Origin of the sequence: Sanguibacter sp. 25GB23B1 (assembly GCF_040012415.1) — a bacterium.
Lineage (GTDB): Bacteria > Actinomycetota > Actinomycetes > Actinomycetales > Cellulomonadaceae > Sanguibacter.
Window position 1 is genome coordinate 1 of sequence record NZ_JBDYKL010000014.1, and the last position, 57,067, is coordinate 57,067.

Genomic DNA, 57,067 nt, shown 5'->3' on the forward strand with positions numbered 1-57,067 from the left:
CCCCCCCCCCCCCCCCCCCCCAGGCCCGTGAGGCACTCCTCGTGGACGAGAGCCGGGATGCCGAGGCGCGTCTCGCGCTTGAGGCGACGCTGCTCGGCCCACAGCCACCCAGCACGCTCGACCGGGTCGACCGGACGGGTCCCGTAGACGCGCGTGTAGTGACCGATGCCGTGCTTCGTCACGGAACCGAGCGTGCCGGCGTCCTTCTGGCCGGCAGCCATCTCGGACTGCATCGGCGCGACGGTGCCGTTCTGGTCGAGCCAGTAGCCCACCACCTGGGCGAGCTTCTCCTCGAGCGTCATCTGCGCGTGGAGCGCACGCACACGCTCGGACACCTCTGGCATGGCGGGGGCGAGGTCGGACACGGGGCACTTCTCCTTGGACGTGGGACGAGAGGACCGGTGGCGGGCTGCGCTCGCGCGCCCGGGACCGGGGCGGCACGCGCACGGCGCGCCTGAGGGGTGGTGCCCGGTGGCAGGAAGCCACCGGGCACCCGGGCTCAGCCCTTGACGGCGCCGGTGAGACCGCCGACGATCCGTCGCTCGAAGAGCGAGAAGAAGACCAGCGCGGGGATCATCGACAGCGAGGTGAAGGCAAGGACCGCCGCGGTGTCGACCGAGTACTGCGAGGCGAACGACTGGACCCCGAGCGGCACGGTGTACATGTCCGCGTCGTTGAGGATGAACAGGGGCAGCATGTAGCTGTTCCAGCTCGCGACGAACGCCAGGATGCCGACGGTGACGACGCCGGGCAGGGACAGCGGGACGACCATGCGGAAGAAGAACCCGAGCCTGCTCGCCCCGTCGATCGACGCGGCCTCCTCGAGCTCCTTCGGGATGGCCCGGAGGAACGGCACGAGGATGATGACCGTCGTCGGCAGCGAGAACGCGATCTGCGGCAGGATGATGCCCCAGTGGGTGTTCATCAGGCCAAGCTCACGGATGAGGATGTACAGCGGCGTGATCGCCACGGTCATGGGGAACATCAGCCCGGCGGCGAACAGCGAGTACATCGCTCCGCTGGCGCTGAAGTTGTACCGTGCCACGACATAGCTCGCCATGACGCCCAGGGTGACGACGCCGATGGTCGTGATGATCCCGACGAAGGCCGAGTTGCCCATCTGCTGCCAGAAGGTCGAGTTCGCCAGCACGTCCGCGTAGTTACCCAGCTCCCACGGGTTCGGCAACCCTGACGGGTCGACGATGATCTGGGAGTTCGAGCGGAACCCGCCCAGGACGATGAAGAGCACGGGCGCGATGCAGATGCCGACGAACACGTAGGCCACGAGGTAGGTGTACCAGCGGGCGTTGCTCAGCCCCGAGTTCTTCTTCGTGAGCTTGACGGGCGCCTTGGTGGGCGGAGGAGAGACCGCGATCGCTGCCATCACTTCTTCCCTTCAGTGAGTGCGCCGGCCATGTCACGACGGAGGACGAAGCGCTGGTAGACGAGCGCGATGACGAGCGAGATGAGGAACAGCACGACCGCGACGGCGTTGCCGAAGCCGTAGTTCCCCGACATGCGACCTTCCGCCACCATGTAGATGGCCATCGTCGACGTCCCGGCGGTGGCCGAGACGTACTGGCCCCAGATGATGAAGACGAGGTCGAACAGCTGGAGCGAGCCGATGATGGACAGGAACGCCCAGATCCGGATCGTCGGGCCGAGCAGCGGGAGCGTGATGCTCTTCTGCATCTCCCAGTAGGACGCGCCGTCGATGGCCGCGGCCTCGAACAGCTCCTCGGGGATGCTCTGCAGTCCGGCGAGGAAGAGGATCACGGCGAAGCCGATGTACTTCCACGAGATGATGAGCATGAGCGACCAGATGGCCACGTCAGGGTTGGACAGCCACTCGACCGTGCTGTCCGCCAGGCCCATCTTGATGAGCAGGTCGTTGACCGCGCCGGTCGTCTGGAGCATGAGCCCCCAGCCGGTCCCGACGATCACCTCGGAGATGACGTACGGGACGAAGATGAGGACGCGGATGAGCGAGCGTCCACGCATCTTCTGGTTGATGAGCAGGGCCAGCGCGATGGCCGCCGGTCCCTGGATCACCAGCGACGCGACGATGATGAAGCCGTTGTTGAGGACCGCCTCCTGGAAGGCCGAGTCCTGGAAGATGATGAGGTAGTTGTCGAAGCCGACGAAGTCGGTGGGTGGGCCGTAGCCCTTCCACTTGAAGAAGCCGTAGTAGGCCGCCATCACCACGGGGAAGATGACGAACGCGAGGAACACGATGATGGCGGGCCCCGAGAGCAGTGCGATCTCGAAGTGCTTGCGCCAGTCGATCCTCCTGCGCCGCCGCGGCGCGGTGGCGGGGTCCGGTGCCGTGCCGGCACCGTCCCCCACCACCGGACGACCCCCAGGCGGGATGGTCAGTGATGCTGATGAGTTCTCGCCCGAGGAGTCGCTCATGATTCTCGACTATCCCTTGGCGGCGGCGTCGTTGAGCGCCGTGACGATGTCAGCGGCCTCACCGTCACCGGCGAGCATCTCGACGATCGCTGCGTTGAGCGCGTTGCCGACGTTCTGGCCGAGCGCCGAGTCGAGCCACAGGGACACGTAGGGCGCCTCGTTGTAGGCCTCGAGGACCGACATGAGCGCCGGGTCCTCGACGACCCCCTGTGCCGCGGTGTTGGCGGGGACGGTGTGGTAGGCGGTGGCGTAGCCTTCCTGGTTCTCCTGCGTCATCGCGAAGTTGAGGAAGTCGGCGCACTCCGCCGGCGCGTCCACGAAGCAGGAGAAGCCGTCGACCCCACCCATGAGGGCTGCGGGATCACCCTTGCCGCCCTCGACCTCGGGGAACGGGAACCACTTGAGGTCGGGGACCGGCTGCTTGTCCGGTGTCAGGTCCGCAGCCACACCGATGTTCCAGGCACCCATGAGCTCCATGGCGGCCTGGTAGTTGGCGAGCATGCCCGCCGACGACCCGGCACTGCCCTGGGCGGACGTCGTGAGGAACCCGTCGTTGAAGGGCTCGGTCTCGGCGAAGGCCTGGAGGTCCTCGCCGGCCTTGGTCCAGCACTCGTCCGAGAAGTCGAGGTCGTCAGCAGCCTCGAAGGTCTCCTGCGAGCACTCCCGCAGCGCGAAGAAGTAGTACCAGTGCGCGGCGGGCCACGCGTCCTTGCCGCCGAGCGCGATGGGCTGGATCCCCGCCGCGTCGAGGGAGTCGGTGACCGCGACGAGATCGTCGATCGTGGTCGGTGTCTCGGTGACACCCGCCTGGTCGAACAGGGACTGGGTGTAGTACATGCCACCGGGCAGGATCGCCATCGGCATGCCGTAGACCTTGTCGTCGATCGTGAAGGCGGAGAACGCCGTCTCGGGGACCTCGGCGCTCACCTCGTCCTCGATGAGGTCCGTGAGGTCCATGACCTGTCCGGCCTCGACGACGTCCTTGAGCTTGCCACCGCCGCGCGCCATGAAGATGTCGGGCGCGTCACCCGAGTTGAGCGCGGTCTGGAGCTTTCCGTCCATCTCCTCGTTCTGGATCGACTGGATCTCGATCGTGACACCGGGGTTGGCGGTCTCGAAGGCCGCTGCCGTGTCTTCCCAGTACGCCTTGCCCGGGCCGGTCGTCGAGTTGTGCCAGAAGGTCAGCGTGACGTCGCCGTCGGAGGACCCGCTGTCGTCGCCGCCGCACGCGGTGAGACCCACCGCGCTCAACACCACGGCGGTCGTGACCGCCAAGAGCTTCCTTGTCTTCATGATCTCTGTCCTCATCGTTGAGTTGCCCAGCATGGAGAGGTTCTCCCCCGCGGCACCGAGGAGGAGGCGTCGACGACCCGGCGCGACAGGGGGCTGTCGGGCCGCTCACGCACGCAGCAACGCGGGCGCAGTACTCGTCATCGATGCACTTCTCGTCGTCACCAGGGGGACGCACGGGCAACTCTTGCATTAGTTCAACGGGTTCGTCAATCGTTATCGATAACGTTTTACTATCGAGTGGGACCCTGGCGTAGCAGGGCACTGCGAGCCTCGCACCGGACGCCCGCGGCCGGATGCCGAGACGCTCGACGCACGCGACACTGGAGCGGTGACCGCACCGAGCACGCTCCGCCGACGCCTCAGCGACGGCCTCTTCACGATGGTCGCCGGGCCCGACGGCCCGGCCGCCCGCGAGCGCATCCACACCACCCCGGGCGAGCGCTGGTTCCCCGAAGGCAGCCCCGTCCAGCGCGTCCACGGCGACGCGTCGATGTACGTGGGCGGCATCCGCGCGCTCCTCCTGCAGTCCCTGCACCCGCTCGCGATGGCCGGGGTGGACGACTTCTCCGACTTCCGCACCGACGTGTGGGGGCGCCTCGCACGGACGAGCACCTTCCTCGCCGACACGACCTTCGGGACGGCCGAGCACGCCGAGCGCGCGGTCCGGATCGTCCGCGCCGTCCACAAGCGCATCGTGGGCACCGCACCCGACGGACGCCCGTACGCGGCGAGCGACCCGCACCTGCTCACATGGGTGCACGTCGCCGAGGTCGACAGCTTCCTCACCGCCCACCAGGCCTTCGGCGCCCACCCGCTCACAGACGCCGAGTGCGACACCTACGTCGAGCAGGCGTCGCTCGTCGCGACGAAGCTCGGGGCGCAGGACGTGCCCACGTCGCGCGCCGGGCTGACCGCCACCCTCGAGGCGTTCCGCCCCGAGCTCGAGTCGACGCCCGCCGCGCTCGACGTCGCCCGCTTCCTCCTCCGCGACGCACCCCTGCCGTGGGTGGCGAAGCCGCCCTACGCGGTCCTGTGCCGCGGAGCTGTCTCGACGCTGCCGCGCTGGGCTCGCGAGCCCCTGCACCTCAAGGACTCGCCGCGCCTCGACCGGACGCTCGGGCGGGCCGCCGGGCAGGTGAGCACCCGCGCGCTGCGGTGGCTGAGCTCTGCGCAGCCTGCGCCGACGGTCGCACCGCACCTCTGAACCGCGCGCCCGCACGCTGCGCGAGCGCGCGGCTCTGGTGACACGTCAGAAGCTGCGTGCCGCGTCGAACCACGACTGAGCCGTCTCGTCGTCGACCGGGACCGGGCTCGTCGAGACGAGGAGGCGCACCGCCTCCGCGGCGTCCTCACGCTCGGACGTCTCCATGCCCGGGAGCTCCCCGACACCGAAGACGAAGGTCTCGACGGCCGTCCGCACGGTCTCCTCGCTCGTCGCCTTCGCGATCCACGCCGCGGCGCCCTTGAAGAGCCGGGTCGCGTCCTTGGCGGTGGCCTTCGGCCACGCCGCGAAGGGCAGGCCGTACTCCTCGACGAACCAGCGCCGCGCCCGCAGCTGGCTCACGCCCACGTAGTCGGAGAAGTGGTCGTCGCCGAGCCTCTTGATCTCCTTGCGCAGGCGCTTGCCCGCCTGGTCGTCGATGTTCCACGCGATGAAGCTCGTCAGGTCCGGCCAGGTCGTCAGCGGCGGGAGGCCCGTGAGGTCGGGGCAGAACCGGAGGGCGAGGCTCGTCAGCGGGAGGTCCGCGAGCGCGTCGAGGTGCACGAGCGCGCCCTGCAGGGAGAGGCTGCGCAGTCCCGAGAGCTGGAGGAGCGTTCGGCAGTCGAAGGGCGCGCCGAGAGGGTCCACGCGGAGCTCGAGCGTGGTCGCGCTCGCGAGCGCGGGGAGAGGCGGAAGACCACGCGGTTCTTCGCCGGCCACGGCCGGGAGGACGATCCCGACGCCGGGCACGGTGCCGTCGGGGTGGCCGTGGAGCTCGACGCGCGTGAGGTCACCGCTGATGACGAGGTCGCGGCAGGTCGTCGCGGAGGCCATGCGGAGGATGACGTGGTGTCCCTCGGTGCGCACGTGGAGCTGCTGGACCTGCGCGCCGTCGGCGTCGAGGACCGTGTCACGGACGGCGGTGAAGGTGATCCCCTCGACCGGGCGCGACCGCGACCAGTCGAGGACGCTCGTGTCGGCGCCCTCGTAGCGGACGTACCGCGGCCACGGGCTGCCGTCGGCCAGGGTCTGGTCGTCGAGGACGGCCCAGTCGACAGGATCGTCCGGACCGACGACGAGGTCCGGCTTCTCGCGGCCACCGGCGGGGCCTACCGTGAGGCTGCCGACCCCCGGGCGTCGCTGGAGCACGTGGCTGTCGGGGCCGGTGAAGGACAGGCGGACGCTCGTGTCGGTGGTCACGCGCCCACCCTGCCGCACGGAGCACCCGGTGACCAGGCTGGGCGCGCGAAGCCCTCCGGGCACGGCGGTGCGCGTCTTCACCCTGGGGCCGTCTCACCGGGCCGATCTCCCCATGGGCCGTTCGCCGTCGGCGGGGCACACTGGTGCGCGTGACCCAGCCCCCCGCCGCACCGGCCTCGACGCCGACGAGCCCCCTCCCTCCGGACAACCGGCCCAAGAGCGCCCTGCGTCAGGCCGCGCTGCGCCTGGCGACGTCGGTGGTGACGACGATCTTCCGCCTCTACCGGATCCACCCGGCGCTGTGGCGGTTCACCGCGCGCAACTACCACCCGGCGATGGAGCGCTTCGCGCGCCTCAACGCGTGGATGATCTGCCAGCACGCGTACCTCGACGTCCCGGCGTACAAGCACTACATCGAGGAGCCCGGCTTCCGGTTCCGGTGGTGGGACCTCACGAACTACCGGCCGACGTCGAAGTCGGAGTACGTCGACCGCTACCCGGAGGCGGAGAAGTGCTGGCACGGCGTCATCGAGACGGTCGGGACGGTCGTCGACGAGTCGAGCGGGTCGTCGGGCACGCCGTACAACTGGATGCGCTCGAAGCGTGAGCTCAACACGGTGCACAAGAACGTCGCGGGGTACATCACGCTGCTGTTCGGCACGCGCAAGCTCTTCGCGATCAACGCGTTCTCCATGGGCGCATGGGCGACGGGGACGAACACGGGCATCGCGATGTCGAAGATCGCCATGGTGAAGAACACGGGCCCGGACATCGACAAGATCGTCGACACCCTGCGGCACTTCGGCCCCGGCTACACGTACCTCATCAGCGCCTACCCGCCCTTCCTCAAGCACCTGCGCGACCGCCTCGACGCCGAGGGCTTCGACTGGGAGCGCTACGACCTCAACGGGTTCGTCGGCGGCGAGGCCCTCACGGAGGGCCTGCGCGACTACCTCGAGGACCGCTTCGGCCGCATCTACTCCGGCTACGGTGCGTCCGACCTCACCATCGGGATGGCCGGCGAGAGCGACCTGTCGGTGTGGCTGCGCCGTGCCCTCGTGTCCAACGAGCGGCTACGCCGCGACGTGCTCGGGGACGACGAGCCGCGCACGCCGATGATCTTCCAGTACAACCCGCTCGAGACCTACCTCGAGACCACTCCGGACGGTGAGCTGCTCGTCACGCTCAACTCCTCCGACATCATGAGCCCCAAGCTCCGGTACAACATCGGCGACGAGGCGACGATCATCACGTTCCCCGAGATGCGCGCGGCCGTCCTGCGGGAGGCGGGCGGCGAGGGGTCCCGGCTGGCCTTCGCGTTCGAGCGCGTCTTCGCCGCCCAGCGGATGAAGCTCCCCTTCGTGCTGCTCTTCGGCCGCAAGGACTCGACGATCTCCTACATGGGCGCGAACATCTACCCGCTCGACGTGGAGAACGGCCTCTACCTCGACAACCCGCACGCCGCCGCGATCGAGTCGTTCAAGCTCTCGCTCGTCGAGGTCGGCGAGCACGAGCAGCGCCCGGTCATCCACCTCCAGCTCCGCGACGGTGTGGCGCTCGACGGCGACGCCCGCGCCGAGCTTGCCCGCTGCTCCGCGGCCGGCGTGCTCACGCACCTGGCGACGGTGTCGCGGGACATCGCGCAGTCGCTCGACGAGGACGAGACGGCCTCCGACGTGCGTATCGAGATCCACGACCACGGCACCGGTCCCTTCGCGGGCGGGTCGAGCAAGATCAAGAACGTCTACCTCGTCGACGAGTCGGACCGCGGCGGCGAACCCGCCGCGGACGGTGACGCGAGCAGCACGACGCCTGCCGTCGCCGGTCGCTGATGCGGACGACCGACTTCTCGCGGGCGCCCGTGCAGGCGCGCGCCGAGGCGATGCTCGTCGTCGAGCGCACCGGTGCCACAGGCGGCTGGGCACGGAGCACCCGGGCCCTCGCCGCACGCGCGGACGGTTTCGTCTGGGCGACCGGGTATCGCCTCCGGCGCCCCGAGCGAGCCCGTGGGGTCATCGTCTACGTCGCTGACGAGCGGGCGGCGCAGCAGCTCGCCGACGCGCTGCGCTCCGCGACCCCGACCCCGCACGTCCGGGTCCTCACGGCCGAGACGGCCGGCTACTCGAACGGCGTGTGGCGGGCCGAGGGACCGCAGATGGCGCACATCGAGCGCTTCACCCCCGTGGAGCGCGAGGTCGAGCGCGGGATCGAGCCTCCGCTCGTCGCGGGCGGTCGGGCCGCCCAGGACCGTCCTGCAGGCCGGACCGGGAGCGGGCCGACCAGGCGCTCGCTCCGCTCCGTCGCGGCCTCGACAACCGGAGCCCTCCGCCGCGCGCGCCGGCGCGCGCCTCGCGCGCCGGCCTCCCCCGTCGAGGGCCGTGCGATGTTCATCGGCGCGACCCGGTACCGCGGTCTGCACTCGTGGATCGTCCTGTCCCGGGAGTGGTACCCGATGGTGGCGAAGATGCGACGACTGCCCGGCTACGTGTGGCACACCGTCTACTGGGAGGCACCCTTCACGCTCGGGACCCTCGCGTTCTTCGCGACGCGCGACGACCTCCTCGTCTTCGCCCGTCTGCCCGAGCACCGCCGGCTCATGCAGTGGATCACGCGCGGCACCACCCACGGCACCGGCGGCTACATCCGCCTGCACGTCTCTGCCGCCGGGGCAGACGGGGCCGACGGGGCCAGCACGGCGGCCGACAAGGCCGTCGAGGACGTCGAGGACGAGGGATGAGGGTCGAGCGCGTGACGACGCGCGCCGCCCTGCGCGAGTTCGTCGGCCTGCCGGCCCGTCTCCACCCCGCCGACCTCGCGGTGCCGCTGCTCGCGTCGACGATCGAGTCGTGGTGGCGCGGCACGAGCCCCCATCCCGAGCCGATCGAGCTCCTGCTCGTCCGTGACGACGCGGGCACGGTCGTCGGTCGCTCGACGGTCCACACCGACGCCCGGCTCGACGAGAGGCTCGGCACGCGGTCGCTGCTCTTCGGCGCGACCGAGCTCGCCGACGAGGCCGCTGCGCTCGCGCTCGTCGCCGAGCTCGACGTGCGCGCGCGGGCGCACGGCGCGCGGCAGCTCTTCGGTCCTGTCTCGCTCCTGCCGAACCAGGCCGGCGGAGTCATCACGTCGGGTTTCGACGAGCGCGGCTTCGTCGACTCGGCGTGGAACCCGCCGCGCTACCCGTCCATGTACGAGGCCCTCGGCTTCGAGCGCTGGGGAGAGTCCGACACGTGGGTGGTGGACGTGCCCGCGGGCGCGGACGAGAGCGCCCGGCCGACAACCGAGGAGTGGGCGGCCGCCGGCCTGACGCTCGAGCACGGCCGCCGACGTGACGTGGGCCGTCTCGTGCCCGAGCTGCTCGGGCTCCTCAACGCGTCGTTCGAGCAGCTGCCGTACTACACGCAGATCACCCCGGCGGAGATGGCAGCGGCGACGGACGGTCTGTCCTTCCTGCTCGACGAGAAGCTCCTCCTCCTCGCACGCGATGCGACGAGCGGCGAGGCGGTCGCGTTCGTCCTCGTCGTCCCCGACATCACGACGTTCCTCCAGAGCTGTGGCGGCCGGCTCGGCCCTCTGCGCCAGCTCCAGCTGCTCGCGACGCGAGGGCGCTACCGCGAGGATGCCGTCCTCATCATCCAGGGCACCGCGCCGGACCGGCAGGGTCGCGGCATCCTCACGCTGCTGAGCCGCGAGCTGCACGCGAACCTCGCCGCGGGCGGCTACCGTCGGCTCCGCAGCACGTACGTCGGCCGCGAGAACCTGGGCTCCGCCCGGCAGTTCGCGCGCGTCGGCGGCCGTCCCCTCCACGGGTACACGTTCTACCGACGAGACGTCCCGACCGCCGCCCACCCGCCAGCTCCCCCGATGCGAGGAACACCGTGACCGACCCGACCGCACCGCTCGACGACCGTCTCGCCGCCTACGTCCGCGCTGCCGGCCGCTCGCCGTCGGCGCACAACACGCAGCCGTGGTCCCCGCGCGTGGTCGACGGGACCGTCGAGGTCGCGGTGGTGCCGGGCCGCACCCTCCCGGCCGGCGACCCGACCTTCCGCGACCTGCTGCTCGGCCTCGGCGCCTGGGTCGAGAGCGTCGCGGTCTCGGTAGCGCAGGACGGCGGCAGCATCCGCGTCGAGCCGCTGCCCGCGCTCTCCCGGCTCGAGGCGATGCCGGTGAGCGGTCCGGCCGACCCGGAGCAGCCCGTGGTGCGGCTGCACCTCGTGGAGGAACCGGCCTCGACCCTGTTCACCCCGGCCGACGTCCGTGACCGCCGCGTCTTCCGCGGACCGCTGCTGCCGGCCGCCGACATCTGGTCGACCGCGCCACCGCTGCCTGCCTCGCTCCGGCTCCTCGAGCTCGACGCTCCCGCGATGCGGCACCTCACCCGCCTCGGCCTCGCCTTCACGGCGTCACGCCCGGCGGTCGCGGCCGAGCTCGTGCAGTGGGTGCGGCTGAGCCCGGAGCACCCGCGCTACCGGCTCGACGGGATGACCGACGCGATGCTCGCGCTTCCCGCCCCGCTCGCGCGGCTCGCGGCACCGTTCACCCGGCGCCCGCGCCTGCACGACGCCGCCCTGGCCGTCGGTGGCATCCTCGGTCGGACGATGGAAGGCCTCGGCCGGGACCGTCCGCTGCCGCGCCGCGAGGACCCGCCTGTGGGCGACCGCGTCCGCCACCTCGTCCTCGTCGCCAGCCCCCGCGCGGGCACAGGTCACGACCCTCAGGGGACCGGAGCCCGGACGAGCGCCACGGAGGCGGCCGACAGCCGGATCGGTGTGAGCGAGCTCGCGGCGCTCGAGGCGGGCCGCAGCCTCCAGCGCCTGTGGCTGCACGCGCACACGCGGGGCATCGTGGTGTCCCCGCACTCGGAGATCATCGACTCGCCGCTGGCGCACGGCGCGCTGCGCCGACGCCTCGGCCTGCGCCGCTCGGAGGTGGCGCTGGCCGTCTTCAGCGCTGGTCGAGCGAGCGCCACCGTCCCGCGCTCGCCGCGGCTCACCGACGGCGGCTGAGCCGGTCAGCAACCGCAGCCGGCAGACAGCACGGCGCGGAGGGACCGGGCGCGACTATCCGTGCTCGATCATCCCGCGCACGAACGCGGCCTGGCCGACGTGCTCGAGGTCGTCCGCGAGGATGCTCAGCACGCGCACGCCGACGGTCACGGGCGGGTCGTAGGACACGTCGATGACGCGTACGAGGTCGGGCTCGTCGAGACCGGCGAGGATCTCCTTGGTGCGCGCGGCGGTCGCCTCCTGGTAGCCGACGAGCTGCTCGGCGGTCAGTCCGCGCACGGACGCCACCTGCTCCGGGGTGTGCCCGTAGCCCGTGTCCGACGGGTCGAGGGAGAGACCGAAGCGCTCGGCCCACCCGCCGGTGATCCACACCTCGGGTGTGCCGGCGAGGTCGGCCATCTGGGCGTCCTGGACGCGGGACGCGTGCCACAGGAGCCAGGCGATCGAGTTCGCGTCCTCGGCCGGGCGGGTCTCGAGCTGCTCGACGCTGAGCGACCCGGCGACCTCGCGGACTCCCTCGCGGACGCGGTCGAAACCGTCGGACAGGATGTCGAGAGCAGGCACAGGTCTTCCTCCAGGAGGGTGGTCTCAGTTCCGGTCGCGGTCGTCGCGCACCGACTCCAGGCTCGCACAGCAGGCCCGTGGTGCAAACCGGTGCACCGCTGACCGTCAGCGCAGGCGGAGCCCCAGCCCCGCGACGGTCTCGGCCGCCCCCGTCTCCAGCGACAGGTTCGCGGCGATGCCGACCGCGAGCGAGCGGAAGCCGTCGACATACCCGGCGCGCAGACCGAGCGGGTCGTCGTCGGCCCCGCGGAACACGTGGCCGAGGAGCTTCGCGTCCCCGCCGCCGTGTCCGCCCGCTCCCTCGACGATGGGCACCTCGCGGGCCTCCTCCCAGTGCTTCTGCACGACGAGCCGGTTCCCCCGGGTGCGGACCGCACCGGGCGCGTCGGTGGCCGGACCGCGGGACACGGAGCCCTTGTCGACGACCGCGCTCGCGTCGAGCACGTCGTCCTGGCCCGGGAACGGCGGCACGCAGGTGCGCTCGACGACCGTGAGCTCCGCCCGCCCGGCCGTACCGTTGACGGCGACCGTGTAGCCCTCCCACGGGCTGTGCGCGTTGAGCGAGTACGTCATCGTCGCGCCGCGCTCGTAGTCGACGAGCACCGCGAGATTGTCCTCGATCGTGATGGGGCCGGTGAAGACGTCGAGGTCGCGCAGGTAGCCGTCGTGGTCCTCCGCGAGCAGGTAGAGGTCGCGCAGGCGGGCGTCGTCGCGCAGGTCGAGCGCGAACGGGTCCGTCGCGGAGTGGGCACCGGTCCCCCGCCCCTGGCGTGCGCCGAGACCACGCGCACCGGCGTTGGCCGGCCCGTAGAAGCGCAGTCCGCCGCTCGCGAAGACGCGCTCGGGGACGTCGTCGAGCCACCAGCTCACGAGGTCGAAGTGGTGCGACGACTTGTGGACCAGGAGCCCGCCCGACTGCTCCTTGAGGCGGTGCCACCGCCGGAAGTAGTCCGCGCCGTGCCGGGTGTCGAGCACCCACTCGAAGTGCACGGACGTCACCTCGCCGATCTCGCCGCTGCGCACCACCTCCTTGAGGGCGGTGTTGCGCGGCGAGTACCGGTAGTTGAACGTCACCGTCACGTCGCGGCCGGTCTCGACGCGGGCCTCGTCGATCGCCAGCGCCCCGGCGAGGTCGATCGTCAGCGGCTTCTCGACGACCACGTCGGCACCCGCGCGCATCGCCCGCGTCACGACGTCCGCGTGCGTGAAGTCCGGCGTCGTGACGATGACGACGTCCACGCGCTCGCTGTCGATCATGCGCTCGAGCGCGTCCGGCTCGTACCGGGGCAGAGGCGTCCCCCCGATGTCGAGCTCGGCGCACCGTGCGTCGTAGTACGCCGCACGCACCGGGTTCGGCTCGCACCAGGCCACGAGCTCGGCCACGTCCGCGTGGTCGCCCGCGATGGCCTCCACGTACATCTCGGCGCGGTTGCCGAGCCCTGCGATCGCATACCTGCGGCGGTGCGTCATGTCCTGGTCCCTGGAGGTCGGAGAGAGTTCTCGATGGTCTGGTGCAGCGGCTCAGAGCAGGTCGAGCCCGAGGTCGTCGATGCGCACGGGCAGGCCGATCCGCAGCGACGACGTCGCAGCGATCCCGACGACGACCGAGCGCAGCCCGTCCTTGTAGTTCGCCGGGCGCCCGAGCGGGTCGTCGGAGTTGCCACGGAAGACGTCGGCGAGCATCTGACGGTCTCCACCGCCGTGCGCGCCCTCGCCACCGACGATGGGGATCTCGCGGGAGGACTCCCAGTGCCGCTGGACGAGGATCCTCTGGGTGCGCGGACGCAGCTCGCCCGGGAGGTCGACGTGCCCGGTCTTCGACGCGTCGAGGTCGCGGCGCCCGTCGGGCCGCGGGAGGAGCGACCCGCGCTCGACGACCTCGAGCTCGACCCGCCCTTCCGTCCCGTTGATCCCGACGCGGTAGCCCTCCCACGGGCTGTGCGTGTTGAGCGAGTACGTGAGCGACGCCCCGCGCGTGTAGTCGACGAGGACGGACATGTTGTCCTCGATGGTGATGCCGGGCGCGAACACGTCCTTGTCCCGCAGGTAGCCGTCGTGCTTCTCGGCATCGAGGTACAGAGCCGTGAGGCGGGGGTCGTCCCGGAGGTCGAGGGCGAAGGGGTCGTGGCTCGGCGGCGTCGTCGTCCCACGCTCGGGGCGCTTGCCCAGGCCGCGGGCGCGCGCGTTCTTGTCCCCGTAGAAGCGCAGGCCGCCGCTCGCGAAGACGCGGGACGGGTAGTCGTCGAGCCACCAGTTGACGAGGTCGAAGTGGTGGGAGGAGTTGTGCACGAGGAGCCCGCCGGAGTTCTCGCGGTCGCGGTGCCAGCGCCTGTAGTAGTCGGCACCGTGCATCGTGTCGAGCAACCACTCGAAGTGCACGGACGTCACCTCGCCGATCTCACCCGAGGAGATGACCTCCTTGAGGGCGGAGTTCCGCGCGGCATAGCGGTAGTTGAAGGTGAGGACGAGCGACCGCCCGGTGTCCTCGAGCGCCTCGATGAACCGGCGGCTCCCCGCGAGGTCGGTGGTGAGCGGCTTCTCGATGACGACGTCCGCACCCGCGCGCATCGCGCGGGTGGCGAGCTCCGCATGCGTGTGGTCGGGGCTCGTGACGATGACCGTGTCGACGCTCTGCTCGAGGATCATCCGCTCGATGTCCTCCGGTGCGTACCGCGCGGGCACCTCGGTGTGCCCGGCGCCTCGCACGAGGGCGTCGTAGTAGTCCATCCGGACGGGGTTGGGCTCGCACCAGGCGACGATCCGCCCGACGTCCGCGTGCTCGCCGAGGAGCGCCTCGACGTACATCTGGGCACGGTGCCCTGTTCCGACGACGGCGTACCGCCGCACCGTGACTGCTGAGCCGACTGCTGTCGCAGGAGCCAACGCACTCTTCCTTCTCGTGGGCACTCGGCAGAGTGCGGGTTGCTGCCCGGCTGTGGGGCCCCGGCCGGCGCTGTCGTTCGTCCCTGCAGGGACGGTCCTAGCCGATGGCCGACTCGACCTCCGACATGAACTGCGCGGCGGCCTCGTCCGGCGTGATCTGCTCGAAGAGGACCTGCTCGTTGATGCGCTTGATGATGTTGACGACCTCGCCGGAGCCGACGGGCGGCGTGGCGAGGGAGTCGACGATCACGGGGCCGAGGTCCTCGAGGAACTGCGACGCCTGCTGGTCGACCGGGGTGAAGCTGTCCTGGACGGCCTCCCGGACCTCCGTGTTCGCGGGGAGCCCACGGTCGGAGAGGATGAGCTCGCCCGCCTCGGTGCTGTTGAGGAGGAAGTCGACGAACATCGCGGCCTCGACCGGGTACTCCGTGTCGGCCGAGATCGAGTAGTACATCGACGGCTTGAAGTACATGCCCGTCCGCTCGCCGTCGGCCTCACCCGGGTGACGCAGGAGCTCGAGGTCGTGGCCCGCCGCCGAGGTGAGCGCGCCGAGCTGGTTCGTCCAGAAGAACGAGTGCGCGCCCTGGCCGGTGCCGACGAGGGACATCTCCGGTCCGCCGTTCTCGACCTCGACGCTCTTCGTCGCCGGCGGGGTCGCCCCCGCGGTCTGCAGCTCGAGGGACATCTCCCACCACTCGGCCAGCGTCTCCTCGGAGAAGCCCAGGCTGCCGTCGGCGGTGTAGAGCTCTTCGCCCTTCTGACGGGCGAAGATCGCGAAGCCCGGCTCGTTGAAACCGTAGTCCTGGGCGCCGTAGACCCCGTCGGGCGTGTTCGCCGAGATCGCCGTGGTGACCTCGATGTAGTCGTCCCACGTCCATGTCTCGTCGTCCGGCATCTCGACGCCGGCGGCCTCGTAGATCGCCGGGTCAGCGATGACCGCGTACGCGTTGATGCCGGTCGGCACGCCGTACTGGCCGCCGTCGAAGTTGCCCGCGGCGAGGATCTCCTCGTCGATGGTCGACAGGTCGAGCGCGTCGAGCGCGCTCATGTCCTGCAGGACGCCCTTGCTCGAGTACTCGCGCAGGTACCGCTCCTCCTGCGTGATGACGTCCGGTGCGTCACCGGCGGCGACCGACGTCGAGAGCTTGTCCCAGTAGTCCCCCCAGCTCGTGTAGTCCGCGACGATCGTGATGTTCGGGTTCTCGGCCTCGAAGAGGTCGATGACCTCCTGCGTCAGGGCGTGGCGGGAGTCGGAGCCCCACCAGGAGAAGCGGAGCTCGACGGGGCCCTCGGCCGCGGTGGCCTCGCTCGTCTCCCTGTCGGCGGGCGCGAGACCGCTGTCGCCGCCACCGCACGCGGTGAGGAGGAGGCCGGCTGCGGCCGCCGCGGCGGTCGCCGCGAGCGCCCGTCGGCGCGACGTGCGCGGCGCGCGGCCGGTCCGGGTGGCCGACGCGCTGGGGGTGAGGTGCTGAGACATCATGCTCCTTTGCTTGTGTCTGGGCAGTGCTGGGCGTGCTGGGCGTGTGCTGGTCGAGCTATTTGATCCCTGTGGTCGCGATCCCCTTGACGAGGTACTTCTGACCGAAGAGGAAGACGATGAAGATCGGGATGAGCGAGAGGATCGACATCGCGAACAGGGGTCCCCAGCTCGTCTCTCCGGTCGCGTCGACGAAGGTGCGCAGCGCGACGGGCACGGTGTGCATGTCGGGGCGCGTGAGGAAGATCAGCTGGCTGAAGAAGTCGTTCCACGTCCAGATGAACGTGAAGATCGCCGTGGTTGCGAGGGCCGGGACAGCGAGCGGGAGCATGATCTGGAAGTACGTCCGGATGTGGCCGCAGCCGTCGAGGCGCGCAGCCTCGTCGAGCTCCTTGGGGATGCCGCGGAAGAACTGGACCATGAGGAACACGAAGAACGCGTCGGTCGCGAGGAGCTTGGGCACGATGAGCGGCAGGAACGTGTTGATCCACTGCAGCTCGGAGAAGAGGATGTACTGCGGCACGATGACGACGTGGATCGGCAGCATGATCGTCATGAGCATGATCGCGAAGAGCATCGACCGGCCGCGGAACTTCAGCCGTGCGAACGCGTAGGCGGCCATCGAGCACGAGAGCAGGTTCCCCACGAGGGACCCTGCGACGACGATCGCCGAGTTGAGCATGTAGCGCCCGAACGGGTGGGACAGCGCCGTCCACCCGCCCGTGTAGTTGCTCATGTCGATCGTCTCGGGCAGCAAGGACGGGTCGCGGAAGATGAGCGAGGTCGGCTTGAAGGAGCTCGCGAGCAGCCACAGCAGCGGGTAGAGCATGAGCAGCCCGAAGGTGATGAGCAGGGCGTGCTTGACGAGGCTCTTGACCCGGCGCCGAGCGGGCGACGCCTTGCGGTGGATGCGCCGAGGCGGCGCGGAGTCGTGGGGTCCCGGTGCGGTCACGGGCTTCTCTGTCACTGTCAGCGAGTCAGTCATTGTAGAAAACCCAATACTTCGAGGCGAAGAAGTTCACGGCCGTGAGCCCGGCGATGATGGCGAGGAGGAGCCACGCCATGGCTGACGCGTAGCCCATGTCGAGGTTCGCGAAGCCCTTCTGGTAGAGGTACAGCGTGTAGAAGAGGGTCGAGTCGGCCGGGCCGCCCGTCCCTCCGGACACGATGAAGGCCTGCGTGAAGGACTGGAACGCGTGGATGAACTGCAGGACGAGGTTGAAGAAGATGATGGGCGTGAGCAACGGGATCGTGATGGAGAAGAACCGTCGCACCGTCCCTGCCCCGTCGATCGCTGCGGCCTCGTGGTACATCTCGGGGATCTGGCGCAGGCCGGCGAGGAAGATGACCATCGGCGCGCCGAACGTCCAGACGTTGAGGATGATGAGGGTGCCGAGCGCCGTGTCCGGGTGGGACACCCAGCCCATGCCCTCGATGCCGAAGCGCGCGAGGACCTGGTTGACGAGCCCGTCCGTCCCGAAAACCTGACGCCAGAGGATGGCGACGGCGACCGAGCCGCCGAGGAGCGACGGCAGGTAGTACATGGAGCGGTAGACGGCGAGCCCGCGGACTCCACGATCGAGCACGAGCGCCAGCGCGAGGGCTGCGACCAGCTGCAGCGGGACGGAGACGAACACGTAGCGGAACGTCACGCCGAGAGCGGTGTGGAGCCGCGCGTCGTCGATCATCCGCTCGTAGTTCTCGAGCCCGATCCAGCTGGGAGCCTCGAGGAGGCTGTAGTCCGTGAAGGACAGGTAGAGCGAGGCGAGGATGGGGCCCACCGTGATGAGGAGGAGGCCGACGACCCATGGGCCGAGGAAGAAGATCGCCGCCTTCGCGTCCCTCTTCTCCGACGCGGAGACGGGCCCCCACCGCTTCGGTCGACGGCGCACACCCGGGTCCTTCTGGGGTGGGCGCAGCTCTGCTACTGCGGACATCTGCAATGCCTCGGCAATCTTCGTTGACAGACCGGGGTGCTGGAGAAGCTCTTGGAGAGCGCTCTCCAACTCGTGTAGTAGTTTTGTAACAGTGTTCGCCGACCGGTGTCAATCACTCAGATCGGACAGCACGCGTCAGAGACGACGACTCACGATCGATCCACTCAGCGAGGAGCGGGCCACGTGCACATCCCCACCACCGACGAGACGAGCCCACGCACGGCTCACGCACCCCTGACGATCGCCCTCCTCGGGGCGGGCGGCCACGGCCGGTCGCACCTGCGCGCGATCCAAGAGCTGGCGGCCGGACCCGACGGCGAGCCCGGCCGGGTCGAGCTCGCCGCGATCGCCGACCCGAGCCCGCCGGCCGGTCTCGAGGACCTCCTCCCCGCGGGCAGGGTGTTCCGCCGTGCCGCCGACCTCTTCGCGGAGCTCTCCCCCGACATCACGATCATCTGCACCCCCATCAACACCCACGGCGACCTCGCCGAGATGGCGTTCGACGCCGGCAGCCACGTCCTCCTCGAGAAGCCGCCCACACCCTCGCTCGACGACTTCGAGCGCCTCCTCAAGGCCGCGGCCCGGTCCGGTCTCGCGTGCCAGGTCGGCTTCCAGTCGATCGGCTCGCACGCGCTGCACCGGCTCCGGGAGCTCGTCACGAGCGGTGAGCTCGGCACCGTCCGGGGCATCGGCGGCGTCGGGACGTGGCTGCGCCACGAGAGCTACTGGCAGCGGGCGCGCTGGGCCGGCCGCCGGAGCCTCGACGGGATCCCGGTCGTCGACGGGGTGGTGACGAACCCTCTCGCGCACGCGGTCGCGACGGCTCTCGCCGTCGACGGGTCCACGCGTGCCGGAGACGTGGAGAGCGTCGAGGTCGACCTCTTCCACGCCAACCGCATCGAGGCCGACGACACGTCGAGCGTCCGTATCCGCACGCGGTCCGGCACGACGATCGCCCTCGGCCTCACGCTGTGCGCATCGGCCCAGACGCCGCCCCGCATCGTCGTCCACGGGTCGCGGACGACCGCGACGCTCTACTACACGACCGACGTCCTCGAGCTGAGCGCCACGGAGGGCTCGGGGGTGCCCAGCATCACGCAGCACGGCCGGACCCCGCTGCTCGCGAACCTCGTCGACCACATCGCCGCCGGCGTGCCGCTCGTGTGCCCGATCGACGAGACCGGTGCGTTCATGCGCGTGCTCGACGAGGTCCGGGCCGCCCCCGCGCCCCGGGAGATCGACCCTGTGCACCTGCGGACCGAGATCCCGGCCGAGCCGCCGCACAGCCCGCACATCGTGGTGGAGGACGTCGAGACCTGGTGCGAGCGGGTGGCCGCCGAGCTCGAGACCTTCACGACCCTCGGCGCCCCCTGGACCGTGCCGGACGAGCCGCGCGAGCACCGTACCCTCGCCGCCCTGCACGTCGGGGACGTCGAGGTCGCCACCTACGTGGACGGGTCCGGTGCGCGTGCCACCGACGCGCCCCGCCCGCACCTCCACCCCGTCCGCACGCTCAGCGGCGTCCTCGTGAGCGACTCGGCGCCGGCCGACCACACGTGGCACGCCGGGGTGGGCATGGGTGTCCAGGACGTCGACGGCCACAACCTCTGGGGCGGGCGCACCTACGTGCGCGACCAGGGGTACACGTGGCGCCAGGACCACGGGACCATCGAGCACGACGGCTGGGCGGTCCAGGCCGACCGGTCGTGGACGGAGAACCTCACCTGGCGCGGGCACGACGAGCGTCCGCTGCTGCGCGAGCGGCGCACCGTGCGGTGGTGGGGCGTGCGCGCGGGCGCGTGGGCGCTCGAGCTCCGCACGATCCTCAGCGTGGACCCCGAGGCGGGCGACGAGCCGTCCGGCGCGGCCCCTCCTGCCCGGCCGCGGGAGGTGCGGCTCGGCAGCCCGGGGTCGCACGGGCGTGCGGGCGGCGGCTACGGGGGGTTCTTCTGGCGCGTCGCCCCGTGCACGGACGTCCGGGTCTGGTCGGCCGAGGCCGAGGGCGAGGACGCCGTCCACGGGCACCACGCGCCGTGGGTCGCGTTCGGGGCGCGGTCCCCCGAGGGCGCTCCCTTCACGCTCGTGCTGGTCGCCGCCGACGACGGCGCGGCAGCAGACCCGTGGGTGGTGCGCGCCGCGTCGTACCCGGGAGTGGGGTCCGCGATCGCCTGGGACGCCCCGACCGTCGTCGTCGCGGGTGCCCCGCTCGTGCGGGCCTTCCGCGTGGGTGTCGTCGACGGCGGGCTCTCGCCGGAGGGCGTCGAGTCGCTCGTGCGGGCGATGGAACGGACGCGCCGGGCGCTCTGAGGAACGTCGCCTTGTCCGCCGTGAGGTGTGCTGTGCCAGGGGCGGTGTCGTGGTCGGGGCGGACCTGGTGCGTGAGCACCCCGTTCGCCAGCCGGACACGGTGGACCACGCCCTCCACCTCCCAGTCGAGCACGAACGCGGCGCGGAGCGCCAGGACACGCCCTGCCCCCGATCGTCCTGCGTCCCGTCGGCGCACCACGTCATCCGTCCCGGACGATCTCGCTCCGCCCGACGTCCGTCGTGCGTGAGTGGTCCTGTGGTGCCTTGGCGCCTGTCGTCCAGCCTGTTCTACCTGGCGGGAGGGTCCGAGGGGACCGGGTCAGCGAGACTCTCGGCTGAGCACGCCCGAGACGAGCAGCTGCACGAGGACGCTGGCCTCGTAGCGGGGGTCGCTCGCGGCACCGATGCAGAGGTTGCCGATGCCTTTCAGCACGGTGTATGCGTCAACCGACGGAGCTGCGTCCACCGGCTCGAGCGCCGCGTCGAGGAGGTCACCGCACACCGGTACGAGACGGTTGACGAAGTAGGTGTGCAAAGCGTCGGACCCGGCACTGTCTCCGTGGAGTGCGCCGGCGAGGCCGTGCTTGGTGACGAGGAACTCGACGAACAGGTCCACCCATGCCCGGAGGGCCGCCTCGGGCGTCGCGCTCTCCTCGAGCAGCCGTGGGCCTGCGTCTGCACACGCCTCGACCTGGTGCCGGTACACCGCCACCACGAGCTCCGGACGGGTCGGGAAGTGACGATAGATCGTCCCCACACCGACGCCGGCCCGCGCTGCGATCTCCCGCACCGGGGCGTCGACCCCGGACGTCACGAACACCGCTGCCGCTGCGTCGAGAAGACTCTGCTGGCTTCGACGTGGACGGCCCAGCGGCTGGGGTCGCGCGGCGTGCGGCTGATCGGTCTCGGTGTCCGCCATGTGCCCGTCCTCATCCGTCCGATCGAGCGTGCTTGTATTTCGGAGCGCCGTTCCGTAACCTTGCGGAACAACGCTCCGATAATCAGTATCGCAGGGCGTGCCCCTGAGAGGAACTGCCATGACCTCGCTTCTCGTCGACTCCCTGGACCGCATCGTCGGGCCTGGCGCCCCGGTCGTCTCCGTCGCTCCCGTCACGTTGTCCGCCCCCGACCGACCGGTCCCGCTGGAGGTCCGCGTGTCCGCGCCCGCGGCCGGCACGAACCTCCCCGTGGTGGTGTTCTCCCACGGCAACGGGTGGAACCTCGACGGCTACGCCCCGCTCACCGCGTTCTGGGCTTCCCGAGGGTTCGTCGTGATCCAGCCGACCCACCTCGACTCGCGCCGGAACGGGTTCGGGTTCGACCACCCGGTGTTCCCGACCATCTGGACCGAGCGGATCGTGGATCTCACGCGCATCCTCGACCAGCTCGATGCCATCGAGGCCGCCGTCCCCGGGCTCGCCGGCCGGATCGACCGCCACCGCGTGGCTGCCACCGGGCATTCCTGGGGCGGCCAGACGGCGCAGACGCTCCTCGGCGCGCGGATCTTCGACGAGCGCGGCCAGGTCGGCGAGGACATGTCCGACAGCCGCGTCACCGCAGGCATCCTGTTCGCTGCAACCGGTGTCGGCGGCGACGACCTCCACCCGTTCGCGCAGGCGAGCTTCCCGTTCATGCGCCCCTCGTTCCAGGAGCTCACGACACCGACGCTCGTCGTGGCAGGCGATCAGGACCGGTCCGCCATGTCCAGCCGCGGACCCGACTGGTTCACCGACGCCTACACTCACAGCCCCGGCGCCACCGACCTCCTCACCTTCTACGGCGCCGAGCATGCGCTCGGCGGGATCGTCGGCTACGAGGTGGCCGAGACCACGGACGAGAACCCTGAGCGGGTCGCCGTCATCCAGCGGATGAGCACCGCGTACCTGCGGACCGCTCTGCACGTCGATGAGGACAGCTGGCTCGCCGCACGCACCGCTTTCACCGGCAGTACCGATGCGATCGGCCGCGCCGACAACAAGTAGCGCACGCCATGCCGCCGGCGGCGCCCGGACCGCGTACGGCACGATAGGTCCCGTGCCTGCCTCCGGACGCCGACCCACGCTCGTCACCGTCGCCCACGCAGCCGGCGTCTCGCGTGCGACGGCCTCGCGCGTCCTGGCCGGCTCCACGTCGGTCGACCCCACGATGACCGCCGCCGTGTGGCGGGCGGCGCGCGAGCTGCGCTACGAGACCAACCGGGCAGCCCAGTCGCTGCGCAGCGGCAGGACGGGGTCGATCGCGCTCGTCGCGGCGGCGAGCGAGCTCGACCAGGGCATCGCCGGCGCGTTCACGGCGGCACCGATCCGGGGAGCCACCCAGGTCCTCATCGAGGCGCAGGTCCAGCCCGTGCTCCTCCTCGCGGACGCCGTCGACCCCGGACGTGTCCCGGAGTACCTGCGCCGGGGGCACGTCGACGGCGCGATCGTCCTGCTGCAGCACGAGATCACGTTCCTGCACGACGAGCTGGCGGACCTCGACCTGCCTCTCGTCTACGTCGGGCGCCCTGCGGGCCCTCGGCCGCAGCACCCCGTGGTGGACTGCGACAACGCCGAGGGGGCACGACTGGCCACCCGGGCGCTGCTCGAGGCCGGCCGGCGCCGGCTCGTCATGATCGCCGGGCCGACCGACCTCGGGTCGGGCGAGGACCGCGTCACCGGCTTCCGTGACGAGCTCGAGTCGTGGGGGATGCCTCACGGGCGGATCGCCCGAGGGGAGTTCACGCTCGCGACCGGGGCGGCGGCCATGGCCCGGCTGCTCGCCCAGGATCCGACGATCGACGGCGTCTTCGCGTCGTCGGACCTCATGGCCGTCGGCGCGGTCCGGGTCCTCACGAGCGCCGGTCGCACGGTCCCCGACGACGTCTCGGTCGTCGGCTTCGACGACACGGTGGTGGCCGCGACGTGCGACCCGCCGCTCACGTCCGTGCGGCAACCGCTGGAGGAGATGGGGCGCACGGCGGCGCGGCTCCTGCTCGACGCGCCGCCGACGGGCTGGACGGACGTCCCCGTCCTGCCGACGTCCCTGACGACCCGCGAGTCCGTCTAGCGGGTGAGATCGATCTCTCCTCGCCGTCCGGGTGCAGGTCTCGTGCACCATCGGCCCTCGACAGGTGACACGATGCACGCGTGCCACCAGCCACGAGCCGTCCCACCCTCCTCGACGTCGCACACGCCGCAGGGGTGTCGCGCGCGACGGCGTCCCGCGTCCTCGCCGGTCAGACGACCGTCGACCCCGAGCTCGCCCGCCGAGTCCTGTCGGCCGCCGGCCGGCTGGACTACCGCACGAACACCGCCGCACGAGCGCTGCGCAGCGGCGCCTCGGGGTCCGTCGCCGTCGTCATCCCCACCAGCGAGCTGGACGGGCTGTCCGGCCCGTTCGTCGGCGCCCCCCTCCGTGGTGCGACGACCACGCTGGTCGCGCACTCGCTCCAGCCGGTGCTGCTGCTCGACGACGGGCGCGACCCGAGCCCGCTCCTGCGGTACCTGACGTCCGGGCACGTCGAAGGAGCCGTCGTCATCCTCCAGCGCGAGTCCGAGGAGCTCTTCCGCCGGCTGCGGTCCTTGCCCGTCCCGGTCGTCTACGTCGGGCGACCGAGCGCCGATCTCGCGGACGGTGACATGTTCGTCGACTCCGACAACTACGGCGGAGCCCGCCTGGCCACCCGCGCCCTGCTCGAGGGCGGCCGCCGCCGCATCGCGACCGTCGCCGGCCCGCTCCCCTACTTCCCGGCGGCCGAACGTCTGCGCGGCTTCACCGACGAGCTCGAGGCATGGGACGTGGCGCCAGGACCGGTCGCGCGGGGCGACTTCACCATGGCGTCGGGCACCGCGGCGACGGCGCAGCTGCTCCGCCGGTCACCGGGCGTCGACGGCATCTTCTCGCAGTCCGACCTCATGGCCGTCGGCGCACTGCGCGTGCTTGCCGCCAGCGGCCGGCACGTGCCCGAGGACGTCTCGATCGTCGGTTTCGACGACACCGTCGTCGCCGCCACCTCCGACCCGCCGCTCACCTCCGTGCGCCAGCCCCTCCAGGAGATGGGGTCGATCGCCGCAGGTCTCGTCGTGGGCTCGCTCGGCGGTGCCGCCGTCGAGCAGCCGCACGTGGTGGTGGAGACGACGCTGACGGTCCGCGAGTCCGTCTAGCCCCGCCCACGGTGGTCAGTGGGCAGTGGCCACTGGTCGGCGTGGCGCGTGAACCTCTCCATGACGTCGAGGACGACCGGACGGGACACGGCCTCGAGCATCGACACGAGCGCCCACGCCGACAGGGCGAGGAGGACGTCCGAGCCATAGGTCGTGATGCCGACGGCGACGACGAGCAGGGAGACGTGCACGAGCGTCACCCGCCACTGCGACACGAGCATCACGGCCGCGACCCGTGCGGCGTCCCGCGTCCGGAACGAGAAGACGGTCGTGACGAGGAGCATCTGCCCCGACCACAGCACGAGCACCACGCCCAGCACGGCTGCGGCCGGGCGCAGCACCTGCGCCGCGGGGACGGCGTCGCTCGCCCAGAGGTCGACGGCGAGCACCGTGGCGACGAGCAGCGCCGGCACCCACCACCGCAGCACGTCCCGAGTGCTCGACCGGCAGCCTCGCCAGAACAGCACGAAGGGGTCCTCGTCGGGCTCGGCACGCCACCCGCGGACGGCGAAGAGACCGGCCGCGAGCACCGGCGCCACGGGGAGCTGAGCGAGCACGACGAACGGCACGTTCGCCGGGGTGGCCGCCAGCAGGGTGAGCACGACGAGAGTCGGTGCGCACCCGACGGCCAGGCACACGCCGAGCGCCGCGTGCTGATACACGGCCTGAGCGAGCTGGGACAGCGGGCCGGTCCCGGCGGTCGCCTGTGCGGTGCTCATCCCTTGACCGACCCGAGCATGACTCCCGAGACGAAGTACCGCTGCACGAACGGGTACACGCAGAGGATTGGGATGATCGTGAGAATCATCGTCACCGACTGGATGTTCGCGTTGATCGCGGCCGTCGTGCTCCCGGAGAGGGCGGCCCCCTCGGAAGTCGAGGTCGAGGCGCCCGCGACGAGGTTGCGCAGGAACAGCGTCACGGGGAAGAGGTCCTGGTCGTCGAGGTAGAGGAAGGCCGCGAACCAGTCGTTCCAGATCGCGACCGAGTAGAAGAGGATCATCGTCGCGATGACCGCCTTGGAGAGCGGGAGGACGATCCGTCCGAAGATCCCGAACCAGCCGAGCCCGTCGATCTGTGCCGCCTCCTCGAGCTCGGAGGGCAGGTTCTCGAAGAAGGACTTCATGACGAGGAGGTTGAACACCGAGATCGCCCCGGGCAGGACGAGCGCCCACATGGTGTTCTTCATCCCGAGCGTCGAGATGAGCACGTAGTTGGGGATGATGCCGCCGTTGAAGAACATCGTGAAGACCGCGATCCAGATGAGGAACGTGCGGCCCCGCAGGTGCTTCTTCGACAGGACGAACGCGAAGAGGGTCGTGAGGACCATCGCGATCGTCGTGCCGACGAGCGTGTAGACGACGGTGTTGCGGTAGTTGCGCCAGAAGACGTCGTTCTGCGCCACGGCCTTGTAGGTGTCGATGTTCACGTCGACGGGCCACACGTTGACCATGCCCGCCTTGATCGCCCCCGCGCCGCTGAAGGACTGCGCGACCACCGTGACGAACGGGTAGAGCATGGCGGCGCAGAGGAGCACGAGCAGGGTCCCGTTGACCCACGTGAACACCCGGTAGCCGCGGCTGTCACGCAACCCGACCGGCTTCCCGCCTCTCGCAGATGCCGTCGGCACCGTCATCGCACTCTGGGTCACCACAGGCTCGCTCCTACCACTCGGCGCGAGATGAGATTCGCGCTCAGGACCATCACGAGGCCGATGATCGCCTGGAACAGGCCGATCGCTGCCGCGTAGCTGAAGTTGTTCGCGACGAGACCGACGCGGTACAGGTACGTCGAGATGACGTCCGCGGTCTCGTAGGTCAACGGGTTGTACAGCAGCAGCACCTTCTCGAACCCGACGTTGAGGAAGGAGCCGATGTTGAGGATGAGGAGCGTGACCATGGTGGGGCGGATGCCCGGCAGCGTCACGTGCCACGTCTGGCGCCAGCGGTTGGCGCCGTCGATCCGCGCAGCCTCGTAGAGGCTCGAGTCGACCGTGGTGAGAGCCGCGAGATAGAGGATCGTGCCCCAGCCCACGGTCTGCCAGATCTCCGTCCCGACGTAGATCGTCCGGAACCACTCGGGGCGCTGGAGGAACGGGATCGCGTCCCCGCCGAACGCCGTGACGATCTGGTTCGCGGTGCCCTGGACGGAGAGGATCTGCATCGTCATGCCGACGATGATGACGACGGACAGGAAGTGCGGAAGGTAGGAGATCGACTGGACGGTGCGCTTGAAGGCCCGCTTGCGGACCTCGTTGAGCATGAGCGCCAGGATGATCGGCAACGGGAAGCAGAACAGCAGGGTGAGCCCGCCGAGCACGACGGTGTTGGTGAAGACCTTCCAGAACGTCGGGTCGTTGATGAACAGCTCGACGTAGCGCAGGCCGACCCACTCGTCGCCGAAGATGCTCCCGCCGGGGCGGAACCGTCGGAAGGCGATGACGTTGCCGAGCATCGGCACATACCGGAAGAGGAGCAGGAACAGGACGGGGCCGAGCGCCATCGCGTAGAGCGGCCAGTCCCGCCGGAGCGCGAGGCGCCACGGGACCCGGAGCGCTCGGCGCGAGGATGTGGTGCCCTGACCGGACGGAGGGCCGGCCGGCCCTCGTGCCCCGTCAGTGCCTGGTGGGGCGGTGGTGACCTCAGCGGTGGCGGGCTCCGGCACGACCGGTGCCCGTTCACGGATGACTCTCATGACTCGCTCCTTCGTCAGGGGCCCGTCGGGACGTCTGCCCTCCGTCAGGCGACGAGGTGGACGTCCCGACGGGCCTGGTCGACACTGGCCAGGGACTGGTCAGCCGTTGTCGCCGGCGCTGTCCTTGGCCTCGTTGATGAGGTCGACGTAGCCGGCCAGGCCCTGGCCTTCGAGCTGCGTGACGAAGTCGTCCCACTCGGCGAGGTCCCGGTCACCGAGGATGAACTGCAGGGTCGCCGTGTCGACCGAGTCCTTGATCGGGGTCCCGAGGAGCGACGCCTGCTCGAGGTCGGCCTCGCTCAGGGGCGCCCGCGGGAAGGGATCGCGCGGTGTCCTGCTCTCGAGCACCGTGTCGACGTAGCTGACGAACTCGGGCTGGTTGTACGACTCCTTGAGGTCTCGCGACTCGGTCGCGCCGGCGAGGACGTCGTTGCCCCAGCCGAGGTCCTTCTTGATGTCTGTGGTCCCCGTCTCCGTGTTGATGTTGTACGCGTCGTAGGAGTACTCCGGGTCGAGGGTGATCGTGCCGTCCTCCGCCTTGGTGTACGTCTCGCCCTCGACGCCCCACTGGACGAGCTCGCGCGCCTCGGGGTTGTAGTAGAGCCAGTCGAGGAACTGGATCGTGCTGCAGAGGTTCGGGTCGTCCGCCGCCTGCGCGGTGATCATGAAGCCGTTCCAGAAGTTGCGCGGCTCGACGACCTGCCCGGCGTCACCACCCGGAGGGGCGATCTGCACGAGCTCGTAGTCCGTCACGCCTGCGGCGTCGAGCGCGGCAGCGAACTCCTGGACCGTCCCGGACGCTCCCGAGGCGGCGAAGACGTCCTCCGCAGCGACCTTCTCGATGACGGTGCCGGTGCCGTCGTTCGGCGCGGTGAACGACTCGGTGTCGAGCAGGCCGTCCGCGGCGAGCCCGTGGAAGTACTCGAGCATGTCCTTGTAGCCGTCGGTCGTCGCCGCGTAGACGAACTCCCCCGCCGCCTCGTCGTAGAACATGCCGTTCCCGAAGCCCCAGCCGCCGACCGTGCCGAAGGCGTGAGACGCATAGTTGAGCATCGACTGCCCCTCGAAACCGTCCGCGAGCGGCAGGCTGTCCGGGTACTTCTCCTTGATGAGCTCGAGCCCCGTGCGCAGCTCGTCCCACGTCTCGGGGACGGGGGCACCGACCTCGTCGAAGATGTCCTTGCGGATGATGAGCGAGAACGCCGGCACCGAGACCTCCTGGAGGCCCGGCGTCATGTAGTAGCTGCCGTCGGACTGCCGGAGGTTGTCGATCATCTCCGTGAGGTCCCACTCCTCGACGTACTTCTGGAAGTTCGGCATGTACTCCACGTAGTCGCTCAGCGGGAGCACGGCCCCCGACGCGGCGTACTGGCGCTCGTCCCCCGTGTACACGAGCGGGATCACCGTGGGGGCGTCCCCGGCACTGATGAGCAGGCCGCGCTTCTCGAGCGCGTCGCTGAACGGGATGTGGGTCGTGGTGATGCGGACGTTCGTGCGCTCCTCGATCTCGTCGAAGATCTCCCAGGAGTCCGCGACGGGCGTCTCCGGCCAGTCGGTCCAGAGCATGCTCACCTCGATGGGCTCGGGAGAGGTGAACTGCTCGTCCGCGGCGTAGTCCTCCACGGCGCAGGTGAGGTCGACGGGCTCGCCAGCGGCGGAGCTCTCCCCTCCGTCGCTGTCGGAGCAGGCGGCCAGGGCGAGTGCCGAGACGGCGGCGACCGCGGCGCTCCTGCGCAGCAGCGTCGGTCGCGGGGGTCGGGCGGGCGTGACGGGAACCATGATTCTCCTCATTGAGATCGGGTTGCGGTGCCGTGCTGGGATGCGGTCGTGCCGGGTCCTGCTCGGGGTGGTGCCGGTTGCGGCGCGCGGTGGTGCCGGTGCGGGTCAGGGTCGTCGCGGGCGCCTCACGGCGGCCGCAGGCCGGAGGCGTCGCTCACAGCGCCACCTCGAGGACGCGCTCCTGCTGACCGGCGACGAGGTCGACGGTGGCGCTCGTGCCGTCGACGTCCACGGCGTACGACCCGGCGAAGCCGGCGAGGGCGAACCGGCCGTCGCCGTCGGTCCGGACGGTGGTCGGCTCGAGCCACCACGCGCCGCGGACGAGGTCGCGCAGCGCGTGGTACGCGGGCTTCGGGGTGCCGTCCACCCGGACGAGCCCGGCGGGTGCGCCGAGCCAGGCCCCGGCGTCCCCGATCCCCCAGTACGTCACCGACGCGACGGCCGGGTGCTCGACGAGCGTCGTGTACTGCCGGACGATCTCCTCGGCCTGCCGCGCCTCGCCCTCCGGGGTGCTGGGCCAGTCGTCGACGACGTGGTCGTTGAGGTCGTCGATCTCCGCGGGCATGAGGTCGCCGGAGACGAGGGTCGTCTCGGTCCAGTGCAGCGGCAGACCGAAGCGGGCGAACCTGTCGGAGATCTCGCTCAGCTCGTCCTCGCCGCGGAAGCCCTGGTGCATGTGGGACTGCAGGCCGATCGCGTCGATCCGGACACCGGCGGCGAGCACGTCCTCGACGAGCTGCTCGTACTCCGGCCCGAGGTCGAAGTCGTTGAGCACGAGCGTCGGGGTGGCACCGGTGGCCAGGGCCTCGTCGACGGCGAGGCGGACCATCTCGACGCGGCCCTTTGCAGCGCACATCCGCGTGATGGCGTTCGGCACGCCGTCCGGCTCGTTGGTGAACCGCGGCATGATGACGACCTCGTTGATCGCGTCCCACGTGTCGATGAGCCCGGCGAAGTCGGCGACCTCGCGGCGGACCCTCCCGCGCAGCAGCTCCTCGGCCTCGGCGAGCGGCAGCTGGTCGACCCACGGCGCCTTGACCGTGTGCCAGACGAGCGGGTGCCCCTTGAGCCGCACGCCCCGGTCGGCGAACCAGCACGCCGAGGCCATGAGGGTGTCGTGCCTCGTCGTGCCGCGCTCGGGCTCGTAGCGCCCCCAGTAGACGGGGAGCGTCGCCGTGTCGAAGAGGTCGAGCCAGAGCCGTTGGTGCTCCGGCGACGCGTCGGCGACCTCGAAACCGGCGCAGCCGAACTCGAACGCGTGCCGGACCTGGCGGACGGTGACGTCTCGGTGGGCGAGCGGCTCCCCGGTGGTGTCGGTGAGGTGGACCGTCGCCGTCCCTCGCCGGTGGTCGGTCGTCATGCGTGCACCTTCCACGTCTCGACGCCGGTCAGGGGGACGAGGTCGGGACGGGCCGGCACGCTCGTGATCGCCGTCCGGCGGCCCGTGCTCGCGGACTCGAGCAGCCCCGACATGATCTCCATGACGTGCAGACCGACCGCCCCGCTCGCCCGGGCCTCCGCGGGTGGACCGCCGAGGCCGGCGGCCCCGACCATCTCGAGCAGGCCGACCCCGCGGGACGACTCGACGAAGCCGGCCCGCGGCGCGACGAGCTCCCAGGACGTCCCGCCGCGGGTGAGGAGCTCGACGTCGCCGGCGAACGTGTTGGGGTCGGGCACCGCGAGAGCGCCTTCCTCGCCGTAGACCTCGATGGGGCGCGCTCGGGTGCCCGGTGCGTCGAAGCTCACCGTCACGGTGGAGATCGCACCGCCCGCGTGCTCGAGTGTCCCGGCGACGTGCGTCGCGACCTCGACCGGGATGACCTCGCCCGCGCGCGGGCCCGAGCCGATGGTCCGGGAGTCGCGCAGCCGGCCCGCGGCACCGTTCACGGCGACGACGGGACCGAGCAGGTGGACGAGGCTCGTGAGGTAGTACGGACCCATGTCGAGCAGCGGCCCGCCACCGGCGCGGTAGTAGAAGTCCGGGTTCGGGTGCCACGCCTCGTGCCCGGGCGAGACCCAGGTCGCGACCGCGGCCGTGGGCCGACCGATGTCCCCGGCATCGACGACAGCTCGAGCGGTCTGAACGCCGGTCCCCAGGACGGTGTCGGGGGCGCAGCCGAGCCCCACGCCTGCCGCCCCGGCGGCCTGCACGACCGCGCGAGCGTCCGCGAGCGTCGCAGCCAGCGGCTTCTCGCCGTAGTGGTTCTTGGCGCTGCGCGCGCACGCGAGCGCGATCTGGGCGTGCGCGCCGGGCGTCGTGAGGTCGAGGACGGTCTCGACGTCGTCCGCGGCCAGCAGCTCGTCGACCGAGCTCGCGCGCGTGCCGGGCAGCCGGGCGGCGACCTCGGCGGCGCGCGACGCGTCGAGGTCGGCGACCGCGGCGATGCGAACACCGGGGTGCTCCGCCAGCGTGGTGAGGTAGGCGTCGAGGATGACACCGAGACCGACTACTCCGATTCCGTGCGGCTCGCCCACAGGAGCCCCCTCTCCACGATGGTGCGGACGTTCGGGTCGACCAAGACCTCGGGAGAGTGCCCGGGGGTGGCCACGAAGATGCGTCCCGCGCCCCAGAGCCGGGTCCAGACGGCGGGCGACGTGAGGGGACGGTGCCACGGGTGCCACGGCTGGACGGGGTGCGTCGTCGTCGCGAGGACGTCGACGAGGTCGTCGTGCAGCACCCAGTACTGCTCTGTCTCGAGCTCGAAGTCGTTGATCCCCGCCATGATCGGGTGCGCTCGACCCTCGTCCGTGACGGACACGGTGTACGTGAGGAAGTTGTCGGTCTCGTCCCCGCTCCGCTCCTCGGGGTGCTTGCCCGGGTGCGTGGCGAACTGGCCCCCGACGAGCTGGAGGTAGTCCGAGCTGTTGCGATACGAGTCGGCGATCCCTCCGTGCCAGCCGGCGAGCCCCGTCCCAGCAGCGACGGCGGCGCGCAGGCCCGCGACAGCCGGTCCGCTGATCTCCGACATCGTCACGCACTGCAGGACCAGGTCCACCTCCGCCATCCGTGCGGCGTCGGCGTAGACCTCGTTGTCCTTCTCGATGTCGACCTCGAAACCCTGCTCACACAGGAAGGGCACGAACAGGTCGGTCGCGGCCTCAGGCTGATGGCCGTCCCACCCGCCTCGCACCACGAGTGCTCGTCTTCTCATTCCGGTGATGTCCTCTCTCATGCACGGTCGGTGCGACCGCGGCGGTGTGGGCCCTCGTCGGGGCGGGCGGCTGAACGGGGTCTCCCGTCCGGTGCGCGTCAGGGCGGGCGCTGGCCGATCTTGGTGTGCGCTCGCGGGTCGGTGCGCTCGCCGGTGTGGACGCGCAGGTGGCCGAGCACGTAGCCGAAGGCGTCATCGCCCATGCATCTCATCCCCCCGGACTTGGCAGCGGCGGTGCTGCCAGAGATCGATCTCTGGGGAGATCCTGCCTCAGGAACGTTGCCTTGTCTAGAGTCGCCGAACCGCGGATGTGGGAGCGCCTGAGCTGAGAGATCGCGATCTCAGGTGTGTCTCAGCGCGCTCGAGAAGATGGCCGGGACTCCACGAAGACGACGAGGGCATCGGTTGCGGAGGCGCACCTGGCGGATCCGATCACTCTGCAGCCGTTGCTCTCCCGTCCTCACACGGGTTCGAGCAGCGGGACGACGCCCGCCGGATACTGTCGCACGCCGTCGACGGAGGACACGTCCTTCGAGGTCCCCGGAATGGCCGGCGTCTGATCGGCGAACTGCGTTCGCGGGTCGAGACGCGTGCGAGTCCGATCAAGGTCTGTCGCGGTTGTGCAGTCACCGTGCCTAGCGGTACGTAGGTGTCGGACTCGAGCCGCGAGACACGACACGCCGATCCACAGTGCGAGCACAGCGACTCTCTCATGGGTGGTCGTTGACGGACGCCAGCCGCACCCACTGCGCGATGTCGGGCACCGCCGAGGAGATCGGCCGCCGCCGCTCGCGGGCCGTGCCGCCCGCGGGGGCAGCACGCGAGGCAGCTGTCAGTTGCTGATCCGCAGCTCTTGCTGGGCGTATCGCGGATCAGTGGCCTGAGCGAGCATGAACCCCGCGAGGTCGGCGCGAGAGATACGCCACCGGACCCGGTCTCCTGCGCCGGTCGACGTGCGCACTCTGACGCTTCCCGATCCCGGCTTGTCGTGGGGCATCGTGACGACCACGGTCGTCCAGTCGAGATCCGAGCCGCGAATGGCCTCGCCCACCTCTGTGGACTCGGGCCCCAACCTGAGCAGGGCGTAGCTCGCCCTGCTCAACGCGCGCATCAGCGGATTGCGGGGAACCAGAATGCTCGGCCCCCAGCTGAAGACGAGCCTGCGGACCCCATGTCTGCGCATCGCGGCCACGATGTTGCGCGTTCCCGCCGCGACGGGCATGTCCTTGGATCCGCCGACGAGGTTGGGGGTCAGGGTGGCGAGCACGGCGTCGGCACCGCGAACGACGTCCTCAACGGCGACCGCGTCGGTCAGCTCGCCTCGCACGACCCGCAGCCGTTCGTGGCGCAGGTCGAGCTTCGCCGGATTGCGGATGAACGCCACCACATCGTGCCCTGCGGCGAGTGCCTGTTCGACGAGGTGCATGCCCGTGCGACCGGTGGCGCCGAAGATGATCAGTTTCATCGTGTCTCCCTAGCGTGGTCTGCGTCAGCCGCTGTAGGCGACGTAGTGCAGCTCGGGCTGCCGACGCTCGTCGTGCAGCCGTCCCAGCGCCTCGGCGATGACATCGGGCTCGGCGTCGGGGTGGCCGCCTCCGATGAGCGCGGTGATTCCCATGTGCGCGACGTAGACGCCCTTCGACTGGAGCGCGGTGTGCAGATTGAGGGTCCAGTTGCGGAGTCCCGCTGCGGCGATGTTCACGTTGCCGAGGAAGGGCATCGGGTTGATGGAGCCGCCACCGGTAGTGACGAGGACGGTGCCTTCGCCGGCCGCGATCATGTCCGGCAGCACGGCCCCGACAGCGCTGAGGGCGCCTCCGAGATAGAAGTCGATCTGCGGTTGCAGGTTCTCCATCGTCACATCGAGGACGTCCACGTGCCCGAGGGACGGGTCTGCCGGCGAAAACTCGAGCACGTCGATCGGGCCGAGCGTGTCCCTGATCGTTCGAATGGCGGTCGTGACGGTGTCCGGTCGGCTGATGTCGGCAGCAAACCCGTGGGCTGTGATTCCTTCGCCCACGAGGGTCTGGACGAGGGAGTCGAGCCTGGTCTGGGTGCGCGCCACGAGAGCAATGTGAAACCCCCTGCGTCCGAAGGCGCGGGCGATCTCGAGCCCCAGCCCGGGGCCGGCTCCGATGATGGTGATGCGAGGCATGATGCGTCCTTTCGTGTCCCGGCGGCGCGCAGGCGTCGCAGGGGTGGGTTAGATTGAGGTCGTCCTCAAGTTGCTCAACATCACATGTTGAGGTCGCCCTCAATATCCAACGGAGTCGTCATGACACGTACCAACGGCCTCCGCCGAGACGCCCAAGCCAACGTCGAGAGGCTGCGCGCCGCCGCACTGACGGTCTTCGCGCGCCGTGGGCTCTCCGCCCCGCTGGAAGAGATTGCTCGCGAGGCAGGCGTGAGCATCGGGACGCTCTACAACCGGGTCGGGTCCCGGGAGGCCCTCATCGACGCCGTGGTCCCCGCAGTCGCCGGTGAGAAGCTCTTGGCACTCAAGGAGCAGTCGCTGAGCCAGCCATCGCCTCGCGGACGGTTGGAGGCGTTCATCGCGGGGATGATCGACCTGCAGCTCAGCGATCCGGCGTTGAGCGATGCCATGCTCCGTCGCTTCCCGAACGCAACCTCGCTCATCGAAACATGCGATCGGTCGACCGCGCTCGGTCAGGATCTGATCGACGACGCCCACGCGTCTGGCGCCCTCTCCCGAGACTTCACCGCCGACGACCTCATGACGGTGCTGTGGATGGCAGGAACCGCAGGCCACGACCCGTCAGCCCCCGCAGGGTGGCGACGCGTCGTCGACCGCAGTATCGCCGCAGCCTGGACAACCTGACGACAGCGGCGCCTCACGCACCAGTTCGGCGACGTCCGCCACATGACCGACGACGATGGGCTTGAGCCCCGACCGGAGACTTGCGGCTCGCCCTCACCCTCCGGCCGAGACATGCGACATCGAACGGCGCGGGAACCACGACATATCGATGCGAGTCACACGGCCAGGGACCGAACTGCACACACGAGACGTGTTCCAACCCATGGGTTTGAGGGGGTGTGGATCTCTTCGGCTGACGTCACCGTTCAGGGCTGAGCAGGGTCAGCTCGAGCAGGATCGTGCTGGACCAGTCCGGTTCGGTGTCGACAGGCACGCTCAAGCGGCGGAGGTAGTCGTAGAGCATCTCGCTCGTGAAGCGGCGCTTCTTCAGCCGGTGCCGGTATGCAGTCAGGTCTTCGAAGTCGTACGGTGTGCCGCTGGTCTCGAAGACCCATCTGCCTCCGTCGTGAGCGGCGGCGATCGAGCGCTCGACGTTGAGCGGGGTTTCTCCGTCCGGGCCGTGAACGACGAGGATGCGTGCGGGGTACCCGGGCCCGTCGTCGTCGACACACACTGCGCGAATCGCGCGGCGCGAGAACACCTCGGGGACGTGAATCGGCAAGCCGCCTACATCTGTTCCCCGGGGGCCGTCCGTCAGGATGAGGGACCAGGCGCCGACCTTGATGCACGCGCGGCGGGTGACGGGTCCAGGTCCACCCAGCGCGGCACCTGCCTCCACGACGGAGGCCCACCCCGGCGAGCTCGCCGTGCAGCCCTCGCCGAGCTCGGCCTGGAGCCACGTGGCCAGTCGCTCATGGTCGACGTCGAAGAACCCGACCTCTTGCGTGGTGAGTCCGGCGACCTGGGACGGGAGCTTCATGGGACCGAGTCTGCCCTCTCGATGAGCTCGAACCGGCTCTGATGGCGGATGATCTGCGACGGAAACGACCGCCGACCATCGGCAGCGTCGAGGCCGGCGTGTACCGACGAGACGCCTCGCAACCCATGCGTTGCGAGGCAATCATCGGACCGCTTCTCAGGAGCCGGGGCATGCCTCACAGATTCCTATCCCGCGCCGCCAGCTGTGGCCAAGCCGTCGGAGCAGGCACGGCATGATCGCAGTCACTCGGTGTCAGCGAAGTGGACCGATGACGCTCCCGCCGCGCGCAGCAACCACTGCAGAGCACCCGTGGGGGAAGGCCACCCCAGAACCTCCACGAGGACTGTGCCCCCGCCGTCTTCGTCGATGCGGGCGTCCCACCAAAACCACTGACGCTCGTCCGGCTCCATCCAGTACAGCCAGTCAGCAAGAGTCCAAGATCTCTCGTCCTCAGCCCGGGCCCGCGCTTCCAGGTCGAGGCCGCGCCACCACACGTTCCACTGTTCGACCGCCTCCGGGGGGCGCTCGGGTGAGCATGCAGCCACGAACCATTCCGGCAGGCGAGCCGTTCCGGTACTCGGTGAGCGCAGCTCGTCCAAGGTCATGGACAAGACTGCTCGGAGGACGTCCTTCGTCTTCTCGATCACATCGACCACAGCGCCCTCAGATATGACTTTCGCCTCGATGAGGCCGAGCCTCCCGGGACTCTCGTCCGGACGGGGACCGAAGCTGACGCGCCGGGACTCTTCGCTCGTTTCGCTCACGCGGTCACTGTAGCGAGCGTGTTCGCGACCCTGACTGACGGGCGGCGGAGTAAGCACCGGCTCGGCCGACGAGGGACAGCAGCGTCTCTCGCGCTAGCAAAGGATGGGAGGGCTCGTGGACGTTTGGCTACCTCCCGGACATGTACTAGGTATGAGCAACCTCGAGCAGAGCGCGCCTCGCGCGGATGAGCCGGATTCCTTCGACGACCGCCTTGCCCTGTCCGTGCCGCCGACGGTGGTGCCCGATGATTTCGACACGTTCTTAGTGCCGATGGTCGCCGAGGCGCGTCTGGATGCCCGCAGAACTACTCCGCCACGGGCCCTCCGCCGCGTTGCCGGTGTCGGTGCAGTCGTCCTGCTCGGGCTAGGTGGCGTCGGCGCGGCGGCGGCGTCCACCTGGGGCGGTTGGGAGCCTTGGTGGACTGACGACGCGAACGGCGCCTTCACGTACACCCTGCCCAGCGGCGCAGTGTGTGAGGAGCAGCTGGGTAATATCCAGGGCATCGACCCTGCCGCCGACGAGGCGATTCGCAGCTGGTTCGATGAGACGGACGTCGTCGCGCAGGCCGAGGTCGAAGCGGAGATTCAGCGAATGCGTGCGGACACCACCGTTGCGGTGCTGGAGGACGGCACCGAGGTGGACGCCAGCTACGGCACCGACTACTACTTCCCCGCCGACGAGGAGTATCGGATGGCGATGAACGTCGCCGTCGCCGACCTGATGACTGCCGAGCTGGCGCGCCTCGGGTTTGAGGCAGAGAGCTACGATGGCGCGGCTTCCTGCCCTGGGGCACAGTGGTGAACCGCGCCCACGAAGCCCACGTCACCGCAATCCTCACGTCCAACGGGGCGGACCTCCTGCGCCACTTCCAACGACGCGCACCGCAGGAAGCGGCGGACCTGCTCGGCGAGGTCATGACGACGACCTGGCGCCGCGTGGCAGACGTCCCCGCGAACGAGCTCGAGGCGCGCTTGTGGCTGTTCGGGGTCGCACGGCGCGTCATGGCCAACCACGAGCGCGGCCAGGTGCGCCGCCTGCGCCTCGCTGAGCAGCTGCGGGCGCGGCTAGCGGTGCAGACGCCGGCCACCCACGAATCCTCAGCAGTCGTAGGCTCGGAGGTCCGAGACGCCGTCGACCGGTTGCCGGTCGATCTGGCCGAGCTGGTTCGACTCGTGCACTGGGACGGCTTCACCCTCACCGAAGCCGCACGCATCGTCGGGCTCAATCCCTCGACTGCCCGCAGCAGGTACGCCCGAGCCCGAGCCGAGCTGCGCACAGCGCTCACCTTGAGCGTCGACTGATAGACACCCAGCTCGGCATCCGTTCGCCATCGAACGGGACCGCTGCACGAAGAGGTGACAACTGGTCTCAGGCGACGTGAGCTATCAGTCGTTGAGGATCATGTCCACGACTTCTTGAGCACTGTCGGCGGACGACAGTGGAATCGTCACGGCATCACCCATGACGGGTTCTGGAACCGCCACAGCCGACCGAATCTCATCACCGATCCTCAGGACGAGGCGCGCATCGCCTCCGTCCTGGACGGCCTCCTCCGTGAGCGACTTCAGAACCGCCGCCCCATCATCAGTGAACGTCAGATCGACTGCATTCTGCCCCTCATTCTTGGCAACAGCAGCCTCGTCGACGGTCGCCGACTCGAAAGCCGCCGGACTCATCACGTACTGACCGTCGATCGGAACGCACTGCGGATCCGAACCCTCAGCGCACGTCTCCGACACCGCTAGCTCGATCGTTCCCCCAGAGGCCTCTGACGTCTGGCCTGACTCCACCCCAGCGGAACACCCGCCTACCGCCAGTGCGACGAGGGCAAGCAGGGAAAGGCCGCGCGTTCGAGGATCCACTGATTCGCTCCCTTGGGACTCCGAGCTGCCCGCTGGCACGACCCGTGCTCATGAGGCTAGGGGAACCGATCAGGATTCTCTATGCACGCGACCCGACTGCGCCGCACCGCGTGTCTCGCAAGCGGCGGCCCTGTCAGGTGTCGATCCCCGCGCCCGCCGCCCAGAGTTCGAAGGCCCTCGACGCGCTGCATGCCGCCGATACCCTGGCCCCATGACGATCACCGACACCGACCTGAGCCGGGCCGTCTCGCACGCGCTGCGCCACGAGCCGTGGGTGTACGAGATCGAGCTGGACGAGGAGGGTTGGACGTCTGTCGACCAGCTCCTGCACTCTCTCCGCGAGAAGGGTGGCGGGTGGGAGTCGGTCGACCGCTCCTCGCTGGAGCAGATGCTCACGGCAGCGGCCAAGCGTCGTCACGAGCTCGACGGTGATCGGATCCGGGCGCTCTACGGCCACTCCCTGACCGGCGGAGTCCTGAAACACCCCGCCGTCCCACCGGCCCGGTTGTTCCACGGCACCGCGCCGCGCACCTGGTCAACGATCGAGGCGGACGGGCTGCTGCCGATGAGCCGACAGTTCGTGCACCTCTCCGTCGACCGCGACACCGCGTCGTCGGTCGGCCACCGCAAGAGCGCGAGCCCGGTCATGCTCGTGGTCGACGCGGCCGCCGCCGCGCGGGACGGCGTGGCCTTCTATGCGGGCAACGAGCTCGTCTGGCTCGCCGACCACGTCCCGGCGCGCTACATCACGGAAGATCGTGGAGCTGGGCTCGACGACTCCTAGAGACATGCGACGACGAGATGTCGCCACACGTCGCGTCACGAAGCATGCGGCTACGAGACGGGAACGAACCGGAAGCCTTTCGATGTGACCGACCGAGGGCGTGACGAATGGCGTTCATGGGATGCCGGATCCCGCGGTGGTCGTCCGCACGACGCTGGACGCCGTCGAGGCCGGCGACCTCGAGGTGGTCGTCGACGAGTGGAGCGCGATGGTCAAGACCTCGTTGGCCCAGGACCCCCCGCGCGTTCTACGACCGCTTCCACACAGCCTGACCTGTCCGCTGACGTCGGCGGACTGCGCAGTCACCGTCGGCCGGGTCAGGCGAGCGGCTGCGCGCCGACGACGGCGAGCAGCTGGAGCTTCTCGTGGCTCTCCGTGCCGGGGACCGCGGTGTAGACGAGCAGGGAGTGGGACTGGGCGGGGTCGATCAGCGTCTGGCAGGTGAGATGCAGGGTGCCGAGCTCCCGGTGGACGAAGTGCTTGCCCTCGGGAGGCCGTAGGCCGACCTCTTGCAGCTCCCAGACGGCTCGGAACTCCTCGCTCCGTCCACGAAGGTCGTCGACGAGCTGGCCGGCGCGCGACAGCCGGCCGCGCCTGCTCATGACCTCGCGCAGCCCGGAGACCCAGAGCCGGGACAGGAAGGCGTGGTCCTGCGGTGCGTACAGCTGCCGGCTGGACGGGTCGGTGAACCAGCGGTACCCGATGCTGCGGGCCGGCCCGGTCAGGTTCGCGGTGTCCCCGGTGAGCGCGACGCCCAGCGGCGTCTGGCGCAGAGTCTCGCCGAGCTCGGTGACGATCTCGGCGGGCGTGTCCTCCAACCGGTCGAGGATGCGGAGCAAGCCGGGGCTGACGTGCTCGCTCGGTGCGCCCTGGGCGGGAGGATGGTGTCCGGCGAGCCGGAACAGATGGTCGCGCTCGGCGATGGACAGGTGCAGCCCCTGCGCGATCGAGGCGATCATCTGCTCCGATGGTTGCGGCCCGGTGCCGCGCTCCAGACGGGCGTAGTAGTCGGTCGACATGTGGCACAGCACCGCGACCTCCTCGCGGCGCAGGCCCTGGGTCCGCCGGCGTCGGCCGCGCGGCATCCCGACGTCCTCGGGCTGCAGGGCCGCACGGCGGTTGCGCAGGAACTCCGCCAGCCCGGGTCGGTCGATCGTCATGCACCCTCCTCGGGTCGTCCCCACAGTTCTACAGGGCGGCCGGTCCGGCAACCACTGACTGACGAGCCCTGGCTAAGGATCCCCGTCCACGCGACCGTTGGGGCACCACCACGACCTGGAGCAGACCGATGACACGCAGACCTCTCGACATCACCGTCCCCGACCTGACCGGCAAGCGGGCGGTCCTGACCGGCGGCAGCGACGGGATCGGGCTCCGCATCGCGACCCGGCTGGCCACCGCTGGCGCCGACGTCGTGCTGCCCGTCCGCAACCTGCGCAAGGGCGAGGCCGCCATCGCGACCATCCGCCAGACCGTTCCGGCCGCGTCCGTGTCGCTGCACGAGATGGACCTCGCGTCCCTGGAGTCTGTCGCGACCTTCGGGGAGATCCTGCGCAGCGAGGGCAACCCTGTCCACCTGCTCATCAACAACGCCGGCGTCATGACCCCACCCGACCGGCAGAGCACCGTCGACGGGTTCGAGCTCCAGCTCGGCACCAACCACCTCGGCCACGTCGCCCTGGTCTCGCACCTTCTCCCCGTGCTCCGCGCCGGTCGCGCGCGCGTCACGTCGCAGATCAGCGTCGCGGCGAACCAGGGTGCGGTCAACTGGGACGACCTGGGCTGGGAGCGTTCGTACGACGGCATGCGCGCCTACAGCCAGTCGAAGATCGCTCTCGGCCTCTTCGGTCTCGAGCTCGCTCGACGCAGCGACGCCCACGGGTGGGGCATCACCAGCAACCTGTCCCACCCCGGCGTCGCTCCCACGAGCCTCCTGGCCGCCCGCACCGAGCTCGGGCGCGCCGGCGACACCCGGAGCGTGCGTGTGATCCGCTGGCTGTCTTCCCGCGGCATCCTCGTCGGCACCCCGGAGACCGCCGCGCTCACCGCCCTCTACGCAGCGACCTCGCCCGAAGCCCGAGCGGGACGGCTCTACGGCCCCAAGGGCCCCGGTCACCTGGGCGGTGCACCCGCCGAGCAGACGCTCTACTCCCGCCTCCGCAGCGAGGACGAGGCCCGCCGCATCTGGGACGTGTCCGAGGAGCTCACGACGGCCCCCTTCCCCGTCACCTGACGGCCGCGCGCGCCCCGGCGGCTCGTCGCCGGCGGGCTGATCCGTCAGGCGCGTTCGACAGGGAGCCAGAGCTCGCAGGTGGCAGTGCTGAAGTCGTCGGCGCGGTCGAGAACTGCGACGATCGACGGCCCTGGGCGCAGTCGCCAGGGGTTGGACGGAAACCAGTCCGTCGCCGTGGCCGCCCATGCCGACTGCAGAGCAGCCGGATAGTCGCCCTCGGTGCGGAACACCGCCCACGTGCCGGCAGGAACGTCGATCTCGTCGAGATCGACGGGTGTCTGGGTGCTCTCGGTGACGGCAGCTCCGTGAAGGTAGGTGAGCTCGCTGCCCTCGGAATAGTCCGGGTCGACGTCAGCGCTCACCTGGAGCAGGCCGACCGGTTCGGTGTCGCTCAGCACCTTGAGCCGAGCGTGCTCGGTCGCGGGCAGCGAAGCGATGTGTGCCTGGATGTGCGGGTTGACGCCCTCGTGGACGAGAGGCACGCGGGCGGCGTGGCCGACGAGCCGGAACGCCGGTCGCTCTGCGATGCGGGTGTGCATGGTGATGTTCCCTTCTACGGTCAGGCGGAACCTGAGCTGCGGTTGTGTGCGAAGGGGACCACCGTCTCGTCGGACGTCGCCAGGGCTGACGCCGTGCACGGACCGGAACGCTCGACCGAAGGCCTCAGCCGACCCGTACCCGTACCGCACCGCGATGCTCAGCAGGTCCCCGTCTCCGAGGACGTCTGCAGCCGCGACAGCCATGCGGCGACGTCGGACGTACTCCGACAGCGGCATGCCAGCCAGCGACGAGAACATCCGCCGGAGGTGGTACTCCGTGGTGCCGAGCTCGGCAGCCACCCCAGCCACGTCGAGGTCGAGGGTCAGACGGTCCTCGACCAGCTCGACCAGTCTGTTCAGCTCGGCGATCACGGCTACCCCCTTCGACATCCACTCTCCCGGGTCGTCTCGAGCGGCACCCGACTATCGCGGTCCGATCCGATCGCTTCTGCCGTCACAGACCGCCGGTCCGACGGTGGGCGGCCGGTGACGCCAGGCTAGATGGCGGCGTGGGCGTGCGCGAGGAGCTCGACGGACCTGAGGCGCGCGGACGTCGACAGCGAGGAGTGCGCCACGATGACCTCGTCGGCGTCGGCCGCGCACGCGAAGTCGTTGACGTACTCGGCGACCTCGGTGCCGGTGCCGACACCGGTGTAGGTCGCCATGCTCGCGACCTGCGCTCCTGCCGGAGAGTCGAGCAGGAGGTCGAGCTCGTCGTCGGTGAAGGTGCGGTCGATCGGGATCTGCCTGCTCTGGCGCAGCATCATCAGGAGGCGGGCGCGCTTGGCTTGCGTGTGCTGCTCGTGGGCGTCGTCGCGGTCGTCGGACGCGATGGCGTTGACCCCGGCGATGACGTAGGGCTGCTCGAGCTGTGGCGACGGCTGGAACTCGCGCCGGTAGGCGGCGACCGCGTCGTGCAGTGCAGCAGGCGCGAAGTGGGAGGCGAAGGCGTACGGCAGGCCGAGGGCGGCTGCGAGGTGCGCCCCGAACGTGGACGATCCGAGGATGTAGAGAGGCACGTGGGAGCCGGCGCCTGGGGTGGCGGTGACGCCGGGCACGCGCGACTGGCCGGCGAGGAAGGCCTGGAGCTCGACGACGTCCTGGGGGAACTGGTCCGATGCAGCAGGGTCGCGGCGCAGCGCCCGGAAGGTGGCCTGGTCCCCGCCAGGTGCACGTCCGAGCCCGAGGTCGATCCGTCCGGGGTGCAGGGCCTCGAGCGTGCCGAACTGCTCTGCGATCGTCAGGGGCGAGTGGTTGGGCAGCATGACGCCGCCTGCGCCGAGACGGATCGTCGACGTCTGGCTCGCGACGTGAGCGATGAGCACGGAGGTCGCGCTCGACGCGATGGAGCTCATGTTGTGGTGCTCGGCGTACCAGACGCGCTCGTAGCCGCTCTTCTCGGCCTGCTGCGCCAGTGCGACGGACGCCGCGAAGCTCTGTGCCGCAGTCTCGCCAGGGGCGATGGGGGCAAGGTCGAGGATCGAGAGGGGGAGGGTCATGGTTGAGACAACCGCCGGCTCGTAGGTCGTGTTCCTGGGCGCGGCGAGACGGAGGTCACTCGACGGTCGCCGGCGGTGGCTCGTCATGTCGTGATCCGAGCAGGCTCCGAGGTGCGCAGAATCTGCGCCATCGCACAGGCGTGGCAGCTCTCCCCGACTGGTATGACCGCTCACGGTGCCCGCGAGACAGCCGACTGTCCAGCCAGTCAGTCCGCCGCCTCCTCAGCGCAGCGCTGCCACCAGCGGTGCGAGCACCTGCGCCTCCTCGGCCGTGAAGGCCTTGCCGACCTGCTGTGCGATCTACCTCTCGACGATGGTCAGGAGTGACCGACACCTCGGTGGCACCCTCGCCACCGTTCCCGGCGACGTCAGTCGCCGAGGCGGTGAGCGCGTGGGTGCCGAGGCCGTACGTCCAGACCGAAACCGCGACGTCCGCACGGGTGGTGGTGGCGACCCCCGACCCAGGCTCCGGATCGCTCACCGCGCAGCCGATGAACCCCTTGTCCGCGCGCTCCGCATGGGGGTCGTCGACGACGTAGTCACGCCCTAAGTCGTCGAGTCCCTCCTGCGGACGATCGACCGGACACCTCGGGCGCTCCGACTGCCGCACGAGAGATCGCGCGCACGCCAGAGTTAGCAAGCGCGTTCACTGCTAGACAGTCCGCGGGCGGTGCCTACACAGGCTCCGCGTCCGGTGTGTCTCCACACGCGATACGGGAGCCGGGCTATGCTCACACAGAAGCTGTTCATCGCCATGGAAGGGCCCATGATCCTCGCGTTCAGCAGTGCTCATCTCCGCGACATATGTGAAGACCCAAGCGCTGCGGACGCCCAAATGGGCAAGGACCGCGCTGGGCTCCTCCGTGACCGACTTGCGGATTTAAGTGCGGCCGACACGTACGATGACCTTCTCGCCGGCAGTCCTAGAATTGAAGGAAGCTTCCACGAAGAGTTGCGAATCAACATCGGCACCCGTGGGGTGATTGTCTTGCACGCAAATCACCTTCGAACACCGCTCGATGAGCACGAGCGTATCGATTGGAGTAAGGTGTCGTATGTCAAGGTTGTAAAGGTGGAACTCCAATGACAAATGGACTCGCACCCAGGTGGGCATCGGCCCCTGGGTCGACAATAAAAACTATCATGGCGGAGCGAGATTTCAGCGTCGAGCATCTCGCCTCCGCCCTACAGACTCCCGTTGCCGAGGCGGAAGCCCTTCTCATTGGCGACGCCAGGATCAATGCCGATCGAGCTGCAAGGCTTAGTGCCGCGCTAGGTGCATCCACCCGCTTCTGGCTCACCAGGGAAGCTGAGTATGTCGAAGACCAGATTCGTGTCATGGCAGCCGAGTGGTCAAGCAGCCTGCCGCTCCGGCAAATGCGCAACTTCGGTTGGATAGATCGCACTTCAGGATGGCGCGAAGAGATTGACGAGTGTCTTCAATTCTTCGGCGTCGAGGACTTCGAAGAGTGGCAAAATCGGTATTGCTCACAATTCGCTGGTGCACACTTCAGGAAATCACCAACATACGCAAATGAAGAAAACGCTACACTGGTCTGGTTCCGTGCAGGCGAACGAGCAGCTGCGTCACTCGCCACAACCTCTGACTTCTCCCCCTCGGGGCTCCGTGCAAGATTAGGCGAACTCCGAAATCTGACACGTTTGGCTGACCCTGCCAAGTTCATCCCCGCGCTACAGAGCGTCTGCAGCCAAGCAGGACTTGCGGTAGTCGTCGTTCCCGCTCCCGACGGATGCCGCGCAAGCGGCGCGACTCGGTGGATCCACGGCAGACCCTTGGTGCAACTGAGCGCCCGTCACCTCAGCGATGATCACCTTTGGTACACGTTTTTCCATGAGCTAGGACACGTCTTATGCCACGCAGACTTGGATGAGACGTTCATCGACGGCGATGCCGATGAGAGCGGCGATGCGGTCGAGGCTGAGGCCGACGAATTCGCAACCCTGGCATTATTTGGCGAGTTCCCGCAACTCGAAAACGAGCAGCCCATCCAGTACCGAGACGTGATTCGAGCAGCGAAACGTCTAGGCGTAAGCGCCGGAATACTCATCGGTCAACTACAGCACCGTAACGTTATTCCGCACGAACGCTTCAATCGGCTCAAACGTCGATACCAATGGAACGGGACGTCTCTCGTCGAGAAGTAGATCCAGCGAGCACCTAGCCAGCAAAGAAGACGTACCTGGAGGGGCTCTTCTGCCAGTTACACAGTGCGTCCTCTAGGACGTCCGGGGTCGTGCTAAGTGTTGTGCTCAAAGCAGTGAGGTCGGCCTCAAGTTCGCGGACAGACACTGTCGCTTCCAGCGTGCTGTACAAAAGTAGCTTTGCACCCGCCTTGGGACCCGTCGCACCGCTATCTAAGTGGCACGTGTCAGGAACGATGTCAGCCAGGTCGAGCTTGTATAACATCGTCAGATAGTCAAATCGACCTATGCGTCCAAACCGAGATACCTGCGCCATAGAACGGTACAAGGAACCAAACCGTTCCTGCGGCGTTGCAGTCCTAATAGCCGCACTTTGATAAAGCGATCGGTGGCTCCGACCAACCCAGTCGACATAGGTCTCAATGGCGTACCCTGTGGCCTCACCGGAAAGACTCTCGTACTTCCGGTGATTTCCGAATCGCCCCCCTTCAGCACGTAGTGCGTCGCGGTATGCATCGAGCCAACTACTCACAGCAGTAGGGTTACGCGACACAGTTTCCCAGGTCCACTGCTCACCGGCACCCAACTTGTTGTAGAAGTCGCCACAGAGCTGCCATTGTGTTCGCCGGTTGCGGGCGAAGTGGGCCGAGAGAAACACAAGCCAGCAAGCTTCGTCGTGTTCCCCTTGCCGCGCCTTTAGGATCGCACCCCGTAGGGGATCGAATGACAATCCGCGGGCAGTGAGCGCCGTTTCCGACACTGGCCGTGATTTCAGGAGTGAAATGAAACCGACGCGCCTCTCCGAGTCGATTATTTGCGCGATGAATGTCGTCCTGACCTGTTCGCTTCGCAAAGCCCGCAGTTCCCGATGGTCGCCCTCAAATCGGAGCAACTGTTCTCGGATTTTTTCAGCGCGGGGCTGATCCTTCTCGCGAATCGCTGGTCGGCTAGACAATCGCCCTACCTACTTCCTCACCAATGCCTCGCATCACCGCGGTGGTGACGCCAAAACTACTTTGCAGATTATGGTTGAATCCTACTACTCTGATCTCTCGACCTAAGTCTCGACCTGCGATGTGTGTGATGATTCCATCCCATCGGAGGCCGACGACCGGCTTACCATCCTTCCGGGGGAGGTTCAGGGAAGGGACATTTACAGGCTCGAGCGCGGACCCCGTTGACGTAGTGAATGCGTCTACCACGGACCGCCCGTTAAGCACCAAGAGCTCAAGCCGTGACGTCGCGATCATTTCTATAAGTGTCGCGCGACCGCGAGCAATAAGAACTTTCCTGGCCAGAGGAGGAAGGAGCCCCCACTTGGTCCCTGTAGCGTACGGGACAAGGTCTAGGTGTGCCGCCAGGTTGCCTCGATAGTATGAGTGACTGCTGACCGAGAGAACTTTCTCGAGCACGTCGAACCAACGGCGATATGGATTGGCCTGGAAGTACCTGCTGCACGATTTGGCGAGGACCCGGACGGTGTGTCCGTCAGCTTCACCCCATGTGCTGAGGTCTAGTGATTCTAGGGTCTCGAGTCGCCTCTGGTGACCTCGGAGAGCCTTGCCCGATGCATCGACGAACTCAAGATTGCTCGGATTAATTCCAATGGTGGCAATTCTCGCGTGCGAAATATCGCCGAAAAATGGAACGGGAGAGGCCCAGGAAACTACGTCACTTGCAATTGGCTCGTGTGCAAGTTGCCCAGTCAGTGCTGCGAACGTTCCTAACACTAGTGACGCCCTCTCGTGTACTTTCGGTTAAGTAATTCCGCCATAGGCTGAAGCGTAACCTCGCTGTAGAGGCGGTCCGCTTCGTCTTCACTGCCCGCCTGCTTGCGATTGTACGCGGACAGAATGCGAGCGAGATCTGCCCAGTATTGGTGTGCCGGCAGATCGATCTGGTCGGCGAGTCGCCCGTTGCGGGCCTGCTCTTCCGCCCGAAGCAGTTCTGCGATGCCTTGCCACGGGCTTCCATCAGGCATCGGATCCATTGGGTTCATGGTCGACTGGAGCCCCTCGCTAATGAACTGGCGAGCAGGCTCCAGAGCACTAGCGTAGAGATGCAAGCTTGCGGCAAAATGGGTGTAACTCCCGACGGCTTTTCCTAGGTCGCGGGCGACAATCTCCTGGAGCATCGTGAAGGCAAAAATATCGTGCACTAGCCCGAGCCAAGCGTCATTCGATCGCATGGAGACTACAGCGTGAACGGCCTCGTCTCGAATGAGGAACTGCACGGTGCTGGTGCACGGTATATCGTGGTATCGGGTCTGGAGCATGTCGGTCTTATCGAGAATTTGTATCACGACTCGGCGCGAGGAGGACTCTTTTCGCAGACGAGATATTGCATTGTGGACCTGGTTGTCCGCGCCATTGCCGAACAAACGAGGTCCATATCCTCCGTGAATCGTCCCGTCTGCCTCCATAAAGCGTTGGTAGTCGGGTAGGTACGGGACAATTCCAGCAGCGTGGTTCGAGCCGCTTAGATACCAACAGAGCTCAGCCAAGGGACTCACGGCCCGGTGGCGAGACTCGCTCCGCGACACCCGGTTTAGCGGCTGCCGCAGAAGCAGCGAGGCACCGATCACCTCCAGGCTCTTGCCCTGGGTGTTCGTGCTCGAGTGTCCCTCGCTCAAGATGTAGGAATAGACGTGGTGCAAGAGGTCGTCGAGGCTGTCTGCCTCACAGTGGAGACTCACTACGCTGGGACCTCCCCGGTCTGAGAACGACGCGCAACGGCGCGTGTGCCCCGAGTCTAGGGCTTTCGGAGGCCCCCGTGTGAAGCGTGCCTTGATCTTTTGCCCACCGCCGCCTGGCAGTCATCTGTGTCGAAGAATCGCGGATCTGCCGGGCGCAGAGAACTGTTAGCGGTCCAGTGCGCGGGATCGTGGTGGTCCGAGACCATGCCGCAGTGCACTCTACAGGCCGCAGGATCCATCCCGGTGGCATACATGGGTTGTCGCCTCGCGCTCCTCGCTCCTCACGCTGACTGATGCGATGACTGCGCGGTCCACCTCCTTGGGACGGATAGACAGCTCGTCAAGCTTTGGCAGGCTCGCGACCGGACGGATGCGAATGTGCTATTCGATGTGGTTCCCGCGGGCCGTCTTCTGCCGTCCCGGACATGGGCTCTCCCGGTGCAGTGGTTCGGAGTCTAGGGTTTTCTACACTCGGCACGTTCAAAGGGCTGAGGCCGTTGAGAGAGTGATCTGAGCGTGGAAGCCCGAGCACGGCGATCCCGCACACGCGCTCGACGATCCGGCGTCGTTCCCAGCAGATCGCCGCGACCTGGCGGATCAGCCGCGGAAGGAGTCGACGGTGCGGTTTTGGACCCTGCGCTCAGCGAATTGGGCGATCTCGTCGGTCACGTCGTCGAGTTCGAAGTTGTGACGGTAAGTGCGGACTGCGACGAAGAGGCGGCGTAGCCGACCATCGACTCGGCACAGTCAGTGCATCAGTTGACGACCCCCACCAGGCTGTTGGCACCGCAAACTCGCTAGCGCCAAGGGCGATACGGGACGGCCCGTACTCCACGGTACCGGTGCATGCGCTGCCGCGCCCTGGAATTCGGCCCGGAAGCCCCTCCCTCCACTTGACCTCACGAGCGTCCAGGGTCTCGACGTCAGGTTGCCAGGCTACGCACCGCCACCGACGTGTCGGCACGCAGTGCGACCCGCGCAGCTGGAGGAGCCCGGCAACACCTGCCGGGCTCCTCCAGCCGATCGTCCAGCCGGTCAGCCACCCGCCTCCTCAGCGCAGCGCCGTCACCAGCGGTGCGAGCACCCGCGCCTCCTGGACGGTGAAGGCCCTGCCGGCTTGCTGCGCGATCTGCCTCTCGACGATGGTCAGGAGCAGCCCGCGTGCTGTGGCGTTGCGCGTGTGCTCGGCCAGCACCAGCACGCCGTTGATCACCACCGTGGGCAGGCAGCGCTCGCCGAAGGTGCTCACGAGCGACCGCAGCGACCGGAACGTGACCGTGACCGACAGCTCGGTGGCGCCCTCGCCGACGTTCCCTGCGACGTCGGTCGCCGACGCGGTGAGCGCGTGGCTGCCGAGGCCGTACGTCCAGGCCGGGACCGCGACGTCCGTGCACGTGGTGGTGGCGACCCCCGACCCGGGCGCCGGATCGGTCGCTGCGCAGCCGATGGTGACCTTCTGGTCCACCGTGTAGCTGCCGGCGTTGCTGGTGAAGGCGACCGCGGGCGCCACGGAGTCCACCTTGACGGCCAGGCTGACCGGCTCCTCGACGGCACCGAGCGTGTCCGTCGAGCGGAAGGACACGGTGTGCTCACCCTGACCGGGGACGACGAACGGCGCCTCGTAGGTGAGCCAGTCGCCGTCGCCGATCCGGTACTCCGTCGACGCGACGCCCTCGGCGTCCTCCGCCGCGAGCGTCACCGTCGGCTCGACCGTGTGCCACCCGCCCACGGGCTCGGGGCTCACCGTGGCCGTCGTCACGGGTGGTGAGATCACGAGCGCCTCGCCGACCGTGAGGTTGTCGAGGTTGACGTTCCCGTCGTCCCCGTCCTCGTAGCGCAGGGTGACGGCGTTCGCGCCCGCCTGCAGTGGGACGTTGACCGTCACGGTCGACCACACCGACCACTGCCCCGTGCTCGGCAGGGTGACCTGCCCGAGGTCGGTGCCGTCGACGTGCAGCGAGACGGTCTTCGGCCCGTCGAACGGGTTCGGGCCGTTCGCGTAGCGCACCGTCACCGGGTACGTGCCCGCGGCGTCCACGTCCACCGTCGCGGTCACGCCTGCACCGAGGGTCTCGAAGCCCTGCACGTAGCCGGAGCCGGTGTACCCGGCGTGCTCCGTGCCGACCTTCGCCCCGCCGTCGAGCTCACCGTCCTCGAGCTCGATCGCACCGGACGGCTCGGACGTGGTCCGGATCCGCACGTCGCGGTAGGAGACCGCCTCGCCGGCCCCGTGGTTCTGCAGGCCGATGAAGCCCGAGGACAGGTCGCGCGCCGGGTCCGTGCTGGTGAACTCGTTGACGAGCACGCCGTTGAGGTGCACGCGGATCGTGTCGCCCTCCACCTCGATCTCGTAGGCGTTCCACTGCCCCACCGGGTTGAGCGCCTGGTCGACCGCGTCGGCGTCCGCCCCCTGGAAGGTGTAGATGGCACCCGTCGTGCGGTCCGCCTCGTCGCTCGCGTCGATCTGGATCTCGTAGCCCTGGTTCACGGCGACCCACGGGTCGTTCCCCGGGTTCGGGAAGCCGACGAACACGCCACCGTTGTCGTCCTTCGAGAGCTTCCAGTCGAGCTTGAGGCTGTACTCGCCGAACTCCTGCTCCGTGTACCAGAGCAGGCCGAGCCCACCCTGGGTGCGCAGCGTGCAGTCGGCCTGCCGACCGAAGCCACCGGGCCCGGCCAGACGCCAGCCGTCGAGGCTCGCGAGCCTGCCGTCGAAGAGCGCGGTGTAGCCGTCCTCGGGCGTGCTCGGTGCGCAGATGTCCGGGTCGGCACCGACGCGCAGGACGTCGATGTTGACGTTCCCGTCGTCGCCCTCGTCGTAGCGGAAGGAGATCGTGTTGACTCCCGCACGGAGGTCCAGCTCCCGGGTCAGGGTCCCCCAGGTCTTCCAGTCCCCGGTGCTGGGGAGGTCGACCGGGTCCACCTCGACGCCGTTGACGTACAGCGACATGCGCTTGGTCCCTGCAAAGGGATCGGGCCCGTTGGCGTACCGCAGGTGGACCGGGACGGTGCCGGCCTCGTCGACCTCGGTCGTGAAGGTCACGGACGCACCCGGGGCCTGGAGACCGGCGGTGAACCCGGAGCCGGAGTAGCCGCTGTGGTCCATCGCGATGCCGGCGCCGCCGAGCATCTGCGCCTCCTCGGCCTCGTGGTAGCCGAGGTCGTCCGGGGCCTCGTAGCCGGGGAGGGTGTTGAGCGTATACCAGGCCTCCGTGCTCCAGAGCTCGGCACCGTCGGCGTCGGTGAACGGCCGCGGCGAGCGCAGGTGCACGACGCGGTCCGGCTTGAGGCCGTCGACGGTCAGGCTGACGGTCGTGCGGTCCTCGGACACCTCCGCCCCGGTGACGAGCAGCACCTCCTCGTCGATCTTCGGTCCGCCGTACTGCTGCGTGGGCATGTAGCGCCACTGCTGCACGTCGTAGCCGGCCTCGGCGTCCTCCGTGATCCGCTGCACGGTGTCCTCCGAGAGCGGCTGGGTGTAGACGACGTCGAAGCCGTCCTCGGTGACGCTCATCGACGTCATGTCGAAGGCGTTCGTCCCGTTCGGGGTGAGCTTCTGCAGCCCGTAGGTGAGCTTGCCCGCCTCGCTCCAGTTGCCCGCCTCGCCGATCCCACCGACGTAGACGGCGCCGTCGGGGCCGACGACGGTCCGGTTCACGCCGGCCTGGAGCCCGGCGGTGTGGCGGAAGGCTGCTCCCTGGTACTCGCCCTCGACCTCCTCGAGGAACGCCCGCTGCAGCCCGCCGTAGGTGACGTCACCGAAGAGCATCTGGCCGGCGAACGGCCCCTCCTCGAGCAGCACGGGGTTGCTCGGCGAGTTCGAGATCTCGTTCTGGGGCAGCCACAGCACCGGCTTGGTCACCGGGTTGGCGTCGAAGGGTCCGGCCGGGTTCGAGTAGTGGTTGAAGAACCTGTCCTGCTCGACGTGGAGCAGCTTCGACGACGGCAGCCACGCGCCCTGGTTGTCCATGACGAACATCTCCCCCTGGGGACCCCAGCCGAGCCCGTTGGGGGTGCGCAGACCGCCGGCGACGTAGGAGACCTCACCGGTCTCCCGGTCGATCTTGATGCTCGTCCCGCGGTTCTCGGCGGGCTGCGGGTTCGTCGTCGCGCCGCCGTTGTCGATCGCGACCGACAGGGTCACGTAGAAGTAGTCGGCGTCGTGGAGGAGACCGAAGGCGAACTCGTGGAAGGTGCCGCCGTACGGCCACTCGGCCACCGTGCGGTGCTCGAGCAGCCCGTCGCCGTCGGTGTCCGGGGTGAGCTCGGTGAGACGGTCCCGCTCCGAGACGTAGAGGGACCCGTCGACGGACGCGACGCCCATGGGGTTGAGCAGGCCGGTGGCCACCTTCGTCACGGTCACCTGATCGGCGGTGGTCTCCCCCGTCACGCCGCTGAGCACGAACACCTCGCCCGGCTCCGGGTCGGGCACCGGTCCGCTCGGGCTCACGGATCCTGAGGTCACGAGCACGAGGTCGCCGCTGTCGGTCCAGTCGAGCGCCGAGACCATGGGCTCGAAGCCCTCGGGCAGGAGGTCGGTGAGCGTGTAGTTGGGGTGGACGGCGTCCAGCCGCAGCCCGTCCCCGGGGGTGTCGGTGTCGCCGACGCAGGACTTGGTCCCCGGCGCGGTGACGCGCACGACGTCCTGGTCGGTGCTCAGTGCCGTCGACGGCACGACGACGAACGCGTCCGAGCCCGGTGCGCGCCACTCCAGGCGCAGGGCCTGGTCGTAGCCCGCGTCGAAGTACTCCACGAGCAGGTCGTGGTGGCCGGCGGTCAGCGTGACGGCACCGTCCTTGGGGAGCGACGCGTGCAGGCCGTCGTTGTCGACCACGAGCTGGTCGTCGATGACGAGCCGGGACCCGTCGTCGCTGGTCAGCCGGAACGTGTACTCACCGTCGACGGGCGCGTGGAGGGTGGCGATCGCGTCGGTGCGGAAGTTGTCCGTCGCGCCGAACTGCTCGGTCGTGGTCCAGTCGATCGTCTCCATGAGCTTGTCGACGTTCGGGGTCGTGCCGGGCCGGATCTCGCAGATCGCCTGCTGCGGCACCCCCAGGGCGTAGGTCCGCAGGGTGACCCCCGGCTGCTGGGGTGGCAGCTCGTCGGCGGCCGCGGCCGTGGGCAGGACTGTCGCCGTCACCGCCGAACCGAGCAGGGACAGGCCCAGCAGGGCCGCGAGGGCCTTGGGGCGTCGAGCTGTTCGTGATCGCACTCTTCCTCCTTGAAGGGTGGTGGTCCAGCGGCAGAAAACTGGGAGCCTGCTGTGGGTCGCCGTTGACCATGGGATGACCGTAGGGGCACCTTTTACCGATCGTCAAGCAAAAGCCGCAAACTAGGCGTCGACATCTCGACGTGGTTGCGCACATTCCGGCGGGGTGCCCAATCGCGCGGAGGCGACCGCGCCGCGCGCCGCACTCTCCCGGAGACGGTCGGACAGCGCGAGGACCTCGTCGCGCAGGGCGTCCGGGGTGATCACCTCGAAGTCCCAGCCGAGACCGGCGAGCATGCACGCCATGCCGTCGAGGTGCTCGGCGCGCGCCTCGAGGAGGACGCCGTCGGCGTGCTCGCTCAGCCGTCCCACGCTCGGGGGCAGTCGCTCGCCCGCGTCCGCGAGGGTGGTCCGCAGCACCACGGAGACCTCGTACGACCACCCGACCGCCGCGATGCCCGAGACGACCTGCGTCCTCGCGTCGAAGTCGGCGGGCACGTCGAAGGAGCCGTCGCCCTGCTCGACCGAGGCGATGCGGTCCAGGCGGAAGGTCCGCACGTCGTCGCGGCCGTGGTCGTGCCCGGTCGCGTACCAACGGCCGGAGTGGAAGACCAGGCCGTAGACGTCGAGCACCCGCCGCGACTCCCGTCCGTCCCAGGCGGTGTACGCGATGACCACGGTGCGCCGCGCCTGCGCCGCCGATGCGAGACCGAGCAGCGCGTCGGCGCCGACGGGAGCGACGGCACGGACCGAGGTCGTGAACTGGGCAGTCGACAGCAGGCTGTCGAGGCGCCGGCCCAGAGCCCGCGGCAGCACCCGCGACACCTTGGCCAGCGCGCTCACCGCCGCTGTGTGGTCGGTGGTGGCGAGCCCCGCGCGTTCCGCCGCCCGGAGGCCCAGGACGACGGCGAGGGCCTCGTCGTCGGTGAGCATCAGGGGCGGCAGCTTGTACCCGGGGGCGAGGCTGTAGCCGCCGTACCTGCCCCGCTGCGCCCGCACGGGGATGCCGAGGTCGGCGAGGTGCTCGGCGTAGCGCCGGACCGTGCGCTCGTCGACGTCGAGCCGAGCAGCGAGATCGCCGACCGTCCGCTGCCCGCCCGCCTGGAGCAGCTCCAGCATGGCGAGCACGCGAGCGGTCGGGCGGGTCATGGGTCTCCTCGGCGCTGCTCAGAGCTCGATCAGGCAGATTTTCATACCGGGCTGAATCTGTCCACAAACGAGCCTAGCGTTCCCCTCATGAACACCACCACAAGCACCACCTACGTCCTCGTCCCCGGCTTCTGGCTGGGCGCCAGGGTCTGGCGGCCCGTCGCAGACATGCTCAGCGAGCGCGGCCACGTCGTGCACGCCGTCGACCTCACGGGCATGGGCGAGCGCGCCCACCTCGCCTCGCCCGAGACCGACCTGACGACCCACATCGACGACGTCGTCCGCCTGCTCGAGGAGCAGGACCTGCACGACGTCGTGCTCGTCGGCCACAGCTACGGCGCCCTCGTGACGACCGGCGCGGCGGACCGCGTCCCTGAGCGCGTCGCACGCCTGGTCTACGTCGACACGGGCCCCCTGCCCGACGGCATGGCACAGGCCGACTTCGAGGGACCGGACGCGCGCACGGAGAACGACGCCCTCGTCAGGACCCACGGGGAGGGCTGGAGGCTCCCGCCGCCGCCCTGGGCCGTCCTCGCCGCCGACGTGCCCGAGGTCGACGACGCGGCCGTCGCCGCGCTCGTCGACGGCTCGCGGCCGCAGCCCTGGCGGACCGCCACCCAGCCGGTCACGCTCACCGGCGCCTGGGAGCGGCTGCCACGGACCGGCGTGCTCTGCAGCTTCAGCCTCGAGCAGCTGCAGCAGATGGCACCGCATGCTCCCGTGTTCGCGCACATGATCGACGGCGACTGGACCTACGTCGAGCTCCCGACGTGGCACTGGCCGATGGTGAGCCGACCGGCGGAGCTCGCCGAGGTGCTGGAGTCGGTCAGCGCCTAGGTTCGGTGCCCACCACCGAGGAAGGCGCAGCGCGCCGCCGTCCGGGTGTCAGCCGACGAGCCCCGCCAGGCTCTCCAGCGCCGCCCACGGGTCGGCGCCGGCGAGGATGAGGACGACGGCGTCGGCTCCGGCGTCGTGCAGCTGCCCGACCCGGGCGCGCGCCTGGTCCGGCGTGCCCGCGACGGCGAGCTGCTCCACCCAGGCGTCCGGGAGCGCGGCGGCGAACTCCGCCCGGCTCGCGGAGCCGGCGCGCAGCGCGGCGAAGTCGTCCGCGAAGTCCAGGGGCGCGATGTGCGGGGCCCAGTCGGGCTCGCCGATCCACTCGAGCGCCGGTCGCGCCACGTCGAGGGCGCGCGCCCGGTCGTCGTCGATGCTCGCGACGTCGTAGACGACCACGCGGGCGTCGGGGTTCCCGACCTGCGCGAGCGCCCCGCGGATGTACTCGGGTGTCGCGGGCTCCGCGAGGACGATCCCGTCGGCGACGCGGCCCGCGAGCGCGAGCGACTTCGGGCCGCGCACGCCGGCGAGCACCGGTGGGACGTGGGCGGCCGGGCTCTCGAGGACCACCCCGTCCAGGCGCACGTAGGTGCCGTCGACGGTGACCTCCTCGCCGCGCAGCAGGGCGTCGAGCGCCGTCATGGTCTCCTCGAAGGAGCGCAGCCGGCTGCGCACGGTGGCGTGGACCTGCTCCATCCATACCGAGACGCCGTGCCCGACTCCCGCGTGGACGCGCCCGGGGAAGAGCTCGGCGAGGGTGTTGAGCTCCATCGCGGTGAAGGCGACGTTGCGCGCGGCGGCCGGCAGGATGCCGATGCCGACGCGGATCCGTGACGTGACCGCGAGCGCCGCGGCGGCCTGGGCGATGCCGCCCCGGAAGCCGAGGTCCTCGACGACCCACAGCTCGTCGAGCCCGATCTGCTCCGCGCGGCGCGCGAAGTCGAGGACGGACGCGGCGGGGAGGTCGCGCGGCAGGACGACGCCGACGGCGCGGTCGCGGCGGCGCGGACCCGTCGCGCCCGTGATCTCGGCTGCGGTGACGCCGGAACGCGCATCGGTGCTGGTGGGGGCGGCGGGACCGGGTACAGGGCGGAGTGCTGGGTCGGAGGTCGTCACCGTCCGACGGTCGCACATCAGGCGCTGAGAAGCATCTCCTCCTGGCGCTCCGGCGCGTCGTGCTCGCTCGAGCGGGACCCGATCTGCCCGAGCGCCGCGGGCACCGGCTCGAGCCCGAACTCGCACCGGACGGTCGCCTCGCTGCGACCCTTCGCGACGGCGAGCGCGGCCACGAGGACGTCGATGATCTCGTCCTTGGTCTTCTCAGGTGTGGTGGTCATCTCGGTGCTCCGATCGTGTGATGCATCTCTGATCGGCTCGGCCGGTGGATTCGTGAGGAGTCCGACGGGACGTCGCGCATCACCCCTGGTCACACCTCGAAGAGGTACCCCATGCCCGGCTGGGTGATGATGTGACGCGGCGCGGACGGGTTCTCCTCGAGCTTGCGGCGCAGCTGCGCCGTGTACACGCGGAGGTAGTTCGTCTCGGCGGAGTAGGCCGGGCCCCACACCTCATGGAGGAGCTGCACGT

At 69.3% G+C, this 57,067-nt stretch carries 50 protein-coding genes and 1 pseudogene (1 of these 51 cut by a window edge); 17 read left to right on the forward strand and 34 right to left on the reverse strand.

Going from position 1 to position 57,067, the window contains the following annotated elements:
• The 4 genes and pseudogenes from ABKW26_RS09645 to ABKW26_RS09660 all read right to left on the reverse strand — a co-directional run.
• A pseudogene (locus ABKW26_RS09645) lies at nucleotides 1-344 on the reverse strand (glycosyl hydrolase); the annotation flags it as partial.
• Nucleotides 345-499: 155 nt separating this feature from the next.
• Nucleotides 500-1,384, reverse strand: a complete 885-nt coding sequence (locus ABKW26_RS09650) for a carbohydrate ABC transporter permease (RefSeq protein WP_348593105.1) — start codon at nucleotides 1,382-1,384, stop codon at nucleotides 500-502.
• On the reverse strand, nucleotides 1,384-2,412 hold the full coding sequence (locus ABKW26_RS09655) for a sugar ABC transporter permease (RefSeq protein ID WP_348593107.1): 1,029 nt from the start codon (nucleotides 2,410-2,412) through the stop codon (nucleotides 1,384-1,386). The genes ABKW26_RS09650 and ABKW26_RS09655 overlap by 1 nt, the downstream gene beginning before the upstream one ends.
• Nucleotides 2,413-2,421: 9 nt before the next feature.
• Nucleotides 2,422-3,705, reverse strand: a complete 1,284-nt coding sequence (locus ABKW26_RS09660; RefSeq protein WP_348593109.1) for an extracellular solute-binding protein — start codon at nucleotides 3,703-3,705, stop codon at nucleotides 2,422-2,424.
• Between the two features lie 328 nt (nucleotides 3,706-4,033).
• On the opposite strand from ABKW26_RS09660, the gene ABKW26_RS09665 reads away from it, so the two are divergent.
• Nucleotides 4,034-4,909, forward strand: coding sequence for an oxygenase MpaB family protein (locus ABKW26_RS09665; RefSeq protein ID WP_348593111.1), 876 nt, complete (start codon nucleotides 4,034-4,036; stop codon nucleotides 4,907-4,909).
• Nucleotides 4,910-4,954: 45 nt separating this feature from the next.
• Here ABKW26_RS09665 and ABKW26_RS09670 read toward each other — a convergent pair whose 3' ends face one another.
• Nucleotides 4,955-6,106: a hypothetical protein gene (locus ABKW26_RS09670; RefSeq protein WP_348593113.1), complete on the reverse strand. Its 1,152-nt coding sequence runs from the start codon at nucleotides 6,104-6,106 to the stop codon at nucleotides 4,955-4,957.
• Between the two features lie 149 nt (nucleotides 6,107-6,255).
• Between ABKW26_RS09670 and ABKW26_RS09675 the strand changes: the two genes are divergently transcribed.
• From ABKW26_RS09675 to ABKW26_RS09690, 4 genes are read left to right on the forward strand one after another with little or no spacing between them, the layout of a single operon-like run.
• Nucleotides 6,256-7,938 (forward strand): phenylacetate--CoA ligase family protein, encoded by a 1,683-nt coding sequence (locus tag ABKW26_RS09675; protein ID WP_348593115.1) that lies wholly within the window; start codon nucleotides 6,256-6,258, stop codon nucleotides 7,936-7,938.
• Entirely contained in the window at nucleotides 7,938-8,843 is a 906-nt protein-coding gene (locus ABKW26_RS09680) for a hypothetical protein (protein WP_348593117.1), read from the forward strand. Before ABKW26_RS09675 ends, ABKW26_RS09680 begins: the two co-directional genes overlap by 1 nt.
• Complete coding sequence (locus tag ABKW26_RS09685; protein WP_348593119.1) at nucleotides 8,840-9,988, forward strand: hypothetical protein; 1,149 nt, start codon at nucleotides 8,840-8,842, stop codon at nucleotides 9,986-9,988. Before ABKW26_RS09680 ends, ABKW26_RS09685 begins: the two co-directional genes overlap by 4 nt.
• Nucleotides 9,985-11,115, forward strand: a complete 1,131-nt coding sequence (locus tag ABKW26_RS09690; RefSeq protein WP_348593121.1) for a hypothetical protein — start codon at nucleotides 9,985-9,987, stop codon at nucleotides 11,113-11,115. The genes ABKW26_RS09685 and ABKW26_RS09690 overlap by 4 nt, the downstream gene beginning before the upstream one ends.
• Before the next feature lie 54 nt (nucleotides 11,116-11,169).
• On the opposite strand, the gene ABKW26_RS09695 is transcribed toward ABKW26_RS09690, so the two are convergent.
• The 6 genes from ABKW26_RS09695 to ABKW26_RS09720 form a co-directional block, all read right to left on the reverse strand.
• Entirely contained in the window at nucleotides 11,170-11,679 is a 510-nt protein-coding gene (locus ABKW26_RS09695; RefSeq protein ID WP_348593123.1) for a DinB family protein, read from the reverse strand.
• Nucleotides 11,680-11,784: 105 nt separating this feature from the next.
• A complete protein-coding gene (locus ABKW26_RS09700; protein ID WP_348593125.1) occupies nucleotides 11,785-13,149 on the reverse strand; it encodes a Gfo/Idh/MocA family oxidoreductase in 1,365 nt (454 codons plus the stop codon).
• Between the two features lie 51 nt (nucleotides 13,150-13,200).
• Entirely contained in the window at nucleotides 13,201-14,562 is a 1,362-nt protein-coding gene (locus ABKW26_RS09705; RefSeq protein ID WP_348593127.1) for a Gfo/Idh/MocA family oxidoreductase, read from the reverse strand.
• Between the two features lie 97 nt (nucleotides 14,563-14,659).
• Nucleotides 14,660-16,042 (reverse strand): ABC transporter substrate-binding protein, encoded by a 1,383-nt coding sequence (locus tag ABKW26_RS09710; protein WP_348593129.1) that lies wholly within the window; start codon nucleotides 16,040-16,042, stop codon nucleotides 14,660-14,662.
• A 55-nt stretch (nucleotides 16,043-16,097) separates the two neighbouring features.
• The gene (locus ABKW26_RS09715) at nucleotides 16,098-16,991 is read right to left on the reverse strand and encodes a carbohydrate ABC transporter permease (RefSeq protein ID WP_348593132.1); all 894 of its coding nucleotides are present in this window, start codon (nucleotides 16,989-16,991) and stop codon (nucleotides 16,098-16,100) included.
• Between the two features lie 25 nt (nucleotides 16,992-17,016).
• A complete protein-coding gene (locus tag ABKW26_RS09720; protein WP_348593134.1) occupies nucleotides 17,017-17,976 on the reverse strand; it encodes a sugar ABC transporter permease in 960 nt (319 codons plus the stop codon).
• 183 nt (nucleotides 17,977-18,159) lie between these two features.
• Between ABKW26_RS09720 and ABKW26_RS09725 the strand changes: the two genes are divergently transcribed.
• Nucleotides 18,160-20,283 (forward strand): DUF6807 family protein, encoded by a 2,124-nt coding sequence (locus tag ABKW26_RS09725; protein WP_348593136.1) that lies wholly within the window; start codon nucleotides 18,160-18,162, stop codon nucleotides 20,281-20,283.
• Nucleotides 20,284-20,602: 319 nt separating this feature from the next.
• Here the strand turns inward: ABKW26_RS09725 and ABKW26_RS09730 are convergent, their stop codons facing one another.
• On the reverse strand, nucleotides 20,603-21,202 hold the full coding sequence (locus ABKW26_RS09730) for a TetR/AcrR family transcriptional regulator (protein WP_348593138.1): 600 nt from the start codon (nucleotides 21,200-21,202) through the stop codon (nucleotides 20,603-20,605).
• 118 nt (nucleotides 21,203-21,320) lie between these two features.
• Here ABKW26_RS09730 and ABKW26_RS09735 point away from each other — a divergent pair, with 118 nt between their 5' ends.
• The 3 genes from ABKW26_RS09735 to ABKW26_RS09745 all read left to right on the forward strand — a co-directional run bounded on the left by ABKW26_RS09735 (nucleotide 21,321) and on the right by ABKW26_RS09745 (nucleotide 24,425).
• Complete coding sequence (locus ABKW26_RS09735) at nucleotides 21,321-22,265, forward strand: chlorophyllase (protein WP_348593139.1); 945 nt, start codon at nucleotides 21,321-21,323, stop codon at nucleotides 22,263-22,265.
• Between the two features lie 52 nt (nucleotides 22,266-22,317).
• Nucleotides 22,318-23,328, forward strand: a complete 1,011-nt coding sequence (locus tag ABKW26_RS09740) for a LacI family DNA-binding transcriptional regulator (RefSeq protein ID WP_348593141.1) — start codon at nucleotides 22,318-22,320, stop codon at nucleotides 23,326-23,328.
• 80 nt (nucleotides 23,329-23,408) lie between these two features.
• Nucleotides 23,409-24,425, forward strand: coding sequence for a LacI family DNA-binding transcriptional regulator (locus ABKW26_RS09745; protein ID WP_348593142.1), 1,017 nt, complete (start codon nucleotides 23,409-23,411; stop codon nucleotides 24,423-24,425).
• Here the strand turns inward: ABKW26_RS09745 and ABKW26_RS09750 are convergent.
• The 9 genes from ABKW26_RS09750 to ABKW26_RS09790 form a co-directional block, all read right to left on the reverse strand.
• Nucleotides 24,422-25,144, reverse strand: a complete 723-nt coding sequence (locus tag ABKW26_RS09750; RefSeq protein ID WP_348593144.1) for a hypothetical protein — start codon at nucleotides 25,142-25,144, stop codon at nucleotides 24,422-24,424. The genes ABKW26_RS09745 and ABKW26_RS09750 overlap by 4 nt on opposite strands.
• Complete coding sequence (locus ABKW26_RS09755) at nucleotides 25,141-26,061, reverse strand: carbohydrate ABC transporter permease (RefSeq protein WP_348593262.1); 921 nt, start codon at nucleotides 26,059-26,061, stop codon at nucleotides 25,141-25,143. The genes ABKW26_RS09750 and ABKW26_RS09755 overlap by 4 nt, the downstream gene beginning before the upstream one ends.
• 11 nt (nucleotides 26,062-26,072) lie before the next feature.
• A complete protein-coding gene (locus tag ABKW26_RS09760; RefSeq protein ID WP_348593146.1) occupies nucleotides 26,073-27,119 on the reverse strand; it encodes an ABC transporter permease subunit in 1,047 nt (348 codons plus the stop codon).
• A 99-nt stretch (nucleotides 27,120-27,218) separates the two neighbouring features.
• On the reverse strand, nucleotides 27,219-28,898 hold the full coding sequence (locus tag ABKW26_RS09765; protein WP_348593148.1) for an extracellular solute-binding protein: 1,680 nt from the start codon (nucleotides 28,896-28,898) through the stop codon (nucleotides 27,219-27,221).
• 154 nt (nucleotides 28,899-29,052) lie between these two features.
• Entirely contained in the window at nucleotides 29,053-30,258 is a 1,206-nt protein-coding gene (locus ABKW26_RS09770) for an endo-1,4-beta-xylanase (RefSeq protein ID WP_348593149.1), read from the reverse strand.
• Nucleotides 30,255-31,373: a Gfo/Idh/MocA family oxidoreductase gene (locus ABKW26_RS09775; protein ID WP_348593151.1), complete on the reverse strand. Its 1,119-nt coding sequence runs from the start codon at nucleotides 31,371-31,373 to the stop codon at nucleotides 30,255-30,257. The genes ABKW26_RS09770 and ABKW26_RS09775 overlap by 4 nt, the downstream gene beginning before the upstream one ends.
• Complete coding sequence (locus ABKW26_RS09780) at nucleotides 31,346-32,050, reverse strand: ThuA domain-containing protein (RefSeq protein ID WP_348593153.1); 705 nt, start codon at nucleotides 32,048-32,050, stop codon at nucleotides 31,346-31,348. Before ABKW26_RS09780 ends, ABKW26_RS09775 begins: the two co-directional genes overlap by 28 nt.
• Nucleotides 32,051-32,882: 832 nt before the next feature.
• Nucleotides 32,883-33,515 carry an NAD(P)H-binding protein gene (locus ABKW26_RS09785; RefSeq protein WP_348593155.1) on the reverse strand — a complete coding sequence of 211 codons (633 nt, stop codon included), beginning with the start codon at nucleotides 33,513-33,515 and terminating at the stop codon, nucleotides 32,883-32,885.
• 24 nt (nucleotides 33,516-33,539) lie between these two features.
• Entirely contained in the window at nucleotides 33,540-34,205 is a 666-nt protein-coding gene (locus tag ABKW26_RS09790) for an SDR family NAD(P)-dependent oxidoreductase (protein ID WP_348593157.1), read from the reverse strand.
• 120 nt (nucleotides 34,206-34,325) lie between these two features.
• Between ABKW26_RS09790 and ABKW26_RS09795 the strand changes: the two genes are divergently transcribed.
• Complete coding sequence (locus ABKW26_RS09795; protein WP_348593159.1) at nucleotides 34,326-34,889, forward strand: helix-turn-helix domain-containing protein; 564 nt, start codon at nucleotides 34,326-34,328, stop codon at nucleotides 34,887-34,889.
• Nucleotides 34,890-35,127: 238 nt separating this feature from the next.
• Here ABKW26_RS09795 and ABKW26_RS09800 read toward each other — a convergent pair whose 3' ends face one another.
• Both ABKW26_RS09800 and ABKW26_RS09805 read right to left on the reverse strand, forming a co-directional pair.
• A complete protein-coding gene (locus tag ABKW26_RS09800) occupies nucleotides 35,128-35,748 on the reverse strand; it encodes a hypothetical protein (protein WP_348593161.1) in 621 nt (206 codons plus the stop codon).
• Nucleotides 35,749-35,990: 242 nt separating this feature from the next.
• Entirely contained in the window at nucleotides 35,991-36,512 is a 522-nt protein-coding gene (locus ABKW26_RS09805; RefSeq protein ID WP_348593163.1) for a hypothetical protein, read from the reverse strand.
• Between the two features lie 151 nt (nucleotides 36,513-36,663).
• Between ABKW26_RS09805 and ABKW26_RS09810 the strand changes: the two genes are divergently transcribed.
• Both ABKW26_RS09810 and ABKW26_RS09815 read left to right on the forward strand, forming a co-directional pair.
• The gene (locus ABKW26_RS09810) at nucleotides 36,664-37,314 is read left to right on the forward strand and encodes a hypothetical protein (RefSeq protein WP_348593165.1); all 651 of its coding nucleotides are present in this window, start codon (nucleotides 36,664-36,666) and stop codon (nucleotides 37,312-37,314) included.
• The gene (locus tag ABKW26_RS09815) at nucleotides 37,311-37,814 is read left to right on the forward strand and encodes a sigma-70 family RNA polymerase sigma factor (RefSeq protein WP_348593167.1); all 504 of its coding nucleotides are present in this window, start codon (nucleotides 37,311-37,313) and stop codon (nucleotides 37,812-37,814) included. The genes ABKW26_RS09810 and ABKW26_RS09815 overlap by 4 nt, the downstream gene beginning before the upstream one ends.
• Before the next feature lie 84 nt (nucleotides 37,815-37,898).
• Here the strand turns inward: ABKW26_RS09815 and ABKW26_RS09820 are convergent, their stop codons facing one another.
• Nucleotides 37,899-38,375: a hypothetical protein gene (locus ABKW26_RS09820; RefSeq protein ID WP_348593169.1), complete on the reverse strand. Its 477-nt coding sequence runs from the start codon at nucleotides 38,373-38,375 to the stop codon at nucleotides 37,899-37,901.
• A 211-nt stretch (nucleotides 38,376-38,586) separates the two neighbouring features.
• Here ABKW26_RS09820 and ABKW26_RS09825 point away from each other — a divergent pair, with 211 nt between their 5' ends.
• Nucleotides 38,587-39,159: an RNA 2'-phosphotransferase gene (locus ABKW26_RS09825; protein ID WP_348593171.1), complete on the forward strand. Its 573-nt coding sequence runs from the start codon at nucleotides 38,587-38,589 to the stop codon at nucleotides 39,157-39,159.
• 317 nt (nucleotides 39,160-39,476) lie between these two features.
• Here ABKW26_RS09825 and ABKW26_RS09830 read toward each other — a convergent pair whose 3' ends face one another.
• Entirely contained in the window at nucleotides 39,477-40,319 is an 843-nt protein-coding gene (locus tag ABKW26_RS09830) for a helix-turn-helix transcriptional regulator (RefSeq protein WP_348593173.1), read from the reverse strand.
• Nucleotides 40,320-40,447: 128 nt separating this feature from the next.
• Between ABKW26_RS09830 and ABKW26_RS09835 the strand changes: the two genes are divergently transcribed.
• Entirely contained in the window at nucleotides 40,448-41,392 is a 945-nt protein-coding gene (locus tag ABKW26_RS09835) for an SDR family oxidoreductase (protein ID WP_348593175.1), read from the forward strand.
• Nucleotides 41,393-41,436: 44 nt separating this feature from the next.
• Here ABKW26_RS09835 and ABKW26_RS09840 read toward each other — a convergent pair whose 3' ends face one another.
• Together ABKW26_RS09840 and ABKW26_RS09845 are read right to left on the reverse strand one after the other, a co-directional pair.
• A complete protein-coding gene (locus ABKW26_RS09840; RefSeq protein ID WP_348593177.1) occupies nucleotides 41,437-42,303 on the reverse strand; it encodes an AraC family transcriptional regulator in 867 nt (288 codons plus the stop codon).
• Nucleotides 42,304-42,428: 125 nt separating this feature from the next.
• Complete coding sequence (locus tag ABKW26_RS09845; protein WP_348593179.1) at nucleotides 42,429-43,430, reverse strand: LLM class flavin-dependent oxidoreductase; 1,002 nt, start codon at nucleotides 43,428-43,430, stop codon at nucleotides 42,429-42,431.
• Between the two features lie 727 nt (nucleotides 43,431-44,157).
• Here ABKW26_RS09845 and ABKW26_RS09850 point away from each other — a divergent pair.
• Nucleotides 44,158-44,517, forward strand: coding sequence for a hypothetical protein (locus tag ABKW26_RS09850; protein ID WP_348593180.1), 360 nt, complete (start codon nucleotides 44,158-44,160; stop codon nucleotides 44,515-44,517).
• A 56-nt stretch (nucleotides 44,518-44,573) separates the two neighbouring features.
• Nucleotides 44,574-45,596 carry an ImmA/IrrE family metallo-endopeptidase gene (locus ABKW26_RS09855; RefSeq protein WP_348593182.1) on the forward strand — a complete coding sequence of 341 codons (1,023 nt, stop codon included), beginning with the start codon at nucleotides 44,574-44,576 and terminating at the stop codon, nucleotides 45,594-45,596.
• Nucleotides 45,597-45,609: 13 nt separating this feature from the next.
• Here ABKW26_RS09855 and ABKW26_RS09860 read toward each other — a convergent pair whose 3' ends face one another.
• From ABKW26_RS09860 to ABKW26_RS09875, 4 genes are all read right to left on the reverse strand, one after another.
• Nucleotides 45,610-46,548, reverse strand: a complete 939-nt coding sequence (locus ABKW26_RS09860; RefSeq protein ID WP_348593184.1) for a hypothetical protein — start codon at nucleotides 46,546-46,548, stop codon at nucleotides 45,610-45,612.
• A 774-nt stretch (nucleotides 46,549-47,322) separates the two neighbouring features.
• Complete coding sequence (locus tag ABKW26_RS09865) at nucleotides 47,323-48,288, reverse strand: thymidylate synthase (RefSeq protein ID WP_348593186.1); 966 nt, start codon at nucleotides 48,286-48,288, stop codon at nucleotides 47,323-47,325.
• Between the two features lie 1,051 nt (nucleotides 48,289-49,339).
• Entirely contained in the window at nucleotides 49,340-53,500 is a 4,161-nt protein-coding gene (locus tag ABKW26_RS09870; protein ID WP_348593188.1) for a family 16 glycoside hydrolase, read from the reverse strand.
• 120 nt (nucleotides 53,501-53,620) lie between these two features.
• On the reverse strand, nucleotides 53,621-54,646 hold the full coding sequence (locus ABKW26_RS09875) for a YafY family protein (protein ID WP_348593190.1): 1,026 nt from the start codon (nucleotides 54,644-54,646) through the stop codon (nucleotides 53,621-53,623).
• Between the two features lie 87 nt (nucleotides 54,647-54,733).
• Between ABKW26_RS09875 and ABKW26_RS09880 the strand changes: the two genes are divergently transcribed.
• Nucleotides 54,734-55,483: an alpha/beta hydrolase gene (locus tag ABKW26_RS09880; RefSeq protein WP_348593191.1), complete on the forward strand. Its 750-nt coding sequence runs from the start codon at nucleotides 54,734-54,736 to the stop codon at nucleotides 55,481-55,483.
• A gap of 48 nt (nucleotides 55,484-55,531) precedes the next feature.
• Here the strand turns inward: ABKW26_RS09880 and ABKW26_RS09885 are convergent, their stop codons facing one another.
• The 3 genes from ABKW26_RS09885 to ABKW26_RS09895 form a co-directional block, all read right to left on the reverse strand.
• Nucleotides 55,532-56,596 (reverse strand): LLM class flavin-dependent oxidoreductase, encoded by a 1,065-nt coding sequence (locus ABKW26_RS09885; RefSeq protein WP_348593193.1) that lies wholly within the window; start codon nucleotides 56,594-56,596, stop codon nucleotides 55,532-55,534.
• 17 nt (nucleotides 56,597-56,613) lie between these two features.
• A complete protein-coding gene (locus ABKW26_RS09890; protein ID WP_348593195.1) occupies nucleotides 56,614-56,817 on the reverse strand; it encodes a hypothetical protein in 204 nt (67 codons plus the stop codon).
• 89 nt (nucleotides 56,818-56,906) lie between these two features.
• On the reverse strand, nucleotides 56,907-57,067 hold the 3' portion of the coding sequence (locus ABKW26_RS09895) for a response regulator transcription factor (RefSeq protein ID WP_348593197.1). Its footprint extends 559 nt past the window's final position; 161 of the gene's 720 nt are visible here — the last part of the coding sequence; its start codon lies beyond the right edge, outside the window — the gene reads right to left on this strand; it ends in the stop codon at nucleotides 56,907-56,909.

Excerpts from the sequence above, each read along its gene's own strand:
- ABKW26_RS09650 (WP_348593105.1), bottom strand. The coding sequence starts at position 1,384 with ATGGCAGCGATCGCGGTCTCTCCTCCGCCCACCAAGGCGCCCGTCAAG.
- ABKW26_RS09655 (WP_348593107.1), bottom strand. The coding sequence starts at position 2,412 with ATGAGCGACTCCTCGGGCGAGAACTCATCAGCATCACTGACCATCCCG.
- ABKW26_RS09660 (WP_348593109.1), bottom strand. The coding sequence starts at position 3,705 with ATGAAGACAAGGAAGCTCTTGGCGGTCACGACCGCCGTGGTGTTGAGC.
- ABKW26_RS09680 (WP_348593117.1), top strand. The coding sequence starts at position 7,938 with ATGCGGACGACCGACTTCTCGCGGGCGCCCGTGCAGGCGCGCGCCGAG.
- ABKW26_RS09685 (WP_348593119.1), top strand. The coding sequence starts at position 8,840 with ATGAGGGTCGAGCGCGTGACGACGCGCGCCGCCCTGCGCGAGTTCGTC.
- ABKW26_RS09700 (WP_348593125.1), bottom strand. The coding sequence starts at position 13,149 with ATGACGCACCGCCGCAGGTATGCGATCGCAGGGCTCGGCAACCGCGCC.
- ABKW26_RS09710 (WP_348593129.1), bottom strand. The coding sequence starts at position 16,042 with ATGATGTCTCAGCACCTCACCCCCAGCGCGTCGGCCACCCGGACCGGC.
- ABKW26_RS09720 (WP_348593134.1), bottom strand. The coding sequence starts at position 17,976 with ATGTCCGCAGTAGCAGAGCTGCGCCCACCCCAGAAGGACCCGGGTGTG.
- ABKW26_RS09730 (WP_348593138.1), bottom strand. The coding sequence starts at position 21,202 with ATGGCGGACACCGAGACCGATCAGCCGCACGCCGCGCGACCCCAGCCG.
- ABKW26_RS09735 (WP_348593139.1), top strand. The coding sequence starts at position 21,321 with ATGACCTCGCTTCTCGTCGACTCCCTGGACCGCATCGTCGGGCCTGGC.
- ABKW26_RS09750 (WP_348593144.1), bottom strand. The coding sequence starts at position 25,144 with ATGAGCACCGCACAGGCGACCGCCGGGACCGGCCCGCTGTCCCAGCTC.
- ABKW26_RS09755 (WP_348593262.1), bottom strand. The coding sequence starts at position 26,061 with ATGACGGTGCCGACGGCATCTGCGAGAGGCGGGAAGCCGGTCGGGTTG.
- ABKW26_RS09760 (WP_348593146.1), bottom strand. The coding sequence starts at position 27,119 with ATGAGAGTCATCCGTGAACGGGCACCGGTCGTGCCGGAGCCCGCCACC.
- ABKW26_RS09765 (WP_348593148.1), bottom strand. The coding sequence starts at position 28,898 with ATGGTTCCCGTCACGCCCGCCCGACCCCCGCGACCGACGCTGCTGCGC.
- ABKW26_RS09770 (WP_348593149.1), bottom strand. The coding sequence starts at position 30,258 with ATGACGACCGACCACCGGCGAGGGACGGCGACGGTCCACCTCACCGAC.
- ABKW26_RS09780 (WP_348593153.1), bottom strand. The coding sequence starts at position 32,050 with ATGAGAAGACGAGCACTCGTGGTGCGAGGCGGGTGGGACGGCCATCAG.
- ABKW26_RS09785 (WP_348593155.1), bottom strand. The coding sequence starts at position 33,515 with ATGAAACTGATCATCTTCGGCGCCACCGGTCGCACGGGCATGCACCTC.
- ABKW26_RS09790 (WP_348593157.1), bottom strand. The coding sequence starts at position 34,205 with ATGCCTCGCATCACCATCATCGGAGCCGGCCCCGGGCTGGGGCTCGAG.
- ABKW26_RS09795 (WP_348593159.1), top strand. The coding sequence starts at position 34,326 with ATGACACGTACCAACGGCCTCCGCCGAGACGCCCAAGCCAACGTCGAG.
- ABKW26_RS09800 (WP_348593161.1), bottom strand. The coding sequence starts at position 35,748 with ATGAAGCTCCCGTCCCAGGTCGCCGGACTCACCACGCAAGAGGTCGGG.
- ABKW26_RS09810 (WP_348593165.1), top strand. The coding sequence starts at position 36,664 with ATGAGCAACCTCGAGCAGAGCGCGCCTCGCGCGGATGAGCCGGATTCC.
- ABKW26_RS09825 (WP_348593171.1), top strand. The coding sequence starts at position 38,587 with ATGACGATCACCGACACCGACCTGAGCCGGGCCGTCTCGCACGCGCTG.
- ABKW26_RS09830 (WP_348593173.1), bottom strand. The coding sequence starts at position 40,319 with ATGACGATCGACCGACCCGGGCTGGCGGAGTTCCTGCGCAACCGCCGT.
- ABKW26_RS09835 (WP_348593175.1), top strand. The coding sequence starts at position 40,448 with ATGACACGCAGACCTCTCGACATCACCGTCCCCGACCTGACCGGCAAG.
- ABKW26_RS09845 (WP_348593179.1), bottom strand. The coding sequence starts at position 43,430 with ATGACCCTCCCCCTCTCGATCCTCGACCTTGCCCCCATCGCCCCTGGC.
- ABKW26_RS09850 (WP_348593180.1), top strand. The coding sequence starts at position 44,158 with ATGCTCACACAGAAGCTGTTCATCGCCATGGAAGGGCCCATGATCCTC.
- ABKW26_RS09855 (WP_348593182.1), top strand. The coding sequence starts at position 44,574 with ATGGCGGAGCGAGATTTCAGCGTCGAGCATCTCGCCTCCGCCCTACAG.
- ABKW26_RS09875 (WP_348593190.1), bottom strand. The coding sequence starts at position 54,646 with ATGACCCGCCCGACCGCTCGCGTGCTCGCCATGCTGGAGCTGCTCCAG.
- ABKW26_RS09880 (WP_348593191.1), top strand. The coding sequence starts at position 54,734 with ATGAACACCACCACAAGCACCACCTACGTCCTCGTCCCCGGCTTCTGG.
- ABKW26_RS09890 (WP_348593195.1), bottom strand. The coding sequence starts at position 56,817 with ATGACCACCACACCTGAGAAGACCAAGGACGAGATCATCGACGTCCTC.